Raw genomic sequence first — 57098 nt, forward strand, 5'->3', positions numbered from 1 at the left:
GGCGCGGCGGGCGATGTCCGCGCGCAGTTGTTGGGAAAGTTTGACTCCGTCGATCAGTTGGGCGGGCATGGCGGGGCTCGGTCTGGACAAAAACGAAATTATACGTGCGCGTCCGGAATCGCGCGCCGCGCGGCTGCGTTCATTGTCATATTTATGGATGTAGCCGCTCGATTGGGCGGCAAAGATTATTGTTGGTAAATGAACCCGGCGTTGCCGTGTTCTACCCGTCGTCCCCGCGAAGGCGGGGACCCAAGTTGGCGGCGTTTCGATGACGCGAGCAGAACTTGGGTCCCCCCCTTCGCGGGGACGACGGTATATAGGCGCGGGGACGACGTGCATCCTGGATGCATCGGCATTTTCCATATTATGAAATTGAATATCGTATTTTGAAAAATAAGCGCTCCACTGGTAGAATCGACAGGCTTTAATTTAGGGATAGTCTTTTCGCCACCAAACGTCCGGGCGATCTCGGGATCGGGTGGGGCACCACACTCAAGGAGACGTAGCAATGTCAGCTCAACTCGATCAGTTGACGGCCCAGGCCGCCAATGACCCGGATTCGCTCGAGACCAAGGAATGGCTCGACGCTCTCGAAGCAGTCATCGAATTCGAGGGCACCGATCGCGCCCATTACCTGCTGGAGCGCCTGGTCGACCTGGCGCGCCGCCGCGGCGCCCTGATGCCCTTCTCCAGCAACACCGCATACGTCAACACCATCCCGGCGCACCTCGAAGAGCACTGCCCGGGCAACCTCGAATATGAAGAGCGCCTGCGCTCCTGGATGCGCTGGAACGCCATGGCGATGGTCGTCAAGGCCAACCGCGCCGACGGCGACCTGGGCGGCCACCTGTCGTCCTTCGCCTCGCTGGCCAACATGCTGGGCATCGGCTTCAACCACTTCTGGAAAGCCCCGAGCGCAGAGCACGGCGGCGACCTGCTGTACATCCAGGGCCACTCCTCGCCGGGCGTCTACGCGCGCGCCTTCCTCGAAGGCCGCATCAGCGAAGAACAGCTGCTGAACTTCCGCCGCGAAGTCGACGGCAAGGGCCTGTCTTCGTACCCGCACCCGAAACTGATGCCGAACTTCTGGCAGTTCCCGACCGTGTCGATGGGCCTGGGCCCGCTGATGGCGATCTACCAGGCGCGCTTCCTGAAGTACCTGAACGCGCGCGGCATCGCCGATACCGACAACCGCAAGGTCTGGGTCTTCTGCGGCGACGGCGAGATGGACGAGCCGGAATCGATGGGCGCAATCGGCATGGCCGCGCGCGAAAAGCTCGACAACCTGGTCATGGTCGTCAACTGCAACCTGCAGCGCCTGGACGGTCCGGTGCGCGGCAACGGCAAGATCATCCAGGAACTGGAAGCGGACTTCCGCGGCGCCGGCTGGAACGTCGTCAAGGTCATCTGGGGCCCGGGCTGGGACGCCCTGCTGGCCAAGGACAAGGACGGCATCCTGCAGCGCGTGATGATGGAAACCGTCGACGGCGAATACCAGAACTACAAGGCCAAGGACGGCGCCTACGTGCGCAAGCACTTCTTCGGCAAGCACCCCGAGCTGCTGAAGATGGTCGCCAACATGACCGACGACGATATCTGGCGCCTGACCCGCGGCGGCCACGATCCGCACAAGATCTACGCCGCCTTCAAGAACGCCCAGGAAAACAAGGGCTCGCCGACCGTCCTGCTGGTCAAGACCGTCAAGGGCTTCGGCATGGGCAAGTCGGGCGAAGCGCGCAACACCGCGCACCAGACCAAGAAGCTGGACGACGAGGCGATCCGCGAAATGCGCGACCGCTTCGCCATCCCGATCCCGGACGACAAGCTGGCCGAGATCCCCTTCTTCAAGCCGTCCGACGACGCGCCTGAAATCAAGTACCTGCACGAGCGCCGCCAGGCTCTCGGCGGCTACCTGCCGTCGCGCCGCGAACAGGCCGACGAGCACCTGCCGGTGCCGCCGCTGGAAACCTTCAAGGCCGTGCTGGAGCCGACCGCCGCCGGCCGCGAAATCTCGACCACCCAGGCGTATGTGCGCGTGATCACCGCGCTGCTGAAGGATAAAGAGATCGGTCAGCGCATCGTGCCGATCCTGGTCGACGAATCGCGTACCTTCGGCATGGAAGGCCTGTTCCGCCAGATCGGTATCTTCAACCAGCAGGGCCAGCTGTACGAGCCGGTCGATAAAGACCAGGTGATGTACTACCGCGAAGACAAGGCGGGCCAGATTCTGCAGGAAGGCATCAACGAAGCGGGCGGCATGTGCTCGTGGATCGCCGCGGCGACGTCCTACTCGTCGAACAACCGCGTGATGATCCCGTTCTACACCTTCTACTCGATGTTCGGCATGCAGCGCGTCGGCGACCTGGTCTGGCTGGCAGGCGACATCCGCGCCCGCGGCTTCCTGATGGGCGGCACCGCCGGCCGCACCACGCTGAACGGCGAAGGCCTGCAGCACGAGGACGGCCACAGCCACGTCATCGCGGCCACGGTCCCGAACTGCATTCCTTACGACCCGACCTACGGCCACGAAGTGGCGGTGATCATCCAGGACGGCCTGAAGCGCATGGTGGAGAAGCAGGAAGACGTCTTCTACTACATCACCATCATGAACGAGAACTACGAGCAGCCGGGCCTGAAGCCGGGTACCGAAGAGGGCATCCTCAAAGGTATGTACCTGCTCAAGGAAGGCGACAAGAGCGCCGCCAACCGCGTCCAGCTGATGGGGTCCGGCACCATCCTGCGCGAGTCGGAGTTCGCCGCCGAGCTGCTGAAGAACGACTGGAACGTGGCCGCCGACGTCTGGTCCTGCCCGTCGCTGACGCTGCTGGCCCGTGACGGCCAGGATGCCGACCGCTGGAACCTGACGCACCCGCTCGAGGCGCCGCGCCTGCCGTACGTGACCCAGCTGCTGAAGGACACGCAAGGCCCGATCGTCGCGACCACCGACTACATGCGCCTGTTCGCCGAGCAGATCCGCGCCTACATCCCGAACGGCCGCACCTATAAAGTGCTGGGCACCGACGGCTTCGGCCGCTCGGATTCGCGCGTCAAGCTGCGCGAGTTCTTCGAGGTGAACCGCTACTACATCACGGTCGCCGCGCTGAAGTCCCTGGCCGAAGAAGGCAAGATCCCGGCGTCGACGGTGGCGGAAGCGATCGCGAAGTACGGCATCGATCCGAACAAGCCGAATCCTGTGACCCAGTAATGCTCGAAAGGCCGTCATCCCCGCGAAGGCGGGGATCCAAGTTCGTGACAGACCACAGAAACTTGGGTACCCGCCTGCGCGGGTACGACGGTTTTACAGCTAACTAATAAAAACGGAGCTACCCAACATGAGCATTGTGGAAGTCAAAGTCCCCGACATCGGCGACTTCAAGGAAGTGGAAGTGATCGAGCTGATGGTCAAGCCGGGCGACACCATCAAGGTCGACCAGTCGCTGGTCACGGTGGAATCGGACAAGGCCAGCATGGAGATCCCGTCCAGCCATGCCGGCGTCGTCAAGGAAATCAAGGTCAAGGTCGGCGACAAGGTTGCCGAGGGTTCGGTGGTGCTGATGCTGGAGGAATCGGCGAAGGCCGATTCCGCCGAAGGCGCGGGCGCTGCCCCGGCGCCGGCTGCCGCTCCGGCACCTGCAGCCGCCGCCCCGGCGCCGGCGCCTGCCGCAGCCGCTCCTGCTGCATCGGGCGGCATCGTCGAAGTCACCGTGCCGGACATCGGCGACTTCAAGGAAGTCGAAGTCATCGAAGTGATGGTGAAGCCGGGCGACCAGATCAAGGTCGAACAGTCGCTGATCACGGTCGAATCGGACAAGGCGAGCATGGAGATCCCGTCCAGCCATGCCGGTACCGTCAAGGAAATCAAGGTCAAGGTGGGCGACAAGGTCGCCAAGGGTTCGCTGGTGCTGCTGGTTGAAACGGCAGCCGGCGCTTCGTCCGCCGCCGCGCCGGCGCCTGCCGCAGCAGCAGCCGCAGCATCGCCTGCCGCCGCACCGTCTGCTGCCGCCACCGCACCGGCAGCAGCTCCGGCGCCGGCCGCATCGTCCGGCCCGGCGCCGTCCTTCGCCAACGCCCACGCCTCGCCGTCGGTGCGCAAGTTCGCCCGCGAACTGGGCGTTGATCTGGGCAAGGTCAAGGGTTCCGGTCCGAAAGGCCGCATCACCCAGCAGGACGTGCAGGGCTTCGTGAAGAACGTCATGACCGCAGGCCCGACCGCCGCACCGGCAGCCGCCGGCGGTGGTGGCGCAGGCATGAACCTGCTGCCGTGGCCCTCGCTTGACTTCAGCAAGTTCGGCCCGACCGAAGTCCAGCCGCTGTCGCGCATCAAGAAGATCTCCGGCCCGAACCTGCACCGCAACTGGGTCATGATCCCGCACGTCACGCACTTCGAAGAAGCCGACGTGACCGACCTGGAAGCCTTCCGCGTCGATTCCAACGCCGCCTACGCGAAAGCCAAGTCGCCGGTCAAGCTGACCATGCTGGCCTTCGTGATCAAGGCCTCGGTCGCCGCGCTGAAGAAGTTCCCGGCGTTTAACGCCTCGCTGGACGAGCCGAACGGCGCGCTGATCCTGAAGCAGTACTACAACATCGGCTTCGCGGCCGACACGCCGAACGGCCTGGTGGTCCCGGTCATCAAGGACGCCGACAAGAAATCGGTCTCGCAGATCGCCACCGAAATGGGCGAGCTGTCCGCGCAGGCGCGCGAAGGCAAGCTGTCCCCTGCCAACATGCAGGGCGCGACCTTCACCATCTCGTCGCTGGGCGGCATCGGCGGCACCAACTTCACGCCGATCATCAACGCACCGGAAGTGGCCATCCTGGGCCTGTCCAAGTCGGCGATGAAGCCGGTGTGGGACGGCTCGACCTTCCAGCCGCGCCTGATGCAGCCGATCGCCCTGTCGTACGACCACCGCGTGATCGACGGCGCCGGTGCGGCACGCTTTGCCGCCTACCTGGCCGACGTCCTGGCCGACCTGCGCAAGACGCTGCTGTAAGGAGCCGACAAGATGAGCACCGTTGAAGTCAAGGTCCCGAACATCGGGGATTTCAAGGAAGTCGAAGTCATCGAGCTGATGGTCAAGCCGGGCGACACCATCAAGGTCGACCAGTCGCTGGCGACCGTGGAATCCGACAAGGCCAGCATGGAGATCCCGTCGAGCCACGCCGGCGTCGTCAAGGAAGTGAAGATCAAGGTCGGCGACAAGGTGGGCGAAGGCTCGCTGCTGCTGGTCCTGGACGAGTCGGGTGTAGGCGCTGGTGCAGCACCGGCCGCTGCGCCTGCTGCATCGTCCGATAAACCGGCCGCGCAGATCGGCGCGCAAGCAGTGGCGCCAACCGCCGCTGCAGCCCCGACCGACTCCTACGCACCGGCCCACAAAGCCAATGCAGCCGCACCGAACGCCGTGCCGGCGCCGAACGCGGCGAGCTACAGCGGCCAGGTCGACGTCGAATGCGAAATGATGGTGCTGGGCGCGGGCCCGGGCGGCTACTCGGCCGCCTTCCGCTCCGCCGACCTCGGCATGAACACCGTGCTGGTCGAGAAGTACGCGACCCTGGGCGGCGTCTGCCTGAACGTGGGCTGCATCCCGTCCAAGGCGCTGCTGCACGTTGCGCACATCATGGACGAAACCGCGCACATGGCCGACCTCGGCGTCAGCTTCGCCAAGCCGGACGTCGACATCGACAAGCTGCGCGCTTATAAAGACGGCGTGATCAAGACCATGACCGGCGGCCTGGCCGGCATGGCCAAGGGCCGCAAGGTCAACGTGGTGCAGGGCGTCGGTAAATTCCTGAGCCCGAACCATATCGAAGTCACGGCGGCCGACGGCGGCAAGAAGGTGGTCAAGTTCCAGAAGGCCATCATCGCAGCCGGTTCCGCGGTCGTGAAGCTGCCTTTCGTGCCGGAAGATCCGCGCATCGTCGATTCGACCGGCGCGCTGGAATTGCGCCAGGTGCCGAAGCGCATGCTGGTCATCGGCGGCGGCATCATCGGCCTGGAAATGGCGACCGTGTACTCGACCCTGGGTGCGCGCATCGACGTGGTCGAGATGATGGACGGCCTGATGCAGGGCGCGGACCGCGAGGCCGTCAAGGTCTGGCAGAAGTACAACGCCCACCGCTTCGACAACATCATGTTGAAGACCAAGACCGTCGGCGTGGAAGCGCTGCCGGAGGGTATCAAGGTGACGTTCGAAGCCGCCGAAGCGGGCGCTGCCGCCCCCGAACCGCAGACCTATGACCTGGTGCTGGTGGCCGTGGGCCGCAGCCCGAACGGCAAGAAGATCGGCGCCGAGAACGCAGGCGTGGCGGTCACCGACCGCGGCTTCATCGGCGTGGATGGCCAGATGCGCACCAACGTGCCGCACATCTTCGCGATCGGCGACCTGGTGGGCCAGCCCATGCTGGCGCACAAGGCCGTGCATGAAGCCCACGTCGCAGCGGAAGCCGCGCACGGCGAGAAGGCCTACTTCGACGCGAAAGTGATTCCGTCGGTGGCCTACACCGATCCGGAAGTGGCATGGGTCGGCCTGACCGAAGATGAAGCCAAGGCCAAGGGCGTGAAAGTCGAGAAGGGCCACTTCCCGTGGGCCGCATCGGGCCGCGCCGTCGCCAACGGCCGCGCCGAAGGCTTCACCAAGCTGCTGTTCGACGCCGAAACCCACCGCATCGTCGGCGGCACCATCGTCGGCACCAATGCCGGCGACATGATCGGTGAAGTCGCTCTGGCGATCGAGATGGGCGCTGACGGCGTGGACATCGGCAAGACCATCCACCCGCACCCGACCCTGGGTGAGTCGATCGGTATGGCGGCCGAGGTGTACAAGGGCGTCTGTACGGACTTGCCGGCGCCACGCAAGCGCTGATCTTGCGCTGAGCGATCAAGTCGCTGCTGTGTCGAAAGCCGGAACCTTGTGTTCCGGCTTTTTCTTTTCGTGCGCGACTTTTTTTGACACATTTGGTGAGAGTTGGGGCCACCGCTTCGCTCTACAATCCACTGGCATACTCACCAGGGAGAATGAAATGGCAGTCAGGAGCTTTTTAGCCGCCGTATTTCTGCTAGCCGGTTGCGCTAGCCAGGGCCCGTTACCACAAGACGCAAACAATCCACTGCAAGTCATTTCCATGGCAGCGGAGGCCGCACCGCAATCCGTTTCCGCAACGGTGGCACTGCAGGTGAGGGCGGTCGGGAATCAGCGTGAGCTTGTCTTCCTTAATTCCGAAGCCGACTATCGCGACCAAAGGAATGTGTCGGTTGTGATCCTTCCCGGGGCAAGGAAAAAAGTCGAGGCCTTGTTTGGTGGCGATCTCTCGAGCGCAGCTACCGGCAAGCGCATCCTGGTAAAGGGACGCGCCCAACGCGTGACCATCTGGTTCATTGATAGTAATGGTCAGCGCAGCGACAAGTATTACTATCAGACGCAGCTTCCCGTGTCGGATGCGGCGCAGATTCAGATCATCTGAGCTGGAGAATGTGATGCGACTCGCTGGGTTGGCTTTCTGTGTACTGGAATTTTTGATTGCGCCGCATTCCCATGCTGCACAAAATTTTTCGTGCGACGGCGCCGAAGTCCGTATCGAAGTCGTGGCACGCGACAGTCGTGCATGGGAAGACCGCTCGGTAGCGGTTGTTACCGTATCCCGCGAGGGAGAAAAGACCGTGCTGCAATACCGAAACATCGATTTCATCGGAGGCCGATGTGTTGCCGAGAACGGTGCCCGAGCGCTCGTGGTGTACCAGGCGTTCTGCGGTGGTTCCGGGTGCATGGATTTGGCTAACTGGGGCGTGATCGACCCGAGAACGCTGAGAGTCCTGACCGTCCCCAGTGACGCGAACCGCGATGAAGCGCGCAAACTCCTGGGGGGCGGGGTGCTGCCGCGTCTACAGATGATGAGTGTGCTCGCCGAAGCGCACAAGCTGGGCATCGATGTGCCGGAGTGATCCTGGGACCCAGTCCCATTGGATCGGCGACCCTTTCACATGCGCCGTCTATACGGCAAGCGGCAAGTGCATGCCGAATGACCCACGCCTGTTCATGCAGGGCGGCCAGAGCAGCGCGCGGCCTCAGCCATCCGATCCGCGTCCCCAGAACCGCTCCATCGACAAGAAGGTATAGGACGCCGTCCACCCGATCAGCAGCATTCCGTTCAGCGCCTCCAGTCCCGCCAGCAAGCGCAAATCCCCATGCGGCAGCACATCGCCATAACCCAGCGTGGTATAGGTCTCGGCAGAAAAGTAGAGGCAGCGGGAAAACGGCAGCGGTCCGGACTGGCCCATGCTGCCGATGTCGAACTGTGTAGCCAGTAGATAGTAGGCCGCGCCGTACAGCAGGATCTCGATGAAGTGCGCGCAGAACGCGCCGACGATCACGAAGATCAGCTGCAGGCGCGGACGGATGCGCAATACGGGCAGGCCGGCGGTGAGCAGGCGCAGCACCTCGTAGTGGATGAAGGTCGTGGCGACCAGCAGGAAGAGGCAGGTGGCGGCGGCGATTTCCATGAAGCCCTCAGCTTAGCGTATAAATTAAACATTGCAAGAGATTCAACTTGTCGAAATTTGTATTACGATGAAAACATTTCCGTTGCCCGACACACGATGAACTGCTTGCTGCGCCTCGAACAAATCACGCACCGCTTCGGCAAGGTGCTTGCCCTGAACGAGCTCGACCTGGCCGTGCCGGAAGGCGAGATCTATGGTTTCCTGGGCCGCAATGGCGCCGGCAAGACCACCACGCTGCGCCTGCTGATGGGCCTGAGCCCGCCGGATGCCGGCCGCATCGAGCTGTTTGGCGAGCAGGTGAAGTCCGTGCCGGTCCGGCTGAAGCAGCGGATCGGCTTCGTTCCCCAGGAGCCGCATTTCTATCCGTGGATGAAGGCGCGCCAGCTCGGCCGCTTCGTCGGCGAGTTCTATCCGACCTGGGATGCCGAGGAATTCGAGCGCCTGCTGCTGCGCCTCGACATCCCGACCGACCGCAAGGCGTCCGCCATGTCGGGCGGCACGCGCACCAAGCTGTCGCTGGCGCTGGCATTCGCCTCGCGGCCGCCGCTGCTGCTGCTGGATGAGCCGACCACCGGGCTGGATCCGGTGGCGCGGCGCGAATTCAACGACCAGCTGATCGAACTGCAGCGCGAGCAGGGCACGACCGTGATGTTCTCCTCGCACCTGGTCGGCGAAGTGGAGCAGGTGGCGCAGCGGGTCGGCATCATCCAGGCCGGCTCGACGCGCTTCGAAGGGACGATCCGCAGCCTGCGCGCGCAAGTCAGGCGGATCGCGGGACTGGCCCAGCCTTTCGAGCAGCCGGGATGGGAACGGGTGCGGGGCGACGTTTACCGCGCCGACGCTGCCGCATGGGAGGGCGCCAGCCTGCCGCCCGGCGCCGCGGTGGAGGAGCTGGGCCTCGAAGACATCTTCCTCGCCTTTGCCCGAACCGACGAGCTGCGCGCGGCATGATGGCGCTGGCCCGCAAGGAATGGCGCGAGCACTGGCGCTTCGTCCTGGTGCTGCACCTGATCGGCGCCGCGATCTTCGCCCTGCTGTGGATCGCCGCGCAAAGCGCGGTCTCGCCGCTGCAGGCCTGGCGCTCGCAGGTCGTGATGTTCGGTACGCTGGCGGCCGTCGTGCTGCCGAACCGGCTGGTGATGCGCGAATACGGTCTCGGCACCCAGCTGTTCCTGGAGACGCTCCCGATCGGCCGCGGCAGGGTGTTGCTGACGAAGTGGCTGGCCGGTTGGGGCGCGCTGATGCTGTTTTTCGTGCCGGCCTTCTGCATCGCGCTGTACGTCGTGCGCGACCAGGTCTACCTGCGCGCCGGCCTGGTCGGCCTCGTCGCCCTGCGCAGCATCGTCTATCTTCTGTTTGTGTATGCCGGCGCCTTCGCCATTGCGCTGACCCTGCGTTTCCGCTTCGTCGTCTGGGGCCTGCTGTTTCTTCTGGTCGCCACCCTGAGCGAGCGCGTGCAGCAGCCCATGGTGGAATGGCCGCCCTTCCTTGTCGCCGGCGAGGCGATGGCGCTGCTGGGGGCGCCGTCGCCCTGGCGCGAACTCGCCATCACCGCCGGGCTGGCGCTCGGCCTGATGGGTGTCTCCTTGATGCTGGCGGTGTCGGCGCGCGGCGCGCTCGCGGTCGTGCTGGCGCGGCGCATGTCGTCCCGTGCGCGCACTTTGATGGCGTTCGCGTTCGGCCTCGTCGCTGGATTATCGACGCTCCTCGAAAAGCGCGAGCCGCCGCCGCCCTTCCGCCTGGAGCAGGCCGTCTCCAGCCAGGGCGATCCCGTCGTCCATGTCGGCTGGCGCGGCGATGTCGGCGGCATGCAGGCGGCGCATCTGGCCGCGCAGATGTCGTCCGATCTGGCGGCCGTGCGGACCTGGCTCGGCCTGCGGCAGCTGGCGCCGGTGTCGCTGGTGCCCGATGCCTGGCGCGAAGCGCACGAGATCAGCTTCAGCAAGGCCCGTCCGAACCAGCTGGTGGTGCGGGCGGCGCTTGGCGCGCCCGAGCTGGCCTTGCCGCAACTGCGGGAGACGGTCAGGATTGCCGAAATCCTCGACCAGTCGCCGGCCTACACATGGCGCGAGGACCGTACCTGGCTGCTGCGCGGCTTCAGCGCATGGTGGGAGGCCGAACGGACCGCGGGCTACGCGGCGCTGCTGCGGCGCCGTGCGGACTTCGCCTCGCGGCTCTTGCGCGCGCACGGCATGGACGATGAAACCGCCTTGCGCGAGGCCGACACCACGGACGAAGTGCTCGGCGAATGCCTGGGCAGCGCTTATGCATGGCGCGCCGTGCAGATCCTGCATGAGCGCCTCGGCCCGGACCGCTACCGCAACCTGATGCGCGCGGCCCTGGGACAGCCGACCAGCGACGACGCGCGCAGCCTGGTGCGGGTCGCCGCCACGGCCGATCTGCTGGCGCAGCAAGGCTTGTCCTTGCCGCAGTTGGCGCTGGCGATGCGCCAGGATCGGGGGCAGAACCAGGGCCCGGCGCACCCCTCCGTGCTGCGGGTAGAGGCGGCACGGCTGGCCGGCGCGGTGTCCGAACTGCGCTACCGGATCACCGGCGCCGCGCCGGCTGGCCTGACGGTGCGCTACAAGGCACTGAGTCCGGGAGACTCTTACGTCGATCCGAAGACGACCTACTGGGCCGGGTCCACGACCAGCGGCGTGCTGCCGGCCACCTTTGCCGCCGGCACCCGCGTGTTCGTGATGACCGAGGCCTTCGATCCCGCCCTGGGCTGCCGCTATCGCCTGGGCGCCGTCCGCGAGGCGCTGCCATGAAGCGCGTCCTGATCGCCAAGGAGTGGGCGGGCATGCGGCCCTTCGCCTGGCTGCTGGTGGTCCTGGTCCTGCTCGACCTGCTCGAACTCGCGGCCGGCGACCTGTACACCTGGCACCGCAGCTTCACGCTGTTTGCCGGCACCCGCTGGACCGAGAGCGCCTTCCTGTCGCTGCTGCTGTCCTTCGCCATGGGCAGCGGCCTGCTGGCGCGCGAACTCGAGGATGGCACGCTGGCCTTCCTCGATGGCCTGCCGGTGCGGCGCAGCGAGGTGTTCCTCTCGAAGCTGATGGTGGCGGGCGCCTGCCTGTTCGTCTATGCGGCGGCCACGCCTGTCCTCGGCTGGGCGCTGCAGGCCTGGCTGCGCCATTCCATCGACGAACCCGTCGCGGCGTCGTCCGTGGGCTGGCTGGGCTTGCGCTACGTGCTGCTGCTGGCGTGCGGCCTGGCGCTGGGCCTGTTGTTTGGCTTCCTGCGCTACCTTGCCTGGGCGCTGCTGGCGATCGGCGCCGCGGCCCTCATGCTGCTCAGGGGCGCCTGGCCGCGCGCCGGCACCGCGCTCGATCCGACCCAGCTGATCGCGGATGGCTGGTCGACCCAGGGATGGGGAGGGGATACGGTATGGACGGTGGCCGCGCTGACCGGGGCCTGCCTGGTGCTTGCCTGGATGCTGTTCGCCGGCGCCGGCGGGACCGGCATGCTGCGTCTGGCGCGGCTGGCGCAGAACCGGGCCTTCGTGATCGTCATGTGCGCCGCCGGTTTGATCGCCTTGTTTGTCGCCATGGTCCTGGCGCGGGACAAGGGCAAGGACGAGCCGGAGGGCGACGTCTCCGTTCCCGTTGCCGCCACAGCCCCGGAACAGCGGCCCAGGAAAGTCGTCACCGCGCACTACACGTTCAACGTACCCGCCGGCCGCGCCGTCGACGAGCGCGAGCTGAAGGAAGCCGACGCCGCCTTCGACACCGCGGCCAGGGCCTTGTCGGTCGAGATCGGGGAGGCGCCGCTCATCGACGTCGACCTGGCGGGCAGCATCAAGCACACGGCGGGACTGGCCAGGCACAACCGCATCCGCGTCAATCTGGAACCCGGCTGGCAGAACACCCTGGTCCATGAAACCGTGCACGTGATCGCGAGCTGGCTGGCCGGCGGCGAGCGTGGACGGGGACTCGACAGGATGTCCTTGTTCAACGAGGGGCTCGCGCACTGGGCGGAACCGGCCTACCGGGACGATGCGGAGATGCGCAGGCTCGAAAGCCTGGCGGTGGCGGCCATGTTCCGGCGCCATCTGCTGAGCCAGGACGAGCTGCTCGACAACCGTACGCTGGAGCGCAAGCTCGACTGGCGGCTGCAATACCCGCTCGGCGCCGGCCTGATCGAGGTCTTCGTGAAGCGCTACGGGAAGGAAGCGCCGCGGCGCGTGCTGTCGGCGCTTGCGCAACCGGATTTCCCGCCCGAGCTCGAAGGCTACGAACTGTATCGCAGCGCTTTCCAGCGGGCCGGATTCGACCTCAACCTGGTCTTGAACGACTATGCGCTTGAACTCAAGCGATGGAGCGAAGCGTTCGCATCCGCCATCGACCGCATGCCGCGGCCGCGTGGTCTTCTCGTGCGGGAAACCGGCCGGGTCGGCATCGCCGTCCAGCTGGACACCCCGCTCGCGCAGGGGCAGCGGCTCGTTGTGCAGTTTCGCCCGCGCGCCGACAGCCGCATCGACGATGTCGTCGCCGTCGACCGGCTGGAGCGCTACGGCCAGCGCCCCGTCGCCTGGCTGCCGCTGGACCAGGTGGCGGGCAACCAGGTGTGCTATCAGGTGGGCGTGCGCAACCGCTACTACGACATGGTCGAACTCTGGAGCTGCCTGCCGTTGCGGGCGGCGGCGGACGGCCCCTGAGCGCACTCCAGGCGCCGCACCTGCGTTCGAGCCGGATTGCTGGTTTAATACCGTTATCTTTTGCACGTCATTCCCGCGGAGGCGGGAATCCAAGTTTTTCGAACCGCTACGAACTTGGATTCCCGCCTCCGCGGGAACGACGGTATCAGGGCTAACGTAAGGAATACCCATATGACCATCGCATTCATCGGCTTGGGCGCCATGGGCCAGCACATGGCCGCCAACCTGCTGCGTGCAGGCCAGATCGTCCACGTCTGGAACCGCAACCCCGGCCCCGTGCGGCTGCTTTCGGCCAGGGGCGCCAAGCCGGCCGCCACGGCGGCCGAGTGCGGCATCGCCGACGTCGTGTTCACCATGCTGGCCGACGACAACGCGACCCGCGAGGTGATGGTCAACGGCGGCGTGCTCGACGCGATGGCGCCCGGCAGCATCCACGTCAACATGGCGACTGTCTCCGTCGCGTTCGCGCGCGAGATGGCGGCGCTGCATGTGGAGAAGGGCGTGGGCTACGTGGCCGCGCCGGTGCTGGGCCGCGTCGACGTGGCCGAAGCCGGCAAGCTGAATATCCTGGCCGGGGGCAGCGACGAACTGATCGCGCGCGTGCAGCCGCTGCTGGACCTGATGGGCCAGAAGACCTGGCGCTTCGGCGAGGCGCCGGAACAGGCGAATGCCGTCAAGCTGGCCTGCAACCTGACCCTGGCCTGCGCGATCGAAGCGATGGGCGAAGGCGCGGCGCTGGCCGGGGCGCATGGCATCCCGCCCGCGAACTTCATCGACCTGATCACGAGCACCCTGTTCGCCGGTTCGCCCGTGTATAAAGGCTATGGCGGCATGATCGCGCGACAAGCATACAGCCCGGCGGGCTTCAAGCTTTCGCTGGGCCAGAAGGATGTGCGCCTGGCGGTGGAGGCGGGGCAGGGCAAGAACCTGCCGCTGGCTTTCGGCGACGCCTTGCAGGCCGTGCTGAAGGAAGCCATCGATAAGGGCGACGCCGACCTCGACCTGGCGGCGCTCGGCAAGAACGCGGCCCGCCGCGGTGGAATGAACTAAGAAAGAACATGGAAAAACTGATCGCAGAACTGACGCGGCTCTACCTCGCGCCCGAAGCGGTAACGCGCGAAGCGCTGGCCGCCCATATCGCCGGCAAGACCACGCTCGCCATCAAGCTGACCACGGCGGACGGCCTGGCGCGCGCCTTTGCCATCCCCTTCCGCAAGGTCTTCGGCGATGGCGAAGCGGGGCACTGGGACCGCCTGTGCCGGGTCGCGAACGCGCTGCAGGCGGAGCTCGGCCTGCCGGCGCCGGCGGTGAGCATCGACGGCGCCAGCGCCTATCGCCTGTGGCTGTCGCTGGAGACGCCGGTGCCGGCCGGCGAGGCGCAGGAATTCCTGGAACTGCTGCAGCAGACCTACTTTCCGCAGACCGAGCTGGCGCCGGACGCCGCCACCGCGCCGGTCTATCTGCCGCCCTGCCTGAACCCGCGCAGCGGCAAGTGGGCGGCCTTCATCCACCCCGGCATGGGCGCGTCCTTTGCCGAGGAATCGGGGCTGGAAGTGGCGCCGCCGCTGCAAGGGCAGGCGGCCTTCCTGGAAGGCCTGGACAGCATCGCCGACGAGCAGTTCCGGGAAGCCCTGCACAAGCTCGAACAGAAGCAGGCGCCCGCACCCGCGCCCGCGCCGGTGGAGCCGGTATCCAGCGCGGCCAGCGATGCGCTGGCGGCGGAGGCTTTCGTGCTGCAGCCTTCACCCGAAGCGCCTGTCAAAGCCCCGGCCAGGCCGAAAGCCGCGCCGGAAGGTTTGCTGTTGAAGGACGCCACACTGGAAGACATCGTGCGCCACCTGCAGGCAAAAAACATCGAGCCGACCTTCCGCTTCCTCCCGCCACGATAAAAAAGGCGCAGCTTCAGCTCAAGGCTGCGGATTCCACCCCGCGCCGTTGCCATAGCCCGCAAACACCCTGGCCCGCGTGGCGAAACGGTTCGCCACCTCGGCCTCGCTCAGCGCATGGCCGCCCACGCGCATGCGCAGGTCGATGGCCGTGCCGTCGAGCAGGGTGCTGCCGTACTCGCGCCAGCCGGATTCCGCATTCGGCACGGCCGGGTTCGGCGCCGGCTGGCCGTTCACGCCCAGGCCCGCCCAACCAGGCGTGGCGACGTGCGCATCCATTTTGCAGTTGATGAAGGCGACATTGTCCCAGGTCGCTGTGCCGCCCGGGCTGCGCGCCAGCCAAGTGGCGCCGGCCGGCACGTCGCCGTGGTTCGGGCCGGGGCCGGCGCCGTGGGTCAGGCTGCTGTTCAGGAAGACGTAGCCGGGGTCGGTGGCAGCCGGCACGCGCGCCTGCAGCACGTAGCCGCCGCTGCCGGCATTGGCGCTGTCGCCGACGCTGCGGATCTCGCTGTTCTCGAACAGCGCCGCATGGCTGCTGCCCCAGATGAAGTCGACGTTGCCGGCCACCAGGCTGTTGTAGAACCATGCCCAGCCCTTCAGGTTCAGCGTGTCCTGCTCGCTGAGGAAGCTGGCGTTCTTCGCGACCAGGCGCGTGTCGCTGTTGAAGTACACGGTTTCGGCCTGGCCCGAGATCGAGGCCGAGCGGATGGTCGTGTTCTTCATCGTCAGGTTATCGAGCATCAGCATGTCCGAGGCCTCGACCAGCATCACCGCGCGGCCGCCGGCCGGCGAGCCGGCAACGCTGGCCGACTGGCTGCTGCCGGTACCCGGGTTCAGGCTCTCGTTGTTGGTGTAGCGGATCGTGACGCCGTCGCGGCTTTCGCCCTTGATGGTGACATTGTCCTTGCCGTTCAGGTAGAGCAGCTCGTCGTACACGCCGTTCCTGACGTTGATGGTCACCGCGGTCGTCTTCGCCAGGTTCTGCATGACGTGGCTGAGCGCGCCCTGCACGGTGCGGAAGTCGGCGTTGCCGTCGTCGTCGACCGTGAGCGTGGCGCCGGTGGGTGCGGCGGCCCTGGTGGTGAAGGACCAGCCGCCCAGCTTGCCGATGCCGACGAAGGGTAGCCCGCCCAGCGTGGTGTTGGTGAAGACGCCGTCCGAGATCGCGACATAGTATTCGACGCCGTAGGCCAGCTTGCCGCTGTGCGGATTGAAGATGGCGCTGTTGCCGTCGATGCGGACCGGGGTCGTGTTCACGCGCCGCACCAGGGCCTGGCCGGGATAGCCGATGGCGTCCGATTCGCCGCTGGTGCGGATCACGTCGACCAGCGCGTCGTCGGCTTTGCGGAAGATGCGGATGCTGCCGCCCGCGCCCAGGGCCGGCGGCTTGTCGAAGCTCAGCTTCAGCACGGTGTCGACGTTGACCGCGCTGCCCTCTGCGGCGGGGCTGGCGGCGCCCTGCAGCGGATAGACCTGGGTCGGCTGCACGAACTGCCCGCCCACGGTGGCGGCGATGGCGCGCGTCAGCGATGGCGCGGAGCCGCTGGTGAAGACAATGCTGGCGGCGCCCGCGGACAGCGGCGTCAATGTGACGATGTTCCCGCTGGCGACCGCACTTACCACTTCCGGCTTGCTGGACACGACCGTGAAGCTGTCGACGCTGCCGTCGGCAGTGACCGCGGTGACGGCGATCTGTCTGGGCGCATCGCCGGCTTCGGCGGCGTAGGTGAGGGTGGCCGGATCGAGCGTCAGCTGCACCGGCTTCTGGTGCGGGTCGCCCACGCGCACGTCGTCGATCTGGAAGGATTTATTGGCCGTGTACAGGCCGATCAGGCCGCGCTGCGTGAACGCGGTGTCGGTGACCGAACCGAGCTTCCTGCCATCCAGGTAGACCGTCAGCGCGCTGCCGATCAGTTCGAAGCGCACCGTGTAGAACTGGGCGTCCATCGCGATCGGCGTCCTGGTCTGGCTCGGGCGGCTCAGCGAGTTGCCCAGCATTTTGGCGATTTCGACCTGGGTGCTGGTGGTGCTGCTCTGGACGTTCAGGCCCGCGCCGTACCAGTTGGACGGATCGACGTAGCGCGTGACCAGGTAGAGTTGCTTGTTGCCGGTGGTGCTGTTGGCCATCGGGCGGATGCGCGCTTCGACGTAGTAGTCGGCAGAGGGTACGCCGGCGAACGCCTCCGGCTTCACCAGGGCCAGCACGCCGCCAGTGCTGGCGGCCGTGTACTGCAGGACGCGGCCAGGACTGCCGGCGGCTTCTTCCACCACGCGGAAGCTGCCGTTCGGACCGGCCACGGACAGCAGGTTCCACTTGTCGGTGCTGCCGCTCTGGAAGTCGTCGCAGAAGTACAGGCCGGTGCTGGGGCAGTTCAGCGACGGGCCGGTGTCGACAGTGGTCTTGCCGGTGCCGCTGATGGCCGTGGTCAGCTTGCCGCCGCCGGCCTGGGCCAGCGCATTCGCCTTGACCAGCGCGGCCGGGCGCGGCGTGAAGGCGTAGGGCGGCGTCCAGGCCGTCGCGTTCGACACGGCGCAGGCGCCCAATGCCGCGCCGTTCAGCAGCGAGCCGCTGTCCTTGAAGGTGCCGGCAGTGGTGTCGCCAGGGTTCTTGACGATGGCGTCGCAATTGGCGGCGCCGGCGATGTCGAACACGTTCGCGTTCGACAGCACCTTGGCATTCGTGCCGAGGCCGACGCTGTAGCTGTTCTTGTACACCGCGGCCGACTTGCTGCCCACATAGTAGTTGTTGAAGAGGTGGACCTGGCCGAAGCGCACCCGCGGCGCGCGCGACTGGATGTCGCGGAACACGTTGTTGCTGAAGGTGACGCGCAGCTTGCCTTCATCGCCCGTGGCCGAACTGCTGGAGCCGATCAGGTTGTTCTTGTCGTGCTCACCGAAGACGTTGTACGACAGCGTCACGTAATCGGAGGCGTTGCTGACGTCGACCGTGCCGTCGTGGCACTGCTTCACGTGGCCGTTCTCGATGGGCGCGAAGTTGTCGGTGAGGGGCGCGTCGGTGAAGGAATTGTGGTCGATCCAGATGTGGTCCGAGCCCGAGATGCCGATCGCATCGTAGGCCGCGTTCCAGTTGCCGCTCGAGCCGTCAGTCGGATCCCACACCGGCTCGACGTCGCAAGGGTTCACGATCTTCAGGTTGCGGATGATGATCTGCGAGACCTTGGACAGCAGGATATGGCCGTTGACCAGGCCCGCGCCGGCGCCGCCGCCGATCAGGGTCGTGTTGCTCTTCAGGCGGATGGCGCCGCGCGCCGACTGGTCGGCGGTGGAGGTGTAGGGCTTCCCCTCGGTCATATCGACGGTGCCGACCAGCTTGATGATCTTGGGCGTCGTACCGCCGTTGGCGATCGCGGCCAGCAGCTCGGCGCGGTTGGCGACCGTGTAGACCTGCTCGAGCGTGGCATTCGCGCCGCCCGTGGTGCCGCCGGCCTGGCTTGCCCAGCCGTCGAAGGGTGCGGTGGCGCGGGCGGCGTCCACGCTGGCGCCATGCACGCCGGTGGAGGCAAGCATGACGGCCAGCAGGGCCAGCGCCGTTTTGAAGGCCGGATGGCTCATCGCGTCCTCCTTTTCGAGGCCGCAGCCAGTCCGGCGGCGCCGAGCAGCAGCAGCGCCAGGCTGGCCGGCTCGGGCACGTCGCCGGCGCCGGTGCCGATTTGCGCGGTGAAGGAGGCGAAGTCGCCGTTCCAGGTCACCTTGCTCAGGTCGAGCGCGAGGGTGTGGCCATCCACCACCGACAGGCCGGGCGCGCCATTGACCATGCTGCCGTCGACCAGGGTGAAGCTGCCGACCGGCGCGGGCAGGGTGGCGCCGAAGTCGAAGCTGAAGGTATAGCCGGGATCGCCGGCGGCGCGCTCCGGCAGCGGCATGTTGTTATAGACGGTCAGCAGACCGTCCGCTGCGAAGTCGAAGCCGAACAGGTAGTCGGCGGTCAGGAATTCGACGCCGGCGCCGGGTGCGTAGACCTTGCTGACGTTGCTGCCGGGTTCGGCCTGGAAGCCATGGTCGAGTCCCAGGATGCCGTCGGCCGAGCCCTGGTAGGTCGCGGTGACAGTGGTCCTGTCGAGGGAAATGGGCGCTGCATGAACGGGCTGCAAATAAGCCTGGCCGGTGGCGAGTGCCGCCAGTACCAGGGTCTCCATGATGATTTTTTTCATTGTATGTCCCGGTGATGGTTCGCTGCTGGGCGCCGGTATGACGCCCAGAAAATATTAGCACGTGGACATTAAATTGGTCTGGCCAATCGAATCGTATTGTCGGATTTTTGTGTCATTAAATAGAAATTGGCCAGACCGCACATCCGGCGACGCGAACTGCTAGACTTTTTGGACACTACAAGGAGGCGTCCCATGTCCCTGACGATGTCCAAAGCATCCGTACCCGCCTTCGTGCGCGGCCTGACCGTCCTGTCGAATCTGCTGAAGAAAGGGGAGGAGCACGCCGCGCAAGCCGGCATCGCGCCCGAAACCCTGCTCGGCGCCCGCCTGGCCGAGGATATGCTGCCGCTGTCCGCCCAGGTGCAGCGCGCCAGCGATACCTCGAAGTTCGCGCTGCAGCGCCTGAGCGGCGGCGAGGCCCCGAAGTTCGAAGACACTGAAACGACTTTCGCCCAGCTGCAGGAGCGCATCGCCAATACGATCGCCTATCTACAAAGCATCGAGAGCGCGCAGGTCGACGCCGGCGCCGATCGTGAAGTCAGCCTGAAGTTCGGCAGCTTCGGCGCGAGCTTCAGCGGCGAGAGCTATCTGCTCACTTTCGCGCTGCCGAACTTTTATTTTCACGTGGTGACGGCCTACGACATCCTGCGCAACCAGGGCGTCAAAATCGGCAAGCTGGATTACCTGGGAGCCTTTGAGGCACAGTGATGTTCAGGCCGTGCTGTCCGGCCGCGCCTTGATGATGGGGTTGCTGCCGATGTGCGTGAACGACACCATGCCGCGGCCGCCTTCCTTGGACCGGTACAAGGCGCTGTCCGCCGCCTCGGTCAGCGCGTCGATATCGTCGCCGTTATGCGGAAGCACGAGACGCCGATGCTGGCGCCGACCGCGCCGTCTGCAAGCCGCTGGTGCAGCCTGGGCGACAGCGAGTCGATCAGCCGGCGTCCCAGCTTTTCCAGGTCCGCGCGGGAAACGTTCCCTTCGATGAGCAGGCCGAATTCGTCGCCGCCCAGGCGCGCCAGGAGCTCGCCGCCGCGCAGCCCGGCCTGGAGCCGCCGGGCGGCCTCCTTGAGGACATCGTCGCCGACCTGGTGGCCCAGCGTATCGTTGACCTTCTTGAAGCCGTCGAGGTCGATCAGCAGCAGCGTGAAAGTGCCCTTGTCGCGGCGGCTCCTGTTGACCAGCTGGCGCGCCCAGCGGTCGAAGAAGCGCCGGTTCGGCAGGCCGGTCAGGGCATCGTTGGATGCCTCCTGGGACAGCGTCTGGGCCAGCCTGTTGTTGACGGCGACCGCTTTCGACAGCGAGCGCCAGGCATGCGTGGCCAGCGTCGATACCGTGGCAAGGATCAGGACCAGCAGGATGGCGGAGCGCCGCAACCTTGCATCCAGCCGGTCGATGACCTGGTCGCGCTGCAGCCGAAGCTGTTCGATATTGCGCTGGATGAGCTGGCGCACCTCGTCCATGGTGGCTTTGCCATAGCCGCCCACCACGACTGCCAGCGCGCCGGCGTTGTCGCCCTGCTTCTTCAGCACGACGGTACGATCGAGCTCCTCCAGCTTCTGTTCCGCCAATAGCAGGATCTTCGAAAAATCGGCGACGCGTGCGCCCCCCGTGCCGGCGGCTTGCTGGGCTTTGCGGATGCTTTCCTTGATATGGTTCTTGCCCTTGTAGTAAGGCGGGAGATAGCTTTCCTGACCGGTCAGGATGAAGCCGCGCTGTCCGGTTTCCGCATCGAGCAGGTCGACCAGCACGCTGCGTATATCGACACGGGCCTGGTCGTTGTCGCGCAACTGGTCCATCGCCGCTTGCAGGGCGACGACCTCGCGGACGAAGAAGATGCCCAGCGCGGCGACCAGGACCAGCGCGAGGGTGAGCGTAAGATGAATGCGGCGGAGATTCGAAGTAGGTACGTGAAACGTGGACATGCTGGGCCTTGCTTGACGGCAACGCGCCCATGGTAACCCAAGGCGTGAATATGCCTGTTCCGATTGCGCGTCTGGAAAATCCTCTACATCTGCCTGAACAAATCCGCAAAATTCCGGCTCACCACCAGCTCCTCCGGCCGGCCCTTCAGCCTGACCAGCAGGCGGCCGCGGAAGTCGGTGCGGGTGCCGGCCACGTGACGGGCGGCGACGATGACGCCGCGGTGGATCTGCCAGAATGCATTGGCGTCCAGCTGTTCGCGCAGCTGGCGCAGCGGGGTGCGGATCAGGTGCTCGCCGTCGGCGATGAAAACGCTGGTGTACTTGTCGTTGCTCTGGAAGTAGATCACTTCGTCGACCGCGATCAGGCGCGTCTCCTGGCCCTGGGCCGCGCGGATCCATTGCAGCGGCGCCGGGGCGGGCGCTGCAGGCACGCCGGGCACGGGCACGCCGAGCTGGCGCAGCATCGCGGCCAGCTGCGCGGCAGTCTCCGGGTTTGCCGCCGGCGCGGGCGCGGGCGCGCGCTCGGCCAGCGTTTCCTTCAGGCGCGCCACGGTGCGCTGCAGGCGCTCCAGGCGGATCGGTTTCAGCAGGTAGTCGAAGGCTTCGCTGTCGAAGGCCTGCAGCGCGTACTGTTCGTGCGCGGTGGTGAAGACCACGTGCGGGGCAGTGCTGCCGGCGCTTTCGCTCAGGCGGCTCGCCAGCTGCAGTCCATTCAGGCCCGGCATCTGGATGTCGAGGAAGACCACGTCGGGCGCCAGTTCGTCGATCAGGCGCAGGGCCTCGACGCCGTTGGGCGCGCGGCCGACGATCTTCAGTTCCGGCCAGGAGCTCGCGAGCTGCTCCTCCAGATAGGTGAGCAGATGGGGTTCGTCGTCGGCGAGCAGGGCGGTGGTCACGCTGGGTCCAGTGGCAGCAGCAGGCGCGAAGTCACGCCGGCGGGTTGGTTTTCCAATAATTGTAGCTGAGCTGCGTGGCCGTGCAGGCTGCGCAGCCGCTCGCGCAGGTTGGCGAGGCCCACGCCGCCGCCGGGCCGCGGCGGCGCCAGGACCAGGCCCATGCCGTCGTCGCTGACTTCGAGGCGCAACAGACCGTCGCCGCAGGCGGCCCGCACGACGATCTCGCCGCCCTCGACCTTGGGTTCGATGCCGTGCATGACCGCGTTCTCGACCAGCGGCTGGATCAGCATCGGCGCGATCCTGACGGCGCGGCAGTCGGCGTCGGCTTCGACGCGCCAGCGCAGGCGCGCGCCCATGCGCACGCCCAGCAGGTCGAGGTAGGCGGCGGCCAGGTCGAGCTCCGCGCCCAGGGTCGCCTGCTCGGCGCGGCTGGCGGACAGGCTGGCGCGCAGGAAGTCGATCAGACGCTCCAGCATGTGCTTCGCGCGATCCGGCTCGCTGCCGATCAGGCTCACGACGTTGGCCAGAGTGTTGTACAGGAAGTGCGGTTCGATCTGGGCCTGCAGCGTGCGCAGGCGGGCTTCGGCCAGCAACTGGCCGGCTTCGGCGATCTTCTGCTGCTGCAGCGCGGCTTCCGTCTCGCGCACCAGGCGCCGTTCGTTGACGGCCAGGATCGTCATCGTCAGGGCGGTGATGATGAGGCCCATCGGCAGCATGGGCGCGAGCGCACCGTCGCGCAGCAGGGCCGAGACAGGATCGGCGCCGCGCAGCAGGGCGTCCGGCACCGTGAAGCCGAGCACCGCGCAGGATTCGATCAGCAGCACCTGGCAGGCGCGCATCGCCCAGGACCGGCGCGCGGCAGCAGCGGGGAAGGCCCAGCGCAGGGCAGCCAGCGCGCCGTGGATCAGGAAGCCGATGGTGTTCGCGGTGAGCAGCGTCAAGCCCAGCAGCTTCGGAATCGAGCCCGTGGGGCGGGCGCCCATGAGGACGAAGAAGACGGTCAGGGCCAGGCCGATCAGGCTGCTCCACAAGGCGGTATAGACCAGGTTGCGCCATACCGAGGCCGGCCAGCGCCGGAACAGGGCGAACATGTCGAGCGGGTGCTGGGCGCGGACGGGATTCGTCGGCATCGTGTCTCCTTGTTGAGCAGCCAGGAACTTACCATGGATGCTTGCACTGTAGCCAGCCGGATGGACCGCCGAAGGAGCATGCGACGAAGCGCCGCCGGGCAGCGCGAGCTGCATTCTGGCGGCGCGAAATGGAAGCGAGGGACAAAAAAAATGCCGCCCAAAGGACGGCATGGCGGCAGCGGCGGGGATCAGTTGTAACTGGTCCAGCGCTGCGGAATCTCGATATGGCCCGACTGGGCGGCGTCGGCGTAGGCGCGCATTTCGGCGAGCACGGCTTCCATCTGCTCGCTGTTCGGGTTCGCGAGGAATCCTTTCATGCGCTCCTGCAGCGCAGCCTGCTGGTCTCGCCATTCGTAACGGGACGACTTGCTCATTTTTTTATCTCCTTGCGGCGAAAACTTAAGGTGTTCAGGATGCCCGAACAGGCTGGCGCCGGTCCGTGCGATGCCGCACATTGACTCTGGCGCTTATTGCTGCGGCGGCAGGATGCTCAGGTAGAACAGCTCGAGCCGGCGCTCGAGTTCGCGGCGCGACTGTTCGGGCGTCGGTTTCTCCGCCGGGAACACGAAGCGGCACAGCTGGTCGCCGGCAATGCAGCCCATCAGGTGGCCCGGCAGCAGGTCGACGGGAACGTCGGCGCGCATCTGGGCGCGGATGTCGGGGCGCGCGAAGAAACGTGCCAGCATCTCGCGGGTCTGGCGCGGGCCGCCGTTCCAGAAGGCTTCCGCCAGCTCCGGGTTGGTCGGGGTCTCGGCCAGCACGATGCGCTGCATGTCGATCGCTTCCTGGGAGGTGAGCAGTTCGTACATATTGCGCGAGAACTCGTCCACGATCTCCTTCAGCGGGCGCGGATCGGTCTGCATCGGCTGGCTGCGGAAGAAGCGGTCGCGCTTGGCCGCCAGCACCGCGTGCAGCAGGCCGGTCTTGCCGCCGAACTTCACATAGATGGTGCGCACCGCCACGTGGGCGGCGCGGGCGATCGATTCGAGGCTGGTCTTGGTGTAGCCGTTCTTGAGGAAGAGTTCGCCGGCGGTCTGCAGCAGATCCTGCATGCGTGCTTCGACGTCGGCCGCCTTGGGGCGTCCGGCCGCCTTGCAGGAAGCGTCGACAGGGTCTTGCAGTGATTTGTCCATGCCGTCACTGTAGCCCAGAAAAAAATGAAATGCAACCGTTTCATTTCTTGACTTCGCCGAATCTTTGTCGAATAATGCGATGAACCCATTTCATTTTTTCTTCGGAGTCGTATTCATGGCAGATTCGCAAACCACGGTCGAGCAGAAACCGTCCGCCGCCGTCGCGCCGGGTGCAACGGGCGCCGCGCCCGTCAACGCCAGCAAGGGACCGCCGAAGCGCGTGCTGATCGTGGTCGGCCTGATCGCGCTGGCCGCCATCGTCGCCGGCGGCCGCATGTGGTACCGCAGCAGCAACTTCGTCGAAACCGAAAACGCCTATATCACCGGCCACGTGCACCCGGTCTCGGGCCGCATCCCCGGCGTCGTCACCAGGGTCCTGTTCGACGACAACCAGATCGTCAAGGCCGGCGACGTGCTGGCCGAACTGGATCCGGCCGACCAGGGCGTGAAGGTCGAGCAGATCCAGGCCCAGATCGCCAGTGTGCAGCAGCAGATCGTGCAGGCCGACGCTTCGGTCGAGCAGGCGAAAGCCCAGGCTTCGGCCGCCGGCGCCCAGGTCGCGCAGGCCCAGGCCAACCTGGTGCGCGCGAAGCAGGACGCCGAGCGCTACGGCCAGCTGTACAACACCAACATGAAGGCCGTCTCGAAGGCCGAGGTCGACGCCGCCACCGCGGCCCGCGCCGGCGCCACCGCCGACGTCACCGCGCGCCGCGACAACGCGAATGCCGCCAAGGCCCAGATCACCGCCGCCGCTTCCGCGCGCGACGTGCTGAAGGCCCAGGTCAAGGTGCTGCAGGCCCAGCTCAAGGACGCCCGGCAGCAGCTCGGCTACAACCAGATCGTGGCGCCGGTGTCGGGCCGTATCGGCAAGCGCAGCGTCGAAGTCGGCGCCCGCATCCAGCCGGGCCAGCAGCTGGCCGCGATCGTCCAGGACGACGTATGGGTGACCGCCAACTTCAAGGAAACCCAGCTGCCGGGCCTGGTGCCGGGCCAGGAAGTCAAGATCGAAGTCGACGCCCTGAAGGACAAAGAGCTCATTGGCCGCGTCGACAGCTTCTCGCCGGCCTCGGGCAACCAGTTCGCGCTGCTGCCGGCCGATAACGCGACCGGTAACTTCACCAAGATCGTCCAGCGCGTGCCGGTCAAGATCACCTTCAAGCCGGAAGACCTCAAGAAGTATGCGGGCCGCCTGGTGCCGGGCATGTCGACGGTGGTCGAGATCGACCTGCGCCAGAAAGCGGAAAAAGGCGCGCAACAACAGCCGCAACGCAGCGCGTCGGCGCAGTAAGGAATCGTCATGACCAGTTCCACCCACACGATGGCGCCGCCCGCCAATAATGTGCGGGTCGATGCGCGCACCTGGATCGCGGTGGCCGCCGGCCTGCTCGGCGCCTTCATGGCGGTGCTGGACATCCAGATCACCAACTCTTCGCTGCGCGATATCCTCGGTACGCTGTCGGCCACCCAGGAAGAGGGCTCGTGGATCTCGACCGCCTACCTGTGCGCCGAGATCGTGGTGATCCCGATGACCGCGCTGTTCGTGCGCGCCCTCGGCCAGCGCCGCTACCTGATGATCACCACCGCGCTGTTCCTGGCCTTCTCGACCCTGTGCGGTACGGCCTGGAACCTGCAGAGCATGATCGTGTTCCGCATGCTGCAGGGCTTCACGGGCGGCGCGCTGATCCCGATGGCGATGACCCTGGTGATGACCCGCCTGCCCGCCTCCAAGCGCGCGGTCGGCATGGCGATGTTCGGCCTGACCGCAACCCTGGCGCCGGCCATGGGCCCGACCCTGGGCGGCTACCTGACGGAGCTGTACGGCTGGCCCTCGATCTTCTACATCAACTGGGTGCCGGGCGTGCTGCTCATCGCCGGCATGTACTGGGGCCTGGACAAGGAAAAGGCCAACCTGCAGACCCTCATCAAGGCCGACTGGCTGGGCATCGCCCTCATGGCGCTGGGCTTGGCGAGCCTGACCATCTTCCTGGAAGAGGGCAATTCGAAGGACTGGTTCGAGTCGAGCTTCATCATCACCTTCGCCGCGCTGGCGCTGGTCGGCATCCTCGGCTGGGTGGTGACGAGCATGTCGCGCGCCGAGCCCTTCGTGAACCTGCGCCTCTACGGCCAGCGCAACTTCCTGGTCGCGACCATGCTGTCGGCGGTGATCGGCATGGGCCTGTACGGCACTTCCTACCTGCTGCCGCTGTACCTGGGGCAGATTGCCGGCTACTCGCCGATGCAGATCGGTGAAGTCATCGCCTGGGTCGGCCTGCCGCAGCTGTTCGTGATGCCCTTCGTGGCGCGCCTGTCGCAGAAGATCGACAACCGCATCCTGTGCATGTTCGGCCTGTCGCTGTTCGGCGTGTCCTGCCTGATGAACGCCTACATGGACGCCAGCACCGGCTACGACCAGCTGATGGTCACCCAGGTCATCCGCGCGCTCGGCCAGCCCTTCGTGATGCTGACGCTGTCGAACTTCGCGATGAACGGCGTGGCGCCGAAGGACATGCCCTCGGCCTCGAGCCTGTTCAACATGACCCGCAACCTCGGCGGCTCGGTCGGCATCGCGATGCTGGCGACGGCCCTGACCAACCGCGAGCACTTCCACTCGGCGCGCCTGGGCGAATCGGTGTCGCTGTTCGCCGCCGCCACGCAGGCCCGCCTGGACACGCTGACCCAGGCCTTCATTTCGCGCGGCATGGACGCCGCCACCGCGGCCAACCAGGCCATCGCGGCGATCGACCGCATCGTGCGGCGTGAATCCTTCGTGATGGCCTACAACGACGGCTTCTTCATCGTCGCCGCGATCCTGCTGGGGGCGATCGTTCCGCTGTGGTTTGCGGACAAGGTCAAGTCGCCTGGTGGAGCGGGTGGTGGCGGCCACTAACTAATGCACGTCGTCCCCGCGAAGGCGGGGATCCAAGTTCGTGGCGAACCACGGAAACTTGGGTTCCCGCCTTCGCGGGAACGACGAGGTTGAGGATAACTATCAATGAAAAATACTATGTTCAAGCCTGTCATCCACACCGCCATCGCCGCGGCCGTCGCCGCGCTGCTCTCCGCCTGCGGCACCATCGGCGCCGACTTCAAGGCCCCGCAAGGCGCCGAAACCGCGGCTTACCGCCACGCGCCGGCCACGCAGGCAAACGACACTGCGCGCCTGCCGGCCGACTGGTGGACCGTGTTCGGCGACCAGACCCTGAACACCCTCGAGCAGCGTGCGCTGCACGACAACCCGAACGTGCGCGCCGCCGCGCAGCGCCTGGTGCAGGCACAGGCCCAGCTTGGCGTGGTGCGCGCCGGCCAGCTGCCATCGGTGGGCGTGTCCGCCGGCGTGTCGAACTCGCGCACCTCGGCCGAGACCTCGCAGGGCCTGGCGCTGGGCCACCGTTCGATCGAAGGCAACAACTATTCGGTGGGTGCGAACTTCTCGTGGGAGCTGGACCTGTGGGGCCGCGTGCGCCGTATCGTCGAAGCGGCCGATGCCCAGGCCCTGGCGGCCCAGGACGACCGCGACGGCGTGCTGCTGATGCTGTCGAGCCAGGTGGCGACCACTTACTGGCAGCTGCGCGGCCTCGACGCCGAGCTGGCGATCCTGCGCAACGCGCTGGCGACCCGCCGCGAATCGCAGGAACTGATCGAAGCGCGCTTCAACGCCGGCCTGTCGAACGAACTGGACGTCTCGCGCACCCGCATCGAACGCGCCAACGCCGAGGCCGACCTGCATGAAGCCCAGCGCCAGCGCAACACGCTGGAACACGCGCTGGCCGTGCTGGTGGGCGCATCGCCGAGCGCGCCGGTGGTCGCCGCCGCACAAGACGCCGTCTTGCCGCAGCCGCCGGCCATCCCGGTCGGCCTGCCGGCCAGCCTGCTGGGCCAGCGTCCGGACCTGGCTGGCAGCGTGGCCAACCTGCAGGCCTTCAACGCCCAGGTCGGCGTGGCGCAGGGCGCCTTCTATCCGGCGCTGTCCCTGACCGGCAACTACGGCTATGCCTCGGAAAACCTGCGCAACCTGGCCCAGGGCAGCGCGCGCCAGTTCTCCTTCGGTCCGCTGGCCCTGTCGCTGCCGATCTTCGACGCCGGCCGCAACCGCGCCAACCTGAAGCTGGCCCAGGCCAGGTACGACGAAGCCGTCGCCAACCACGAAGCCCGCCTGCTGACGGCGCTGCGTGAAGTGGAAGATGCGCTGTCGGACGTGCAGCAGCGCCAGCAGCAGGGCGAGGTGCAGTCCCAAGCCCAGCAAGCCGCAGCCCGCGCGCTGCTGGTGGCGCAGGCGCGCTACGACCGCGGCGTCTCGACCTACCTCGACGTCACCGACGCCCAGCGCAGCACGCTGGCGGCCGACCGCGCGGCGGCGCAGATCCGTACCCAGCGCCTGCTGGCGGCGGTGTCGGTGGCGCGTGCGCTGGGTGGGGGATGGACGCAGGGTGCGGCCGAGGCGACGATTGCCAAGGCTGGTAATTAATCAGTAAAAATCAACTTGGATTCCCGCCTGCGCGGGAATGACGAGTTAGCTGTAAGCCGTCATTCCCGCGCAGGCGGGAATCCAAGTTCCTACACGACGCGACTTACGGGCGCTTCTTCACCGCCACGCGTTTCTGCTGCTTCTGCTGCGTCTGCACGCGGTTCTGCTTCGCGGTGTACAAGGCCACGGCTTCCGCCTTCGCCTGCTCCAGCGTGCGCAGTTCCGGCTTGTCGTCGTGGATGACGAAATGCTCGGCGTCCTGCGCCTGCATCACCAGCTTGATGGCGGCTTCATCTTCCATGTCGTACATTTCGGTGAGCAGGGTCGTCACTTCGTCGAGGAAGGCTTCGTAGGTCAGGGTGGTGGCCATGGTATTCGTTTCTGAATGCGGGAAAAGGACCTCATTATAATGTCCGAACCTACACTCTGAAGGCCCCTTGAGGCCATACCCCAGCCATGTTCGCACGCTCCCTCCTGATCGCCGCTCTGCTGTCCGCTACCGCCGCTTCCGCGACCACCATGGTCCAGGTCTGGCAACCCACCCCCAGCGGCACCACGGCCGAGCTGCGCGGCCTGTCCGTCGTCAGCAGCACCGTCGCCTGGGCCAGCGGCGCCAAGGGCACGGTCCTGCGCACCGTCGACGGCGCGCACTGGCAGGCGATGCAGGTGCCGGACGCCGACAAGATCGACTTCCGCGACATCCACGCCATCGATGCAAAGACCGCCATCGTGATGGGCGCGGGACCGGGCGCGGCCTCGCGCATCTACGCTACCTCCGACGGCGGCGCTACTTGGAAGCTCATGGCCACCAACCAGGTGGCGGAGGGCTTCTGGGACGCGATGGCATTCTGGGACAAGGACAACGGCATCCTGTTCGGCGACCCGGTCAAGGGCAGCTTCCAGGTCTATACGACCAGCGACGGCGGCGCCAACTGGCGCGAGGTTGCGGCCAAGGGGCTGGAAGCGATGCCGAACGAAGGCGCCTTCGCGGCCAGCGGCACCTGCCTGACCGTGGCCGGATCGAACGAGGCCTGGATCGCCACCGGCGGCAGCGCCACCTCGCGCGTGTTCCACTCGGCCGACCGCGGCAAGACCTGGCGCCCCGCCTCGACGCCGATCCCGGCCGGCGCGGCGGCGCGCGGCGTGTTCTCGGTCGCCTTCCTGAATGCGAAGGAGGGCTTCGCGGCGGGCGGCGACTATAAGGAGACGCAGATGGCCGGCATCAATGGCGCGGCGACCTCGGATGGCGGCGCCACCTGGACGCCGGTGTCGATCCAGCCTGCGGGTTACATGTCGGTGGTGGCGCCGGTGCCCGGGGCGCCACGTGCCTTGGTGGCTGCGGGACTGGCGGGGTCGGGGTATTCGCTCGATGCCGGCAAGAGCTGGACGGTACTGGACAAGACGCCGATGAATACGGTGGGTTTTGCTTCGCCCTCGAACGGCTGGGCGGTGGGACCGAAGGGGCTGGTGATGAAGTACATCGGCACGCCGCTGGATGCCAAGCATGTCCTGAAATGATCGAAACTGGTCCGCCAGCGAGCGGCGCAAACAAAGACGCACGGAGAAAATAGGCGCCCATACTTCACCACCTCGGGAGCTTCTCCATGAAAACCTGTCTGATTGTGATCGATGTCCAGGAATCCTTCCGCCACCGTCCGTATTTCACCGAACGGGGCGCGGAGGCTTTTCTAGAGGCGCAGAATAGCCTTGTCGCCGGCTGCGAGGAACGCGGTATCCCCATCGTCCGGGTCCTGCACACGGACGGCCCGGCGCAATCGGACAATCCGTTTGCGCTCGAGTCCGGGCACGTCGCGCCCCTGCGCGGCTTGCGCGCATTCACGCCTGCCATTAGCGTGCTGAAGCGCCGCCACAGTGCGCTGGTGGGTACGGGACTCGAGGTCTGGCTTACCGAGAACGGGATTGGACGCCTGATCGTCAGCGGCATTCGAACCGAGCAGTGCTGCGAGACGACGGCGCGCCACGCATCCGATTTGGGCTGGGCCATCGATTACGTTCTTGACGCCACACTCACCTTCGACATGCAGCAGCCGGACGGCAGCCCCTTGAGCGCGGCCGACGTCAAGGCACGCACGGCCACGGTCCTACACGGACGTTTCGCCACCGTGTGCACGGTCGAAGAAGCCCTGGCGCGGGCGGCATGATCGACGTGATCTTCATGCTGCTGCCGGGCAGCCTGCTTCTGGATTGGGCCGGCCCGGCCGAGGCCCTGCGCACCGCGAATGGGCTGATGCGCGAGCATGGCAAAGCGGCGCCCTTCGCGCTGCGTTTTGCCGCGTCGCGTTCCGAGTCGAGCACCTCGGTCGGCGTTCGGCTGGCCGGTCTCGAAGCGCTGCCGGCAGCGCTCGCGCCGCATGCCACCTGGGTCGTGCTGGTAGGGCAGACTGGCAGCACGATAGCCGTGGACGCGCCCGATACGCGCGCGCTGCTTGACTGGCTGCGTCCGCTGCAGCTTGCGCCGGGGCGGCTCGAACTGATCACCATTTGCGCCGGCGCCGTCCTTGCCGCCCATGCCGGCCTGCTTGCGGGGCGGCGCGCCACCACCCATCACCACCACCTGGATGAATTGCAGCGCATCGCACCGGCATGCGAGGTGGTCCGCAACCGGGTATTCGTCGAAGATAGTCCGGTCTATAGCAGCGCTGGCGTCACCACCGGGATCGACCTGATCCTGCACCGCATCGAGGCCATTTGCGGGCCAGCGCTGGCGGCCCAGGTCGCGCAAACGATGGTGGTGGCGCTGCGGCGCGGTCCACACGATCCCGAACTGTCGCCTTTTCTCGCGTACCGCAACCACCTGCACCCGGTGCTGCATCGGGTGCAAGATGCCATCAACCGGTCGCCGCAGGCGGAATGGTCGGTGCCTGCCATGGCGGCGGTCGCCCACACATCGCCGCGCCATCTGACCCGCCTGTTCGTCGACTATGCGCAGATCGCGCCCTTGCAGTATTTGCGCCGCATCCGGCTGGCCGTGGCGCAGGTGGCGCTGGCCTCGGGCGACAGCGTGACCCAGGCAGCGGCGGCCGCCGGGTTCAGTTCAGATACCCAGTTGCGCCGTGCCTGGCATCATTTTGCGGTGCCGGGTACGCCTTCCCAACAGCCGTTCTGACGCAAGCGCTCACAAGCTGCAGATGTTGAAAATGCGATCAACCGGCGAAAGCCCTCAACCCCGGCGACGCCAGCCGCCCGCAAAGGCCTCGCGTACCTGCAAGGGCAGCATTTTCACCAAGCCGTGCAGGGCCAGCGGGACCAGCACAAATTCGTCGACCGCACCCAGCATGGGAAGCGCAAAATTCGCCGGCTCGATGGCGAACAGCGCCAGCCCGGCCAGCGCGGGCAAGAGCCAGGGCGGACGCTGCTCATGCCGGACAGCGAACCAAAGTAGACGCAGGTCCTGACCCGCAACCATGCGCCAGAGTGCAAACAGGCGTTTCAAGGCATTCTCCTCAGCGGCTTGAGAGTGTTCGTGCGCCGTATATGGGCTAGTGAAGCTTGAACACAATGGAGAAAGTCAGAAATACGACGATTTAAATAGTGAAAACCGGGCAATATTGTTGTTCTGCCACCACAAATTGATTAATTTACCGATTTCAAGACGGTAAATACACGACTATGCAGAGTAGGGTGTTATATTGACATTTATCAACATATATTATTAATCTGACAAATGAAAACGTCCACGACACTCTGTGCAGTACTGTTGGCCTGCGCCACCCTCAACGCCAACGCCAGTCTCATTTCGGTGCAAACCGGCCAGCGCAGCACGGGTTCGCAGTCTAGCGCCGAAGCCTATCGCAGCGTGGTCGAATCCGACCTGAAAAACACCGGACCCGGCTATGGCAGCGCCACCCTGGACTCCTACGACAATGTACGCAGCTCCTGGTCGCTGGGCGCCTATAGTGATTTCGCCTGGAAATCGACGATCGATTTCGGCGTGACCGCGGCCCAGGCCGGCAACTGGGATTTCCGCGCCGGCGTCGACTTCGATTATGGCAGTGCGCTGTTCATCGACGGTCAGGCGGTCGATTTCAAGTCGAACAATATGTGGTGGTCAGGCAGTTACGCCAACGCTTCGCAGATTCTGCAGGCTTCGTTCAACCTGGGCGTGGGAAATCACACCCTGACGATCTATGGCATCGAAGGCTGCTGCGACGGCGCGGTCCAGACGCAGTTCAAGTACGGCAGCCAGCAATTTGCCAGCTTCACCAAGGCCGATGGGCTGGACCGGGTGTCCGATGTACCGGAGCCGGCAACCCTGGCCAGCCTGACACTGGGCTTGGGGCTGATTGCAGGCCTGCGCCGCCGCCGAAACAAGCGCAACTGATCGGCCCCAGCGCCAGCAGAACGCCGCAGATTCCGAAAGGACCTGCGGCGTTTTTCGTTACAATCGGCGCCTACAACAAATCCTGGAGACAGACACTCACCATGAAAAACCTGCTTACCCCGCTAGCCGCCGCCCTGCTGGCCGCCGGCGCCATGACGATCGCCCATGCCGCCGCCCCGGCCCCCGCCACGGTCACCGAACTGACCACCATGGCCAAGCGCTTCGCCCCGGTCGACCTGACCGCCGACACCAGCAAGCTCTCGAAAGGCGACCGCGTCGCCATCGAAAAACTGATCGAAGCCGCGAAGATCGTCGACACCCTGCAGCTGCGCCAGCGCTGGTCCGGCAACGAGGCGCTGTGGGCCGCGCTGCAGAAGGACACGACGCCGCTCGGCAAGGCGCGGCGCGACTACTTCTGGCTGAACAAGGGCCCGTGGTCCATCATCGACGGTAACCATTCCTTCATGCCGGCGAGCTTCGGCGGCATCCAGATCCCGGCCGAGAAACCGCTGGGCGCCAACTTCTATCCGGAAGGGGCGAGCAAGCAGGAGCTCGAAACCTGGATGAACAGCCTGTCCCCGAAGGACAAGGAGCAGGCGCAATGGTTCTTCACCGTTATCAAGCGCACCAAGGACGGCAAGGGCAAGCAGCAGTTCACCAGCGTGAACTACTCGGACGAATACGCCACCGAGCTGCAGCAACTGTCGAAGCTGTTGAAGGAAGCCGCTAGCGCCACCGACAACGCCTCGCTGAAGAAATTCCTGAACCTGCGTGCAGACGCCTTCCTGTCCAACGACTACCTGGCCTCGGATTTTGCGTGGATGGACCTAGATTCGCCGGTCGACGTCACCATCGGCCCCTACGAGACCTATAACGACGAGCTGTTCGGCTACAAGGCCGCCTTCGAGGCCTATGTGAACGTGCGCGATGCGAAGGAGACCGAGAAGCTGAACTTCTTCGGCAAGCACATGCAGGAGCTGGAGAACAACCTGCCGCTCGATTCGAAGTACCGCAATCCGAAGGTCGGGGCGATCGCGCCGATGGTGGTGGTGAACCAGGTATATGGCGCCGGCGACGGCAACATGGGCGTGCAGACCGCCGCCTACAACCTGCCGAACGACGAGCGCATCATCAGCAAGCGCGGTTCCAAGCGCGTGATGCTGAAGAACGTGCAGGAAGCGAAGTTCGAGTCGACGCTCAAGCCGATCACGAAGCTGGTGCTGAGGCCAAGCGACCAGAAGGACCTCGACTTCGATTCCTTCTTCACCCACATCCTGGCGCACGAGATCATGCACGGCCTGGGCCCGCACGCGACCACCCAGAACGGCAAGCCGTCGACGCCGCGCCAGGACCTGAAGGACGCCTACTCGACCATCGAGGAAGCCAAGGCCGACGTGACGGGCCTGTGGGCGCTCGGCTACATGATGGACAAGGGCCAGCTGAAATCCTCGCTGGGGCAGGGCGCCGCCGCCGAGCGCAAGCTCTACAACACCTTCCTGGCATCGGCCTTCCGCACCCTGCACTTCGGCCTGACCGACTCGCATGCGCGCGGCATGGCCATCCAGGTCAACTACCTGCTCGACAAGGGCGGCTTCGTGTCGCACGGGGACGGCACCTTCTCGGTGGACTTCAACAAGATCAAGGGCGCCGTGGCCGACCTCGACCGCGAATTCCTGACCATCGAGGCGACCGGCGATTATGCGCGCGCGCAGGCGCTGATGAAGCAGTACGTGGTGATCCGCCCGGACGTGCAGAAGGCGCTGGACAAGATGAAGGCGGTGCCGAACGATATCCGGCCGGCGTTTACTACTGCGGCCAAGCTGACTGCGGCATCCGCTCGATAAGCACCGCACTCGAACAACGTCGTCCCCGCGCAGGCGGGGACCCAAGTTTTGCGCGCAGTTGCAAGCGTTAGCGGTTTGCCACGAAATAGAGACGCGGAAACGACGAGCTGAATAATTTGTACTTCTGGTAAGTTTGCCCTTTTAAACATCCAGTAAAAAATAATCCACTGCAGGGTTTCCCGAAGGATAGAATTGCTGATAGGCATGTTATCTATCCAATCGGGAAATCCTCGATGATCAAGTCTCTCATCAAAGCCGCGGTGTTCTCCGCGGCCTTCCTGGCTGCCGGCGCTGCGAGCGCCGCCTCGTCCGACCTCACCGCGCTCGAAAAACGCTGGCTGGTGGCCGCCTATCCCGTCCTCGAATACGCGCGCGGCTTGCCGCTGCCGATCGACATCGTGGTCCAGCCTCAGGCCGGGCCGGACGATGTGCCGCTGGCGATGGGCTTCGATGGCGGGCGCTGCAAGCTGGTGATTTCCCTGCGCGGCAATCCGGATGCGGAGAAGCAGCTGGCCGGTGTGACCCCGGCCGAGCAGGGTGAGCTGATCGAGGCGATGGCGGCGCACGAAATCGCGCATTGCTGGCGCTACGCCCAGGGCGCCTGGCATGCGCTGCCGGCCGGCTTCGTCGAAGTGGGCGAGGAAACCTCGGCCGATCCCTCGCTGCTGGCGGCATCGAAAGAAATGCGCGAGATGCGCCGCGAGGAAGGCTATGCCGATCTGGTGGCGCTGGCCTGGACCCGCCACAGCCATCCCGGCGACTACGCGCGCGTGCACGCCTGGCTGGACAAACTGCGCGCCGTGCAACCGGTGGCGCGCAGCGGCCACGATACCCGGGTGTGGGTGAAGCTGGCCGCGGACGGCGGCCGTTTCGGCGCGGCCGGCCAGCCTTTCGAGGATGCGGCCAGGCTGTGGAAGGATGGCCTGGTCAAGGACGATTGATGCCGGTCTGCCCGGTAATTATGGTTTTTTCGGCAATTGTACGGTGTCGCACAGATAGCCGGTTCAGGCAGGCGTCTAATCGTCTGTATTAAAACAACCGATTACAAGGGCTACCGATATGAAAACGCTGATTGCGACTTTGCTCGCGACGGCCGCCGGCGCCGCTTTCGCCGCTCCCACCTTTGCACTCAACCACGATCCGGCCAGCTACCGCGCCGTCACCCAGAAGGCCGCCGCCGACTACAAGGCGGCGACCGCGAAGTGCGGCAGCATGAACGGCAACGACAAGGATGTGTGCATGGCCGAGGCCAGGCTGGCCCGCACCCGTACCGAAGCCGACGCCCTGGCCAAGTACAACAACACCGCCACCAGCCGCGCCAAGGCGCGCAGCAACATGGCCGACGCCGAGTATGACCTGGCCAAGGCCAGGTGCGGCGGCAAGAGCGGCGCCGACAAGGACGACTGCATGAACAACGCCAAGTCGGTGCACACCGCCGCCCTGGCCGATGCCAAGTCCGGCGCCACCGCGACCGGCGCCAGCGCCGCCGGCGCCACGGGCTCGGATAGCGGCCTGGTCAGCAGCACCGACAAGTCGACCGCCGCCGACAAGTGCGCCCAGGGCGACAGCCGGACCGGCTGCCTGGTGCAGACCAAGCCGTCCACGGTGAAGGACAACGCGGGCGAGATCGCCAACCGCACCGAGAACGCCGCCGACCGCGCCGGCGACAAGGCCGCAGCCGCCACCTCGACCGCTGCCGCGAAGACCAGGGAAGTTGCCGCTACCGCCGCCGACAAGACCAGGGCCGTGGCCGCCACCGCTGTAGAGAAGACCAAAGAAGTCGCGAAAGCCGCCGTCGAAAAGACCAGGGAAGTCGGCGCAACAGTCGCCCAGAAAACCGAAAACGCGATGGACCGCGCCGGCGACAAGACCCGCGATACCGCTGCCGTCTCCGCGCAAAAAACCGAAAACGCGATGGACAATGCCGGCGACAAGACCAGGGACGCCGCCTCCAAGACTAAACTGGCCGCTTCCGATACCGCCATCACCACCAAGGTAAAGGCCGGCCTGGTCAAGGAGCCGGACCTGGAATCGCTGGGCATCCATGTCGAGACCGAGAAGGGCGTCGTGATGCTGAGCGGCTTCGTGAATTCGAAGGCCGAGGCCGACAAGGCGGTCAAGGTCGCCAAGGGTGTCGACGGCGTGAGCAGCGTGAAGAGCGCGATCAAGGTCAAGTAAGCACTTACCAGGCGTCCACCAGGGCGCATCCGATTTCTGCCATTTTTCGGCCGGCTTGCCACAGTCGGCCGTCTTTTTTGCAGGATATAATCGTTCAGGTGAACAGACTAGAAGCCTTCGGAATCATCGCGGCCCAGGCAGCGCGCGGCGATATTTCCTTTCCCACCAGCGTCAACGCCGTGCTGCGCCTGCAGCAGGCTCTGAACGATCCCGATTGCCATCTCGGAGAGGCGATCCGGCTGGTGCTGGGCGAGCCGCAGCTGGCGGCGCGCACGGTGGCGCTGGCCAATTCGTCCGCCTTCAATGCCGGCAACCAGCCGATCACCAATGTGCGTGCGGCGGTCACCCGGGTCGGCTACCGCAACCTGCAGATGCTGGTGGCCAGCCTGGTGGTGCGCCAGTTCGGCAATTGCATCCAGGATCCGGTCCTGCGCGTCAAGGCCGAGCAGCTGTGGGAGCACACCGTGCAGGTGGCTTCCCTGGCCCAGGTGTTCGCGCGCCGGCTCACCTTCGTCAATCCGGACACCGCGATGTTCGCCGGCATCGTCCACGAGATCGGCGCCTTCTATCTTTTATTGCGCGCCGGCGAATTCCCGGGCCTGCTCGATGACGACGAGGAGCGCTGGGGCGAGCTGTGCGAGGACGTAGTCACGCGCGAAGTCGGGCGCCGCCTGTTCCTGCCGGAACCGGTGGCCCATGCCGTGTTCGAGCTGCGCGGCGCCGAGCTGCACACGCCGCCGGCGTCGCTGCTCGATACGCTGCTGCTGGCCAACCTGTATGCCAGGATGCCCTCGCCGCTGGGCGCCGTCGCGCCTGTGCCGGACGAGGGCGTGGTCGACGCGGCGACCCTGCAGGCGATCATCCTGGAAGCTGCCGAGCTCGGCGCTTCGATGGAGCAGGCGGTCCTGGTCTGAGGCGCTGAGTCTGAGGCGCTGAGTTCAGGCGATCACTCAGGCCAGCACGCGCACGCCACGGCGCGCGTGGGCCTGCATCGCAAGCGCCAGCACCAGACCGGCGCCGGCCAGGCCGGCGGCAACCCACTGCGGCGAAGCATAGGAAAATCCCAGGATCAGCGGAATGCCGCCGAGGAAGGCGCCCAACGCATTGCCGATATTGAAGCCGGACTGGCCCAGCGAGGAGCCCAGCATCTCGGCTTCGCGCGAGTGTTCGATCAGCAGCATCTGGATCGACGGCCCCAGCGCCAGCGCATTCGCGCCGACCCCGAACGCCAGCATCACCATCGCGACCTGCGAGGACGCCAGCACCGCGTTCAGGAGCAGCAGCACGATCATCGAAGCCAGCAGGATCTGGATCGCACGCAGCGGATGCACGCGGTCGGCCAGCTTGCCGCCGAACTGCACGCCGGCCGTCATGCCGACCCCGACCACGGTCATGATCAGCGGGATCATGTCGGCGTGGAAGTGCGTGACCTCGGTCAGCAGCGGCGCGATGTAGCTGAGCCAGGCGAACAGGCCGCCAGTGCCGATCGAGGTGATGCCCAGCGCCAGCCACAGCTTGGGGTTGCGGAAGATGCGCAGGTCCTGGGCCAGGCCGGCGCGCTGCTTGCCCTCGAAATAGGGAATGACCTTTTGCGTCATCAGGGCGGCCGCCAGGCCGATCGCGGCGACGATCAGGAACACCAGGCGCCAGCTCATGTGGTGACCCAGCCAGGTGCCGGCCGGCACCCCGACCACGTTGGCGATGGTGAGGCCGGAGAACATGCTGGCCAGCGCCGCCGCTTCCTTGCCCTTGTCCGCAAGGCGGGTGGCGACCACGGCGCCGACGCCGAAGAAGGCGCCGTGCGGCAGGCCCGCCAGGAAGCGGAACAGCATCATCGTGTGGAAGTTGGGGGCGAAGGCCGACAGCGCGTTGAAGGCGGCAAACATCAGCATGAACCAGACCAGCACGCCGCGCGGCGGACGGTGGCCGAGCATGCTGACCAGGGTCGGGGCGCCGACCACCACGCCGACGGCGTAGGCCGAAATCAAATAACCCGCTTGGGGGATGGAAATGTTCAGGCCGGTGGCGATGTCGGGGAGGATACCCATCATGACGAATTCCGTCATGCCAATGCCGAAACCGCCGAGGGCCAGTGGGGCCAGGCTTTTCTTGATCACTGCAGTCTTTTCTTGTTACGGGGAAGGGCGGTCACTATAGCCCTGCACGGCTGGGGAGTCCGCTTTCGAGTGGTGATGACCGGTATAGCCCGGGATGATAGCGGTATCAGCGTTTTTCTGCCGAGCTCGCCACGATTATTCGCCGATCCAGACGACGCGGCCGCTGCCGGCATCGCTCAGGCGCGCCACCAGGGCATCGGCCCTGTCATCCGGCAGGCTGAAGGTGAAGCGCACGTCCTGTTCGTGTTCCACCTGTTCCAGCGTGGCGCCGGCCAGTTCCAGCTCGCGCCGCAGCAGGCCCTCGAGCGGGTAGGGTACGGCGCAGCGCAGGGTGCGCTGGCGGATGATCGCGATTTTTTCCGCTTTCAACAGGGCCTGGGCCACGCTGTCGGTGTAGGCGCGCACCAGCCCGCCGGCGCCTAGCTTGACGCCGCCGAAGTAGCGCACCACGGTGGCCAGCACGCCTTCGAGGTCCTGGTGGCGCAGCACGTCCAGCATCGGCCGTCCTGCGGTGCCGCTCGGTTCGCCATCGTCGACAGCGGCCGACTGCCCGCCTGCCAGCAGGGACCAGCACACGTGGGCGGCGCCGGGATGCTCGCCACGCAGCCGCGCCACGACCTGCTGCGCGCCGGCGCGGTCCGGCATCGGCTGCACGCAGGCGATGAAGCGGCTCTTCTTGATGATGAGTTCGTGGTGGACGGAGGCGAGGATGGTCTGGGGCATTGCAGAGAGGCTTGACATGCAGAAAGGGAGGACTTTACCCGAATTTAATAGGATCGATGTCGACGGACTTTACATTTTCTTCACAAATGAATTGGCGTCATTTTCGTAAAAAAATAATATCGTTGAAAATCAGCATCTTGCCGCGCTGCATGGATTCTGGATGCGCGCTGGAACAGTTTATGCGTGTAAATCTGCGCAGTCCTGGACTTGCAATGGTCGTTCCACTCTTCAAAACTGGGAAACAAGATGAAAATGAAAACAATCCGTATTTCCTTGCTGGCCCTGGCCAGTACGATGGTTCTCGCTTTCGGCAACAGCGCCCATGCAGCGCTGATCACCGAGATCGGCGACGCTGGAAAATTGACGACGACGGCGCAAACGAGCGCAGGCAGCGGCGCCATCGACGCCATCCGTGGAACGCTTCTGACTTCCAGCGGCGACGACTATGCCGACATCTTCCGCATCTATCTGAAAGCGGGCAGCGGATTCTCTGCGACGACCACGCTCTCATCTTTCGCGTATAACAATTTCGATACCAGCCTGTTCCTGTTCAACAGCGCCGGCCTTGGCGTGGTTGCCAATGACGACGATCCGAACGTTGGACCGACCTCGACCATCGGGTATACCTCGGCCACTTCCGACTATTACTACCTGGCGATCGCCGGCGCGGGTTACACGCCGGTCAGTGCATCCGGCGCCATTTTCGGCAACCTGATCGGCCAGGACCAGGTCGGACCGACCGGGATGGGCGGTGCAGATGCCCTGTCGAACTGGATCAGCGTGACCAGCGAAGGCGATGCCTATGAAATCCAGCTCAGCGGCGCCTACGCGGGTCCGCAAGCCGATGTACCGGAGCCGGCCTCGCTGGCACTCGCGGCATTGGGCCTGGGCGCCTTGCGCGCCAGCCGCCGTCGCGCCGCTCGCCGTCCTGCGTAAACCACCCTGCCATCAATTTTAGAATTGGGATCAACCATGAAAAAAGTGTCATTGGCACCGTTGATGGTGCTCTTGCTGTCGGCTTTTTCGACCGCCTACGCGGGCCAGCTCGACAGCCGCCTTGCCGACCTGGTCGCGGCGAAAAAGGCGGCCAGCGTTGCCAAGCCGGGGGCGCGCCTGGCGCAATCGGCCGATCAGCCGACCGCCCGTTTCGACGGTATGCTTGACGCCGCCGGCCGGGTGCTGGTCGACATCCATCTGGACGGTAGCGAGCCGATCGCGGTGATTGTCGAGCGCCTCAAGGCCAACGGCGCCGTCGTCACCGGCGTCGATCCCTACTTCCAGAATGGCGCGGTATCGGCCTATGTGCCGGTGGAGCAGCTCGAGGTACTCGCGGCAAGCAGCGGCCTGAGACTCATGAAGATGTCGCTGCGGCCCGCCAGGAACGTGGGGGCTACCACCTCCCAGGGCGCCAAGGTGCTGCGCTCGGATGTTGCCAACGCCAGCGGCTACAATGGGTCCGGCATCACGGTCGGCGTGCTGTCCGATTCGTATGACGCCTCACCCCTCGGTTTTACCACGACCCGCGCTGCCACCGACATCGCAAGCGGCGACCTGCGGCCCCCGAAACTGGTGATCGACATCGGTGCGGATCCGTCGAATACCGACGAGGGCCGCGCGATGATGCAGATCGTGCAGGATGTCGCGCCGATGGCGGACCAGTGCTTCGCGACCGCATTTGCAGGGGAGTCGGCGTTTGCCGCCAACATCCGCGCCTTGCGCACTAACCCGGCCTGTAATGCCGACATCATCGTCGATGACGTGTTCTACTATGACGAGCCATTCTTTTCCGACGGTCAAGTAGCCCAGGCCGTCAATGACGTGGTGACGAGCAGCACCCTGCCAGGTAAAAAGGTCAGCTACTTCTCTTCGGCCGGCAACCAGGGCGGCGCCGGCGGCGGCGGCTCGATCGACGTGCCGAACGCGACCTTCTCCACCGCGCCGACCAGTCTTGGCAACATCAACTTGGCAAGCATCGCCACCTGTAGCAGTTCTCCAGCCTCCGGCAGCACCAAGGCCAACGTAGGCGGCGGCTGGCTCAATTTCGGCAGCGGCGTCTATGCACTGCCTGTAACCTACAACGGCGCCGGTTCGACTTTCATCATGCAGTGGGATGATTTGTTTTATCAGGGCAAGGTCACGACGGACTTGAACTTCTACCTGTTCAATAGCGCCGGCAATTGCGTGTTCACCTTCGCTACAAACAATATCACCAACGACTACGCGGCCGAAATCATCGGCTTGTCGGGCGGTGCGTCGGGTACTTACCGCATCATGGTCGGACGCACCAGTGCCGGCACCAAGAAAGCGACGCGCGTGCGCCTGGTGAATCTCGACGGCTGGGGTGGCTCGGCCCTGACTGCGTCGAACAGTCCCACCACCTTCGGGCATAACGCGGCGGTGAATGCCAACAGTGTCGCAGCCTACCGCTACACGGTGCTGAATCCCTCGATCATGCCATACAAGCCGGGTCTCGAGGGCTTCAGCAGCCCAGGGCCATCGAGCATCTATTTCGATGCAGCCGGCAATCGCCTGGCCGTGCCGGAAACGCGCAAGAAGCCCGACATGGCCGCACCCGATGGTGGTGACACGACCTTCTTTTACCCAGGTTCGGATTACGAAGGCAACGGCCGTCCAAACTTCTTTGGCACCAGCGCCGCTGCACCGCATGCGGCGGGCGTGGCTGCGCTGATGCTGCAGAAAGCGGGCGGGCCTAACTCGCTCACGCCGAAGCAGGTCAAGTCGATCATGCAAACGGCCGCGCCGGCGCGCGTGGTGCCGTTCTCGGGTGGTTCGGCGACCAAGGTATGGAGCCTCTACGATGGCTTTGGCTTGATCGATGCTGTCGAATCGCTCAACAAGCTGCCCTGAGCGCTGATCGCTGATCGCTGGACGAAAAAAAGGCTTCCTGATGGAAGCCTTTTTTCTACTGCTTGTTCGTGGTAGGCCGTGCTGGGCTCGAACCAGCGACCAACGGATTAAAAGTCCGCTGCTCTACCAACTGAGCTAACGACCCGACGGCGAGCATTATAGCGGCTCGGCAGCATCCGGCCAAGGCCTTTCGTGCGGGAAAGAAACGCCAGCTCGACTGTGATATGCAAAAAGAATCACTGAGCAATAAATCATATATTAGACAAATCACAGGCGCTGCGGCAATCTGGTGTTTTGAGAGGAGACATCATGCCGACTTACCGTTCCCGTACCACCACCCAGGGCCGCAACATGGCGGGCGCCCGTGCCCTGTGGCGCGCAACCGGCATGAAGGACGGCGATTTCGAGAAGCCGATCGTCGCGGTGGTGAACTCCTTCACCCAGTTCGTGCCCGGCCATGTGCACCTGAAGGACCTCGGCCAGCTGGTCGCCCGCGAGATCGAGGCGGCCGGCGGCGTCGCCAAGGAATTCAACACCATCGCGGTCGATGACGGCATCGCCATGGGCCACGGCGGCATGCTGTACTCGCTGCCTTCGCGCGACCTGATTGCCGACTCCGTCGAGTACATGGTCAACGCCCACTGCGCCGACGCCATGGTCTGCATCTCGAACTGCGACAAGATCACGCCTGGCATGCTGATGGCCGCGATGCGCCTGAACATCCCGGTGGTGTTCGTGTCCGGCGGGCCGATGGAAGCGGGCAAGGTCATCAAGACCGTCAACAACGACAGGAAGATCATCAAGCTGGACCTGGTCGACGCCATGATCAAGGCCGGCGACAGCACCGTGTCGGACGCGGACGTCGCCGAAATCGAGCGCTCGGCCTGCCCGACCTGCGGCTCCTGCTCGGGCATGTTCACCGCCAACTCGATGAACTGCCTGACCGAGGCGCTGGGCCTGTCGCTGCCTGGCAATGGCACCATCGTCGCCACCCACGCCGACCGCAAGGAACTGTTCCTGCGCGCCGGCCGCCTGATCGTCGAGCTGGCCAAGCGCCACTACGAAGGCGACGATTATTCGGTGCTGCCGCGCTCGATCGCCACCAAGACCGCCTTCGAGAACGCGATGACGCTGGACGTGGCGATGGGCGGCTCCACCAACACCGTGCTGCACCTGCTGGCCGCGGCCCACGAAGCCGGCGTCGAGTTCGCCATGGCCGACATCGACCGCATCTCGCGCAAGGTGCCCTGCCTGTGCAAGGTGGCGCCGATGACGGACAAGTACCACATCGAGGACGTGCACCGCGCCGGCGGCATCGTCGCCATCCTCGGCGAACTGGCGCGCGCCGGCCTGCTCGACACCTCGGTGCCGAGCGTGCACAGCGCCAGCCTGGCCGAGGCGATCGAGAAATACGACATCCGCCGCAGCGACGACCCGGCCGTGCACCAGCTGTTCCGCGCGGCGCCGGGCGGCGTGCCGACCCAGGTGGCGTTCTCGCAGGCCGAGCGCTTCGACGACAACGACATCGACCGCGCCAAGGGCTGCATCCGCGACCTGGCCCACGCCTATTCGCAGGACGGCGGCCTGGCGGTCCTGTACGGGAACATCGCGGAGAAGGGCTGCATCGTGAAGACCGCCGGCGTCGACGAAAGCATCCTCAAATTCTCCGGCAGGGCGCGCGTGTTCGAGAGCCAGGACGCGGCGGTCGAGGCCATCCTTGGCGACCAGGTCGTGGCCGGCGACGTCGTCATCATCCGCTACGAAGGCCCGAAAGGCGGCCCCGGCATGCAGGAGATGCTGTACCCGACCTCGTACATCAAGTCCAAGGGACTCGGCAAAGCCTGCGCCCTGTTTACGGACGGGCGCTTCTCGGGCGGCTCCTCGGGCCTGGTGATCGGCCACGCTTCGCCGGAAGCGGCGGAAGGCGGCGCGATCGGCCTGGTGCAAGAGGGCGACATGATCGACATCGACATCCCGGCGCGCACGATCGACTTGCGGGTCTCGGCCGAGGAGCTGGCGCACCGCCGCGCGAAGATGGAAGACCGCGGCGTTGACGCCTGGAAGCCGCTCGGCCGCGAGCGCGTGGTGTCGCAGGCGCTGCAGGCGTACGCTGCGCTGACCACCTCGGCGGACCGCGGCGCGGTGCGCGATCTGTCGCAGCTGAAGCGCTGATCGACTGATCCATCAAGCCGCTAATCCACGAAGCCGCGCCCCGGTCGCGGCCCGGTCGAGAACAGCACCGGCGGATGCCCGCCGGGCGGGCGCGCGTACGCGACCACGATCCGCTCGGCGTCATCCTCCTCGCCCTCGGGCTGGAACTGGATCGAGACGTCGCCGGCCTGTGATACAAAATGGTCCGGCCCGGCCAGCTGCAGTTCCTTCTGCTGGCTGGCGCCGATCCTGACGTAGAGCCGGCTGTCGAGCTCGAAGATGTGGGCGCGGTAGCCGTCCTGCAGGCCATAGAGGCCTTCGGCCTTGGCCATTTCCTGGGCGGTCGGCTTGCGCGGATAGACATTGCTGGCGCAGCCGGCACAGCCCAGCAGCAGGACAATAAACCACAGAAAAATGCGCATGGCCGCTCCGGGGTAAGCTGTCGATACCCCTTGGATGCGCTCTACGGTAAGAGGTTCAGAAGCCGAGATTCAGCTTGGCGTTGACCTTGTTCCCGTTGGTGTCGTTGCCCCACTTCTCGGCGGTATTGCCGAACTTCTGGCTTTCCACGCTCACGGACGCCTTCTCGTTCAGCCTGTACTGCGCACCGATGCCGGTATAGGCGCCGCCGACGACATTGTTCTGCCTGCCGAGGGCGTCGGCGCCGCGCCGCTCGCTATGGGAGAGTCCCACTTTGCCATAGGCCGAGAGATCGTCGGTGATCGGCGCGGCCACCTTCAGGGCGACATAGCTGTGGAAACCTTTGGTGCCCAGGGCGCCGGTCGTGTCCAGCGGGTCGCGCGGGTCGATCGCGTGGAAGCCGCGGTCCTTGCGTTCGACATAGCCGGCTTCGAGCGCCAGGTAGCGGTTGAGATTGATGCCGGCGACCAGGCGCGGATCGCTGCGGTAGCCATCGAAGAGCTTGGTGAACGGATGGGCGCCTTCGTCGACCATATAGGTCCGTTCGAAAGGCGTGGGCATCTTCGCGAAGGCCCTGGCTTCCGGCGAGGGCCGGGCCTGCAGCCGGGCCTGGGATGCCGGATCCACCAATTGCGCGCGGGCGCTGCCTGCGGCGAGCAGTGCCGCCGCCAGTCCGAACCGGAATGCGTTCATGTTTCCTCTCCCTGTTGCTTGCACCTTTACAGGATAGCAGCGCGGGTTCGGAAAAACTGTCACGATTTGTTATCAAACATGCATATGACATGGGCGGCTCGTGATACGGGAATCCGCGCAGCGCCGCGGATTCGTATCATTTCGCATCGATCTAGACTCCAGCGGTGTGAGACGGTTTCGTGATGCCAGGGCCGAATTGCTTGCGGCCCGTGGACTCCCCTCTAGACTGGCCTTACGGTCAATCTGTTTTAAGGAGCCATCATGCGATCCCGAGTACTGATTCTTCCCGCGTCCCTGCTGCTGCTGGCGTCAAGCGCAGGTGCGCAGACACAAGCGCAGACACAAGACTATCCGTTGACCACGCCCGAGACGATGTTGCGGGTGGAGGTGATGGCGGAAACACCGGCGTTCACGTTCCGCGACTACGAAGCCGAGGCGATCAGCGGCGCCTACGCCATGTCGAACGGCTGGCGCATGAAGGTGGATCCGTCGGCCGACGGCATCGTCGCGCAGATCGACAAGCAGCCCCCGATCCGGCTCGTCGCGCTGTCGCGGGACAGGTATGCGACCCGTGACGGCAATGTCGCGATGGAGTTCAACCGCGGCGCGCTGGGCGATGAAATGCTGATGAGCTATGTGCCAGGTTCGCGCACGGCGCAGATGGTCGTGATCACGACGGCCAGACTGGCACAGCGTTGAAGAGGGCGGGATCGGTCCCGCAAACAAAAACGCCAGCCCGAAGGCTGGCGTTTCTTTATTCTGGTAGGCCGTGCTGGGCTCGAACCAGCGACCAACGGATTAAAAGTCCGCTGCTCTACCAACTGAGCTAACGACCCGAAGGCCGGCATTATAACGGCTTGGCGGTATTTTGCCAGTCACTTTCTTGAACCCGATGCTCAGTCGGCGGCGCCGCGGCCCGGGCGCTCGCTGGCTGCAAGCCGGATCGTGTCCTGCCGCAGAATGCCGCGATCGTGCTCGAGGACGATGCGGTCGTTGGCGAGATCGGGGCCGAACTGGATGGCCAGTTTGCCATCGGCGGAGGCAAAGCGATTCGGTCCTGCCAATAGGAGTTCTTTTTGTTGGCCGCGTCCAATCTTCACGTAGAGCCGTGTGCCCAGCAAGAAGATGTCGGCACGTCGTCCGTCGCTGAGCTTGTACGCGCCCGTAATCTGCTCCATCTGCTCTGCGGTGGCGCGGCTTGCTGGGGTCGATCCGGCATCGGCCTGGGCCGTGCTCGCCGTCGTCAGCAGGACGGCAGCCGCCAGGAAGATGGAAAGTGCTCGCATGGTGCTTCCCTTTCAGTGGTTGAGAAACTTGATGAACCAAGTGTAGGGATGACCAGGTCTTTGATTGTTGACTTAAGGCAATTCAAAGTTCCTAAAAGAAATTGAATCGAGCGCGCCATGATGCGTGCGTCATTTCTTATCTGTCTGGATTTGCCGGAACCCAGACCGTTTCGTGATGGATCCTGCAAATGCCTTGAGGCCCCGCATCGCCGTCCTACACTGAGTTCACCGCCGCTGGCGAGGCCAGCATTGCGGCAAACCTGTTTCGCGAAGGAGCGATCATGCGTCACTTACTATTGGCAGTCCCTGCGACCCTGCTGCTGGCATCCCATGCCGGCGCCCAGTCAGGAAATTATCCACCGCCCGACACGGCGCCGATCTCGACAGTGCAGGTGACGGCCCCGGTCCGCCTCAGCGAGGACCAGATCCAATCGCTGCGCGGCTATTACGCGATGTCGAACGGCTGGCACATGAAGGTGGAAAGGGCCTCCAAAGGCATCGTTGCCCGCATCGACCAGCAGCCGCCGATCCGGCTGGTCGCGGTCACGGCGGACAAATTCGTTTCACGTGACGGCAATGTCACGATGGACTTCAACCGCGGCGACAATGGCGACGAAATGACGATGAGTTATGTGCCTGACCAGCGCCTGGCCATCCGCTACGTGGTGACCGCGACACTGGCGCAACGATGACGCCGAGCCGGCGCCGACAACAAAAACGCCAGCCTGCGGGTTGGCGTTTTCATTGAAATTTTCCGCTTCATGCATCGCGGATTTGGCCCGCACGATAGACGTGCGTGAAAATTATTAAATCTGTTATTCTCCAGACACAATTTCTTTTCAACAAGACTCTGGAGTCCCATGAAGCTCTCGACTGTTGCTTTGCTCAGCGCCCTGGCCCTGTCGGATTATGCGGCGGCAGCCAACGTGCGTACCGAAATCACCCGTACGACCCACGGCGTCGTCCACGTCAAGGCCAGCGATTTCCGTAGCCTCGGCTATGGCGCGGCCTATGCGTATGCAGAGGATAATGTCTGCATGTTCGCGGACTCGCTGCTGACCGTACGCGGCGAACGATCCCGCTATTTCGGCGGCGCCGCCCCGGCCACCGCGCCGGTGAATGGCGAATATGGCGCCGGCCTCGACCTGTTCATGCAGCTCCCGAACGAGCAGAGCGACTTCTTCTTCAAGGGCTATCTCGACCTGGAACAGCTTCGCGCCGGCTATGCGGCGGCGTCGAAGGACGTCAGGGACCTGCTGGCCGGCTATGCGGAAGGGTATAACCGCTTCCTCGCCGACAAGCGGGGCAGGCTGCCGAAGGCCTGCAATGGCGCGGCCTGGGTCAAGCCGATCAGCGTCGACGACCTCTACCTGTTCATCGGCGAAAAAGCGCTGCACGCAAGCGGCGAGGCGTTCGCGGCGGCCATCGTCGGCGCCTCGCGCGATCCTGCCGAGCCCGTCTCGCTGGCCAGGGCAATGCCCGCCGCAACGGCGCCGATGCCGAAGGGCATACCCGCCGGCGTGGGCAGCAACGCGCTGGCGGTCGGCAGCGCCGTCAGCAGCAACGGCAAGGGCATCCTGCTCGGCAATCCGCATTATCCCTGGACCGGCACGGACCGCTTCTACCAGATGCACCTGACCGTTCCGGGCCGCTACGACGTGATGGGCGCGAGCCTCGGTGGCATGCCCTTCGTCACCATCGGCTTCAACCGCAATCTCGCGTGGTCGCATACGGTGACCAGCGCCTCGCACTTCACCACCTTCCGGCTCGCCCTCGATCCGGCCGACCCGTCCGGCACCACCTATTTCTACGATGGCGCGCCACGCAAAATGACCGAGCGCACCGTCTCGGTCGAGGTGCTGCAGCCGGACGGCAAGCTGGTGACGAAGCAGCGTTCCTTCTTCTTCAGCCACCAGGGCGCCGTGATCGTGCTGCCCGACGCCGGCATCGGCTGGACCAGCGACAGCGCCTTCGTGCTGGCGGACGCGAACCGCTTCAACACCCGCCTCGGCGACCAGTGGCTGAAGATGGGCCAGGCCGACGACGTGACGCAGCTGCAGAGCGCCATCCACGCGGTGAAAGGGCTGCCCTGGGTGAACACCGTCGCCGCCGACCGCAAGGGCAATGCGCTCTACATCGACGGCAGCGTCGTGCCCCACATGACGACCGATAAGTTCCTGTCCGACTGCCTGCTGGAGCCGTCGCTGCTGGCCTTCGACGGCACCCGCAGCGAGTGCGGCTGGGGCCAGGATGCGGACGCGCCGGCAGGCGTGTTCGGCGCGGCCAACGCCCCCGCGACCATCCGCCAGGACTACGTCGGCAACTCCAACGATTCCTATTGGCTGACCAACGCCAGGGCGCCGCTGGTCGGTCCGGCGCCCTACGGCTACTCGCCGCTGTTCGGCGCCGTCGGCGAGCAGCAGTCGCTGCGCACGCGCCTCGGCTTCAAGCAGGTGGAAGAGATGCTGGCGGACCGCCGCTTCCTGCGCATCGACGACGTGCAGGACCTGATGTTCGAGAACCGGCTCTACGCGGCCGAGCTGGTGCTGCCTTCGCTGCTGCGCGCCTGCCTGAAAGCCAACGACGCGCGCCTGCTGGTCCCGTGCGCAACGCTGGCGGCCTGGGACAAAAAGACGGACCTCGACAGCCGCGGCGCCGTCCTGTTCCGTGAGTTCTGGAACCGCGCGCGCGCGCTGCCCGACCTGTGGGCGACGCCCTTCAATCCGGCCGACCCGGTCAACACGCCGAGCGGCGTCGCCGCGTCCGCGGAGCCGGCCTTGCTGGATGCGCTGCGGGCGGCATCGGCGGCCATGCAGGATGTGGGCGTGCCGGTGTTCGGCCAGCTGGGCGACTACCAGACCGAGCAACGCAACAACAAACTCTACCGCCTGCATGGCGGCATCGGCGACGAAGACGGTTCGTATTCGTCCCTGCACATGCGCTCGGGGCTGACGGCGAAGGGCTATCGCAATGTCGACTGGGGCACGAGCTACATCCAGCTCGTCGGCTTCGATAACGCGGGGCCGGTTGCGAAAGGTCTGCTGGTGTATGGGCAGTCGGTGGATCCGGCGTCGCCCTTCTATGCCGATCAGCTGTCGCTGTTTTCGCAGAAGCGGCTGGCTGTGCTGCCGTTCTCGGGGCAGCAGGTCAGGGCGGCGCAGGTTTCTTCGCAGGTGTTGACGGCGAAGTGAGATGTAGCGGAAGACAGGAACGCCATCCCGACGGCTGGCGTTCATGCTAAATCTTTGGTGGCCGTGCGGCTCGAACCTGCGACCAACGGATTAAGAGTCGCTAGGCTGGGGTGGGCAACCTTTGTTAATCAATGACTTGCAACGCTTGCTAGATGCGACAACCAGTCACGTCAAAGGGGAGAGATGGTAACTTATCCGGAGTCAGTCACAAGTACTTCACATGGTGAGCTGGCTGGACAGTTATCCAACCCGTTCACCCCACGTTGGCCCGGTGCGCACCGATCAACTTGCATCCACATTCAGTAACACAGCCTTCCACGGCTACCGCAGTACCTCCTACAGTTACGCTGGAGTGGGCGGTGACGATCTTGTTGACTCCATGTGGTTTGCCGCTTGGGTAGTGCTGCGGGCAGTCCACCTGATCGCCAAGCCGCGCGATGGGATTCCCGTCTACATCATGCGATGGCGAGCCGCTGATCACCTTGCCGCCGTGATCGGTGGAATCGCCCACAACGATGATTTTCATTGACATGTCTCGTACTCTCCCCGCATCGGTTTCATTATTCCGACCACGCGCCAAACTCAATTCCGGAAGCGATGCCTATCAATCCCGAAAATGGAGACTCGCAAGAAGTTTGTCCCAGAGGGCTACGGCTTCGTCATCGGTCAGTGAACCTTTTGTTGCGTATTTTGTGTTTGCATTCACACCGGTATCGAGATTGATATCGACACTTGCAGGGTGACGCAATTCACCAGTCTTTCCGATAACCTCCCACATGAACTCGTGGATCATTACGCCATCTTTTCCATTATGTCGCAACAATACTTCTTCGCCGTTCCAGCCATTAACGATATGCTTGCCGATGCGCAAACGTGACAGTCCGGTATCAGTCGGGAAAACAACGCCTTGATCCCGCATGGCCGCTTCGTGACGCGCGATGATGCCTACGCCATTGGGGCCATCGGTACTGGCATTTTTATTTGACATCACGGAGAAACTCACGTCGGGCAGGCTTGGAAAATGAACTCCAGCCGAGAATATCTCCTGGAATTTTCCGGTGGTTTCTGCAATGAAGCCCAAGTTGATGCAAACGCCCGGGCCTTTCGGTACTTCCGCGTTATCACGGGCGCGCAGGTTACGTGCAATGTCAGCCGATTGGCTTAGGATTTTCTCGGCACTCTCTTCATCTCCAGATCCCCAGCCGAACTCGAAGACATGATTACCTGCGGGGACGAAACTTATGATCCCCTCACCGCCGACCGACTTCAGATAAGGACTTGCGAAATAACGCTGCACCAAGCTATTTGGAACCGGGCCGGCCGCCAAGGCGGAAAATTCCGCTTTTGATCGCTTCATAAGAGTCTCCTTACGAAATGCTTCTACCAGCTCCTTCTCTTTGCCAGCCGCATTCTCATGCGTAATAATTTTCGCTGGCATTTCTTGATAACCCAAGATGAGGTGCGCTTCTTCAGGCACGTCGAGCACATACCGGCCGAAGCAGACCGCTTTAGTTCTTGCGAATAACTTTTTCAATCGGGGCGACATTTCGGTTTGAGTTGGCACGCCAGTGTCCTCGTAAGAATAGGCCTGATGATGAAAAAAGAGGTAAAGGCCTACAGCCGCGATGAAACCAGCTAGGCCGGTGAATATAAGTCGGCTTTTTAATTCTGGTTTTGGAGTGGGATTAGTCATTTTTGATAGATTGGAAAACTACTTAAGCCGAGATGCCATCGTCCTTTGGATTGATGAGCCAGGCCTTGACGAAAGAGTGCGCCATATTCGTATCAGGTCTTCCATCCTGAGGCGGTATTGGCAATTTTTATCATTGCATATAGCATGGAGACACTTACCGCATCCGCCTTATAGCTCCCTTGATGGTCATATCCGGTTTGGACAAAATGCACAGTCGCTTTCACTTTTGCTGCTGAGTAGTCGGACGGGACAGTGCCATCTCCCGCATCCTGTGGCGGCAGGAGCTTTAATTTAAACTTGCGCTGGTCTTTCAGTGAAACGATCAGGTCGCCTGTCCCGTCCTCACTTACCAGTCTCCAAAGAAGTGGTGACTCTTTTGCGGCTGCAATTGCCGCGTTGACGTTAATGTCTTCGTGGGATAAAGGCTCGATTTTGTAAATTACGTTGCCATGTGTCAGATTTTTTACGTCGGCTGCGTAACTAGCGTACGTATGCGCGTGAAACGTGTTTTTTATTTCGGCGTGAAATTCTTGGGCCTCACCGATTCTGTCATTAACTAACTTCATAGCTGATGACTCGCGGAATGTCTTCCTTGCTGGGTTTATCCACTCAGGATTAATCAAGCGCCACCAGTTTTCAGGTTTCCGCGTGTAAATGTCGGGCGTTGGGGCTCCACTCATCGCCGGCGCGCTGGTTGTGGTGGAGGATGCTCCTGATAGGCCTCCGTTTGCTGGCCATTGCGCCAAGGTTTTCCCCTCGCGGTCTTGGACTTTCAACCAGTTTTGGCCATACTCTGGCGTTGGTAGAAGTTCAAGAGGGCCGGGTGCATTGGCAAACACCGCAGTGACGTCCTGCCCCGTATTTCCGATGATGGCTGCAGCAGGAGAATGGCCGTCTACTCCGCTGCGGACGCGTTTGTATGCTGCTGCAGAACCGTAAACCGGTTGTACGCTGTGATAGATCCCTAGAACGCAATCATTCAAGCCGCCCATTTCAGGATGAATTAGAGCGCGCGCGAGGATGCCACCCATTGAATGGGTAACCAGAATCACTTTGTCGCACTTGTGGCCATGCGCTTGATATGTCTTGATGAGATCCCTGATACGGGCAGCCGTCTTCTTTGCGGACACAGCATTGCTTTGGAGCCAGTTATAACCCATTGCATGGACCGGATATAGACAGTTGGCCACACGAAGAGCTTCTTTTTCTTCAAGCACGGCCGCGTTAGGCGCTCCCCATCGTTTCGGCGAAGCGCCTGTCACAGATATGAGTTGGCCGTTAGGATTCTCGTTTGAGATCCAGAACATGTCCAGCGGGTTGCGGCCTGTTTTATCTCCGTGCTGCCTGTACAATGAGCTAATGATACGGTTCAGCCTGCCCTCAAGTGTGGATAATGCCCCGCCGTAGTCGCCGAACGAAAGTTCACTCCAGCCGCGCCAACGAGCTTTTTGTGCCGCTGTCGCCGCATTCGGATGTTTTTTAGATAGATCCAAACCTATGGTCGCGTGGTCGCTCGTCAGCAAGCCAACGTCTTGCAGCATGTCCGGTACATTGCTGTGTCGAGTATCGGATTGCTGAGTGAGCGTCCCGCTTGGATCAAACCTGCCCTGGTCTTCGGTATACCGATAATAGTCCACCTCAGTTTCGTCAGGATCGAGCTTCATCTGACGTTCCCGAGGGCTTAAATTGGCCGTTTTTCGTACATTGGTAAGCAACGTGGAGGCGCCTAAATTATCTGGGCGCCAGGCGATATCGTCTTTACTCTTGAGGTCTGCTTTTCTTGCCCTGCTCATGCGCAGATTGCTGCCCATGACACCCGGCAAGAATACGATAGGGATGACCCGATTGGGCGGCGCCATGAAAACCGTTTCCCGCTGTTCGGTATCCACAGGCGTGAGATGGAATTCCCCTTCCATCGCGCCGCCCACGCTTTGTGTCATCGTTTTAACGTTAAGAGTGTCTTCGGCCATTTTATTCGCCTAATATTTTTAATTTGGCAGTTGCCATATCTATGCCTTTTTGTATGGGCATACGACCCTCGGCATCGGTGGCGCCCTTGATAATCGTTCCATCTTCGCGCGTTAGCTCGAACTTGCGGTTTGCTAGCGGCCCGTCGAGATCGCGCAAGACCGGGGTCTGATCGAAGTGGCCCTTTTCCATTTCGTTTGAGGCCAGTGCGAGACTCTTTGGATCGACGAAGCTATGAGAGGCGGCGTGGGCCACAAATGTGCCCGTTGTACCGTGTTCAATCCCGGCTTTACTGAATTTGACGTAGCTGCCGCCGCCGTTGATGACGATGTCTTCCTTGGCATTGATAACAATTCGGTTCCCCGTTTGTGTAATGTTCAATTTCGCGAGCAAATTGATACTGTCGGAAAGGGTCTGCACGTCGATGTCACCTGCCATAGCAGTCAACTTCATGCCAGCTCTTTGAACGAACAGGCGGAGCGTAGTGACGACGCTCGCGAAGAAACCGTCACCGGCTGCGATCGCGACGCTTTTCCCCGTTGTGATCGCGGTGTCCACTTCGCTTGCGATGTGCGTAGACTGAGCCGTGGTAGTAGCAATCCCGGCGGCACTCGCCAGTATCAAATGGGGCTCGGAGAGTTCTGGGAAGCTGCATTTTGCGGAACTGGCACCATCACCCCGAACCGCGTCGTTTTGCGCTTTGACGGATGCTGCCACGCGCGATTGCTGGCCGCTTTCCTGTGCTCGGTTTTTCTCCGCTACGTCCGCATGGTCCTTTTGGTTTTGTAGGGCGCAGGCGAGACGTTGAATGGTCTCGTCCATATCCTTGACCTGGGAGGTCGCGTTGGGGCGCGCCTCAGTGGTGATCAGCATGCCTTTTCCGGCCTGGGCGACGCCCCAGGCATTGGTGGCGATTTCCCAGCCTTCGCCTCGGGCATCCATGCGTCCGCGGTTGTTCTCGATTCGAGTGATATACCCGAGCGAAAGCTGGCTGTGCTGATGATCGCTCTTAAGCTGTGCCTGGATCTGCCCATTCGTGTCGTCGAGGATCAGGTGATTGCTCCTTCCACCAGAGGCATTGCCTCCATTGGGAGTTAGCTCCCGGCTTCGGAATCCGGTCAACGCCTTCTGTGTTGGCACAGTCCACGGCGGCATATTGAGTTCGTTGAATACTGCTCCCGTGATAATCGGACGGTCAGGGCAACCGCCGAGCCATTGGACGATCACTTCCGTTCCTATTCGTGGAATCGCCATGGCGCCAAGCTCCGCTCCGACCCAGGAACTGGATACCCGTATCCAGGTCGAGCTGCGTTCATCGTTGTTGCCTTCCCGGTCCCAATGGAATTGCACTCGTACGCGGCCGTATTCATCGGTGTGGATGCTGTCCGGACCAGAAGGGCCGACGACAATGGCAGTTTGGGGTGCAAGGATCTTGGTGTCCTTGCTGTTGAAGTTACGGCCTGGCCGCCAAGGGACACTCTTGCGAGTGCAGGTCAGCCAGTTGCGATAGAGGGTTTTCTCATCCTCTTCCTGCAGATAGTTGTTGGTGGCGATGTGACGGACCGACAGGACCAGGAAGTTGTCCTTGGCGGCCTCGCTGCTTCGGCCGTAAACATTGTGATTGAAGTGGTCTACCAGCTGGAACCAGCGGCCTGGCATCATGAAACGATCATTACCTTCCGCCTCGGTGTGCTTGGCAATGGCTTCGATTTCTTCCATCCTGATCCGACACTGGGCATCGCCATCCTGGAAGTTTTTGAAACCGTAAGCGCCGGCGTACTCATAGGACTCGATCTCTGGCACCTTGCCCTGCTGGTTCAAGGTGGGAAGGGTGAGACTGGACGGTCTGGGATCCTTGAAGTTGAAACCGTTCAAACCAAAGCTGGAGGGCATGGTCTGTCGCACCGGCGACCATCGATCAATCGCATCCTCTTCCAGTGCTCCGCCTTCGCCGTGAAAACGCACTTCTGCACCGCCATCGAGCGCCGGGGCCTGCGTGGAATCGCTGCTGACGATGAGCTTGTGTCCGGTAGCGTCATGTTCGTACCAGTAATACCAGCCTGCTGCCTCCCAGCGACGGCTCAGGTAGTTGAAGTCGGATTCGTCGAACTGACAGGCATCGGTCATGGCCGCATCATCGCCCGTCACGCGCCAGTCCCATTGAGGATAAATACCGTAGTCACGGAAAATGATTTCCGTCTGTTCGCGCAATGTCTTGTTATGGAATAGGTAGTTGTCCTTGCGTAGACTGAGGAATTTCAGCCAGGGACCGAGCTTGGCTTCGTAAAAGGTGATGCCGCCATCGGAATGACGGCGGCCGAAGCTGAATACGTAGCCGGAAAAATAGCGCAGGCTGCCGTCCTTGCGCACTAGCTCGATATTGAGCAGCTTACCTTGCATCTCCTTGAGCGCAACGCCGGCCTCATCAGACAGCAACTCGACTGTGAATTCAAAGTCCCTGGACAGACTCTCCGTTGCATCGATTTTGCTTACGACGAATTGGGCCGCGGGAGCGTCATTGTCAGGGAATGACAGACGTAGGATACGGTTGTACTGCCTGCCGTAAATGAGATCATGAATTGAGCGGAGAGGATTGGTCATCGCGATTCTGCGGTTGAACACATGCTTCGTTCGGTACTGCGACGTGAAAACCTTGTAATTATTCAAGGGCACGTACTAGAAGAACTTGAGCATGCGCAACTTGCCCTAGCTGTGCCGACAAGCCAATCGAAGATACGCGATTTGCTACAAGAATGATCCCAGCGAAGCGACGACGGAAAGGTCCGGTTGCAATGGGAAGAGAGTCGTTCATCGTGGCCTCCTAAACGCTTACGGACTTCGAGGCGGTTTGTCGAAGGTCGTA

General features: G+C 64.0%; 49 protein-coding genes and 2 tRNA genes (1 of these 51 only partly in view). 28 read left to right on the forward strand and 23 right to left on the reverse strand.

Annotated features, from left to right (window positions below; genetic code table 11):
• Window positions 1-69, reverse strand: partial view of a bifunctional methylenetetrahydrofolate dehydrogenase/methenyltetrahydrofolate cyclohydrolase FolD gene (gene folD, locus LQV39_RS01735; protein WP_230019894.1) — the start only. The gene continues 840 nt to the left of window position 1, outside the view; the window shows 69 of its 909 coding nt (coding positions 1-69); its start codon is at window positions 67-69; the stop codon falls past the left edge of the window.
• A gap of 439 nt (window positions 70-508) precedes the next feature.
• On the opposite strand from folD, the gene aceE reads away from it, so the two are divergent.
• From aceE to LQV39_RS01760, 5 genes are all read left to right on the forward strand, one after another.
• Window positions 509-3205, forward strand: coding sequence for a pyruvate dehydrogenase (acetyl-transferring), homodimeric type (aceE, locus tag LQV39_RS01740; protein ID WP_230019895.1), 2697 nt, complete (start codon window positions 509-511; stop codon window positions 3203-3205).
• A 127-nt stretch (window positions 3206-3332) separates the two neighbouring features.
• Window positions 3333-4991, forward strand: a complete 1659-nt coding sequence (gene aceF, locus LQV39_RS01745) for a dihydrolipoyllysine-residue acetyltransferase (protein WP_230019896.1) — start codon at window positions 3333-3335, stop codon at window positions 4989-4991.
• 12 nt (window positions 4992-5003) lie between these two features.
• Window positions 5004-6860, forward strand: coding sequence for a dihydrolipoyl dehydrogenase (gene lpdA, locus LQV39_RS01750; RefSeq protein ID WP_230019897.1), 1857 nt, complete (start codon window positions 5004-5006; stop codon window positions 6858-6860).
• Window positions 6861-7017: 157 nt separating this feature from the next.
• Window positions 7018-7458, forward strand: a complete 441-nt coding sequence (locus LQV39_RS01755) for a hypothetical protein (protein ID WP_230019898.1) — start codon at window positions 7018-7020, stop codon at window positions 7456-7458.
• Between the two features lie 13 nt (window positions 7459-7471).
• Window positions 7472-7936 (forward strand): hypothetical protein, encoded by a 465-nt coding sequence (locus tag LQV39_RS01760; RefSeq protein WP_230019899.1) that lies wholly within the window; start codon window positions 7472-7474, stop codon window positions 7934-7936.
• 123 nt (window positions 7937-8059) lie between these two features.
• Here the strand turns inward: LQV39_RS01760 and LQV39_RS01765 are convergent, their stop codons facing one another.
• Window positions 8060-8494, reverse strand: a complete 435-nt coding sequence (locus LQV39_RS01765) for a potassium channel family protein (RefSeq protein WP_230019900.1) — start codon at window positions 8492-8494, stop codon at window positions 8060-8062.
• A 96-nt stretch (window positions 8495-8590) separates the two neighbouring features.
• Here LQV39_RS01765 and LQV39_RS01770 point away from each other — a divergent pair, with 96 nt between their 5' ends.
• The 5 genes from LQV39_RS01770 (at window position 8591) to LQV39_RS01790 (ending at window position 15043) form a co-directional block, all read left to right on the forward strand.
• Window positions 8591-9445 (forward strand): ABC transporter ATP-binding protein, encoded by an 855-nt coding sequence (locus LQV39_RS01770; RefSeq protein WP_230019901.1) that lies wholly within the window; start codon window positions 8591-8593, stop codon window positions 9443-9445.
• Complete coding sequence (locus LQV39_RS01775) at window positions 9442-11265, forward strand: ABC transporter permease (RefSeq protein WP_230019902.1); 1824 nt, start codon at window positions 9442-9444, stop codon at window positions 11263-11265. The genes LQV39_RS01770 and LQV39_RS01775 overlap by 4 nt, the downstream gene beginning before the upstream one ends.
• Window positions 11262-13154: an ABC transporter permease gene (locus LQV39_RS01780; protein WP_230019903.1), complete on the forward strand. Its 1893-nt coding sequence runs from the start codon at window positions 11262-11264 to the stop codon at window positions 13152-13154. Before LQV39_RS01775 ends, LQV39_RS01780 begins: the two co-directional genes overlap by 4 nt.
• Before the next feature lie 144 nt (window positions 13155-13298).
• On the forward strand, window positions 13299-14204 hold the full coding sequence (locus LQV39_RS01785) for an NAD(P)-dependent oxidoreductase (RefSeq protein WP_374199398.1): 906 nt from the start codon (window positions 13299-13301) through the stop codon (window positions 14202-14204).
• Window positions 14205-14212: 8 nt separating this feature from the next.
• Window positions 14213-15043, forward strand: coding sequence for a hypothetical protein (locus LQV39_RS01790; RefSeq protein WP_230019905.1), 831 nt, complete (start codon window positions 14213-14215; stop codon window positions 15041-15043).
• 18 nt (window positions 15044-15061) lie between these two features.
• Here the strand turns inward: LQV39_RS01790 and LQV39_RS01795 are convergent, their stop codons facing one another.
• On the reverse strand, window positions 15062-18613 hold the full coding sequence (locus LQV39_RS01795; protein WP_230019906.1) for a pectinesterase family protein: 3552 nt from the start codon (window positions 18611-18613) through the stop codon (window positions 15062-15064).
• On the reverse strand, window positions 18610-19212 hold the full coding sequence (locus tag LQV39_RS01800) for a PEP-CTERM sorting domain-containing protein (RefSeq protein WP_230019907.1): 603 nt from the start codon (window positions 19210-19212) through the stop codon (window positions 18610-18612). The genes LQV39_RS01795 and LQV39_RS01800 overlap by 4 nt, the downstream gene beginning before the upstream one ends.
• 192 nt (window positions 19213-19404) lie before the next feature.
• On the opposite strand from LQV39_RS01800, the gene LQV39_RS01805 reads away from it, so the two are divergent.
• Window positions 19405-19920: a DUF1993 family protein gene (locus LQV39_RS01805; protein WP_230019908.1), complete on the forward strand. Its 516-nt coding sequence runs from the start codon at window positions 19405-19407 to the stop codon at window positions 19918-19920.
• Between the two features lie 3 nt (window positions 19921-19923).
• Here the strand turns inward: LQV39_RS01805 and LQV39_RS01810 are convergent, their stop codons facing one another.
• The 6 genes from LQV39_RS01810 to LQV39_RS01835 form a co-directional block, all read right to left on the reverse strand.
• Window positions 19924-20076 carry a hypothetical protein gene (locus LQV39_RS01810; protein ID WP_230019909.1) on the reverse strand — a complete coding sequence of 51 codons (153 nt, stop codon included), beginning with the start codon at window positions 20074-20076 and terminating at the stop codon, window positions 19924-19926.
• A complete protein-coding gene (locus LQV39_RS01815; RefSeq protein ID WP_230019910.1) occupies window positions 20040-21137 on the reverse strand; it encodes a diguanylate cyclase domain-containing protein in 1098 nt (365 codons plus the stop codon). Before LQV39_RS01815 ends, LQV39_RS01810 begins: the two co-directional genes overlap by 37 nt.
• Window positions 21138-21220: 83 nt before the next feature.
• Window positions 21221-22033, reverse strand: a complete 813-nt coding sequence (locus LQV39_RS01820) for a LytTR family DNA-binding domain-containing protein (protein WP_230019911.1) — start codon at window positions 22031-22033, stop codon at window positions 21221-21223.
• On the reverse strand, window positions 22030-23163 hold the full coding sequence (locus tag LQV39_RS01825) for a sensor histidine kinase (protein WP_230019912.1): 1134 nt from the start codon (window positions 23161-23163) through the stop codon (window positions 22030-22032). Before LQV39_RS01825 ends, LQV39_RS01820 begins: the two co-directional genes overlap by 4 nt.
• 188 nt (window positions 23164-23351) lie before the next feature.
• Entirely contained in the window at window positions 23352-23537 is a 186-nt protein-coding gene (locus tag LQV39_RS01830) for a hypothetical protein (RefSeq protein ID WP_230019913.1), read from the reverse strand.
• A gap of 93 nt (window positions 23538-23630) precedes the next feature.
• Complete coding sequence (locus tag LQV39_RS01835; protein WP_230019914.1) at window positions 23631-24296, reverse strand: TetR/AcrR family transcriptional regulator; 666 nt, start codon at window positions 24294-24296, stop codon at window positions 23631-23633.
• A 115-nt stretch (window positions 24297-24411) separates the two neighbouring features.
• On the opposite strand from LQV39_RS01835, the gene LQV39_RS01840 reads away from it, so the two are divergent.
• The 3 genes from LQV39_RS01840 to LQV39_RS01850 all read left to right on the forward strand — a co-directional run bounded on the left by LQV39_RS01840 (window position 24412) and on the right by LQV39_RS01850 (window position 28761).
• The gene (locus tag LQV39_RS01840; RefSeq protein ID WP_230019915.1) at window positions 24412-25584 is read left to right on the forward strand and encodes an HlyD family secretion protein; all 1173 of its coding nucleotides are present in this window, start codon (window positions 24412-24414) and stop codon (window positions 25582-25584) included.
• A 9-nt stretch (window positions 25585-25593) separates the two neighbouring features.
• Window positions 25594-27183 carry a DHA2 family efflux MFS transporter permease subunit gene (locus LQV39_RS01845; RefSeq protein WP_230019916.1) on the forward strand — a complete coding sequence of 530 codons (1590 nt, stop codon included), beginning with the start codon at window positions 25594-25596 and terminating at the stop codon, window positions 27181-27183.
• Between the two features lie 117 nt (window positions 27184-27300).
• On the forward strand, window positions 27301-28761 hold the full coding sequence (locus tag LQV39_RS01850; RefSeq protein WP_374199399.1) for an efflux transporter outer membrane subunit: 1461 nt from the start codon (window positions 27301-27303) through the stop codon (window positions 28759-28761).
• 103 nt (window positions 28762-28864) lie between these two features.
• Here LQV39_RS01850 and LQV39_RS01855 read toward each other — a convergent pair whose 3' ends face one another.
• Window positions 28865-29131 (reverse strand): hypothetical protein, encoded by a 267-nt coding sequence (locus LQV39_RS01855; RefSeq protein WP_230019918.1) that lies wholly within the window; start codon window positions 29129-29131, stop codon window positions 28865-28867.
• Between the two features lie 86 nt (window positions 29132-29217).
• Between LQV39_RS01855 and LQV39_RS01860 the strand changes: the two genes are divergently transcribed.
• The 3 genes from LQV39_RS01860 (at window position 29218) to LQV39_RS01870 (ending at window position 31888) form a co-directional block, all read left to right on the forward strand.
• Window positions 29218-30279 (forward strand): hypothetical protein, encoded by a 1062-nt coding sequence (locus LQV39_RS01860; RefSeq protein WP_230019919.1) that lies wholly within the window; start codon window positions 29218-29220, stop codon window positions 30277-30279.
• 86 nt (window positions 30280-30365) lie between these two features.
• Window positions 30366-30923 carry an isochorismatase family protein gene (locus tag LQV39_RS01865; RefSeq protein WP_230019920.1) on the forward strand — a complete coding sequence of 186 codons (558 nt, stop codon included), beginning with the start codon at window positions 30366-30368 and terminating at the stop codon, window positions 30921-30923.
• On the forward strand, window positions 30920-31888 hold the full coding sequence (locus LQV39_RS01870) for a GlxA family transcriptional regulator (RefSeq protein ID WP_230019921.1): 969 nt from the start codon (window positions 30920-30922) through the stop codon (window positions 31886-31888). Before LQV39_RS01865 ends, LQV39_RS01870 begins: the two co-directional genes overlap by 4 nt.
• Before the next feature lie 54 nt (window positions 31889-31942).
• On the opposite strand, the gene LQV39_RS01875 is transcribed toward LQV39_RS01870, so the two are convergent.
• A complete protein-coding gene (locus LQV39_RS01875; protein ID WP_230019922.1) occupies window positions 31943-32215 on the reverse strand; it encodes a hypothetical protein in 273 nt (90 codons plus the stop codon).
• Between the two features lie 264 nt (window positions 32216-32479).
• Here LQV39_RS01875 and LQV39_RS01880 point away from each other — a divergent pair, with 264 nt between their 5' ends.
• The 5 genes from LQV39_RS01880 (at window position 32480) to LQV39_RS01900 (ending at window position 38039) form a co-directional block, all read left to right on the forward strand.
• The gene (locus LQV39_RS01880; RefSeq protein ID WP_230019923.1) at window positions 32480-33103 is read left to right on the forward strand and encodes a CCXG family PEP-CTERM protein; all 624 of its coding nucleotides are present in this window, start codon (window positions 32480-32482) and stop codon (window positions 33101-33103) included.
• Between the two features lie 101 nt (window positions 33104-33204).
• Window positions 33205-34947, forward strand: coding sequence for a hypothetical protein (locus LQV39_RS01885; protein ID WP_230019924.1), 1743 nt, complete (start codon window positions 33205-33207; stop codon window positions 34945-34947).
• Between the two features lie 233 nt (window positions 34948-35180).
• A complete protein-coding gene (locus LQV39_RS01890; RefSeq protein ID WP_230019925.1) occupies window positions 35181-35888 on the forward strand; it encodes a hypothetical protein in 708 nt (235 codons plus the stop codon).
• Between the two features lie 118 nt (window positions 35889-36006).
• Complete coding sequence (locus LQV39_RS01895) at window positions 36007-37125, forward strand: BON domain-containing protein (RefSeq protein WP_230019926.1); 1119 nt, start codon at window positions 36007-36009, stop codon at window positions 37123-37125.
• 98 nt (window positions 37126-37223) lie between these two features.
• Window positions 37224-38039 carry an HDOD domain-containing protein gene (locus LQV39_RS01900; RefSeq protein WP_230019927.1) on the forward strand — a complete coding sequence of 272 codons (816 nt, stop codon included), beginning with the start codon at window positions 37224-37226 and terminating at the stop codon, window positions 38037-38039.
• Window positions 38040-38075: 36 nt separating this feature from the next.
• Here the strand turns inward: LQV39_RS01900 and LQV39_RS01905 are convergent, their stop codons facing one another.
• Both LQV39_RS01905 and LQV39_RS01910 read right to left on the reverse strand, forming a co-directional pair.
• Window positions 38076-39242, reverse strand: coding sequence for an MFS transporter (locus LQV39_RS01905; protein WP_230019928.1), 1167 nt, complete (start codon window positions 39240-39242; stop codon window positions 38076-38078).
• Between the two features lie 135 nt (window positions 39243-39377).
• Entirely contained in the window at window positions 39378-39965 is a 588-nt protein-coding gene (locus LQV39_RS01910) for a YigZ family protein (RefSeq protein WP_230019929.1), read from the reverse strand.
• 246 nt (window positions 39966-40211) lie between these two features.
• On the opposite strand from LQV39_RS01910, the gene LQV39_RS01915 reads away from it, so the two are divergent.
• Together LQV39_RS01915 and LQV39_RS01920 are read left to right on the forward strand one after the other, a co-directional pair.
• On the forward strand, window positions 40212-40901 hold the full coding sequence (locus LQV39_RS01915) for a PEP-CTERM sorting domain-containing protein (RefSeq protein WP_230019930.1): 690 nt from the start codon (window positions 40212-40214) through the stop codon (window positions 40899-40901).
• A 36-nt stretch (window positions 40902-40937) separates the two neighbouring features.
• Window positions 40938-42833, forward strand: a complete 1896-nt coding sequence (locus LQV39_RS01920; protein WP_230019931.1) for a S8 family serine peptidase — start codon at window positions 40938-40940, stop codon at window positions 42831-42833.
• 69 nt (window positions 42834-42902) lie between these two features.
• Here LQV39_RS01920 and LQV39_RS01925 read toward each other — a convergent pair.
• Window positions 42903-42978, reverse strand: a tRNA-Lys gene (locus LQV39_RS01925).
• Window positions 42979-43142: 164 nt separating this feature from the next.
• Here LQV39_RS01925 and ilvD point away from each other — a divergent pair.
• Window positions 43143-45005, forward strand: coding sequence for a dihydroxy-acid dehydratase (ilvD, locus tag LQV39_RS01930; RefSeq protein ID WP_230019932.1), 1863 nt, complete (start codon window positions 43143-43145; stop codon window positions 45003-45005).
• 20 nt (window positions 45006-45025) lie between these two features.
• Here ilvD and LQV39_RS01935 read toward each other — a convergent pair whose 3' ends face one another.
• Both LQV39_RS01935 and LQV39_RS01940 read right to left on the reverse strand, forming a co-directional pair.
• A complete protein-coding gene (locus LQV39_RS01935; RefSeq protein WP_230019933.1) occupies window positions 45026-45406 on the reverse strand; it encodes a hypothetical protein in 381 nt (126 codons plus the stop codon).
• 55 nt (window positions 45407-45461) lie between these two features.
• Entirely contained in the window at window positions 45462-46097 is a 636-nt protein-coding gene (locus LQV39_RS01940; RefSeq protein ID WP_230019934.1) for an outer membrane beta-barrel protein, read from the reverse strand.
• Window positions 46098-46358: 261 nt separating this feature from the next.
• On the opposite strand from LQV39_RS01940, the gene LQV39_RS01945 reads away from it, so the two are divergent.
• Window positions 46359-46796, forward strand: coding sequence for a hypothetical protein (locus LQV39_RS01945; protein WP_230019935.1), 438 nt, complete (start codon window positions 46359-46361; stop codon window positions 46794-46796).
• Between the two features lie 61 nt (window positions 46797-46857).
• On the opposite strand, the gene LQV39_RS01950 is transcribed toward LQV39_RS01945, so the two are convergent.
• Window positions 46858-46933, reverse strand: a tRNA-Lys gene (locus LQV39_RS01950).
• A 60-nt stretch (window positions 46934-46993) separates the two neighbouring features.
• Window positions 46994-47383: a hypothetical protein gene (locus tag LQV39_RS01955; RefSeq protein ID WP_230019936.1), complete on the reverse strand. Its 390-nt coding sequence runs from the start codon at window positions 47381-47383 to the stop codon at window positions 46994-46996.
• Window positions 47384-47664: 281 nt separating this feature from the next.
• Here LQV39_RS01955 and LQV39_RS01960 point away from each other — a divergent pair, with 281 nt between their 5' ends.
• A complete protein-coding gene (locus tag LQV39_RS01960; protein ID WP_230019937.1) occupies window positions 47665-48075 on the forward strand; it encodes a hypothetical protein in 411 nt (136 codons plus the stop codon).
• 168 nt (window positions 48076-48243) lie between these two features.
• Complete coding sequence (locus LQV39_RS01965; protein WP_230019938.1) at window positions 48244-50574, forward strand: penicillin acylase family protein; 2331 nt, start codon at window positions 48244-48246, stop codon at window positions 50572-50574.
• A 253-nt stretch (window positions 50575-50827) separates the two neighbouring features.
• Here the strand turns inward: LQV39_RS01965 and LQV39_RS01970 are convergent, their stop codons facing one another.
• The 4 genes from LQV39_RS01970 to LQV39_RS01985 all read right to left on the reverse strand — a co-directional run bounded on the left by LQV39_RS01970 (window position 50828) and on the right by LQV39_RS01985 (window position 56836).
• Window positions 50828-51106: a PAAR domain-containing protein gene (locus LQV39_RS01970; protein ID WP_230019939.1), complete on the reverse strand. Its 279-nt coding sequence runs from the start codon at window positions 51104-51106 to the stop codon at window positions 50828-50830.
• A 72-nt stretch (window positions 51107-51178) separates the two neighbouring features.
• Complete coding sequence (locus LQV39_RS01975; protein ID WP_230019940.1) at window positions 51179-52267, reverse strand: T6SS immunity protein Tli4 family protein; 1089 nt, start codon at window positions 52265-52267, stop codon at window positions 51179-51181.
• Between the two features lie 92 nt (window positions 52268-52359).
• Window positions 52360-54237, reverse strand: a complete 1878-nt coding sequence (locus LQV39_RS01980; protein ID WP_230019941.1) for a triacylglycerol lipase — start codon at window positions 54235-54237, stop codon at window positions 52360-52362.
• Window position 54238: 1 nt separating this feature from the next.
• On the reverse strand, window positions 54239-56836 hold the full coding sequence (locus LQV39_RS01985; protein ID WP_230019942.1) for a type VI secretion system Vgr family protein: 2598 nt from the start codon (window positions 56834-56836) through the stop codon (window positions 54239-54241).
• Between the last annotated feature and the right edge of the window lie 262 nt (window positions 56837-57098).

It is taken from the genome of Massilia sp. Bi118, assembly GCF_918697865.1.
In the GTDB taxonomy this organism is placed as follows: Bacteria; Pseudomonadota; Gammaproteobacteria; order Burkholderiales; family Burkholderiaceae_D; genus Telluria.

Coding starts and splice junctions, on each gene's coding strand:
- aceE (WP_230019895.1), top strand. CDS start 509: ATGTCAGCTCAACTCGATCAGTTGACGGCCCAGGCCGCCAATGACCCG.
- aceF (WP_230019896.1), top strand. CDS start 3,333: ATGAGCATTGTGGAAGTCAAAGTCCCCGACATCGGCGACTTCAAGGAA.
- lpdA (WP_230019897.1), top strand. CDS start 5,004: ATGAGCACCGTTGAAGTCAAGGTCCCGAACATCGGGGATTTCAAGGAA.
- LQV39_RS01755 (WP_230019898.1), top strand. CDS start 7,018: ATGGCAGTCAGGAGCTTTTTAGCCGCCGTATTTCTGCTAGCCGGTTGC.
- LQV39_RS01760 (WP_230019899.1), top strand. CDS start 7,472: ATGCGACTCGCTGGGTTGGCTTTCTGTGTACTGGAATTTTTGATTGCG.
- LQV39_RS01765 (WP_230019900.1), bottom strand. CDS start 8,494: ATGGAAATCGCCGCCGCCACCTGCCTCTTCCTGCTGGTCGCCACGACC.
- LQV39_RS01770 (WP_230019901.1), top strand. CDS start 8,591: ATGAACTGCTTGCTGCGCCTCGAACAAATCACGCACCGCTTCGGCAAG.
- LQV39_RS01775 (WP_230019902.1), top strand. CDS start 9,442: ATGATGGCGCTGGCCCGCAAGGAATGGCGCGAGCACTGGCGCTTCGTC.
- LQV39_RS01780 (WP_230019903.1), top strand. CDS start 11,262: ATGAAGCGCGTCCTGATCGCCAAGGAGTGGGCGGGCATGCGGCCCTTC.
- LQV39_RS01790 (WP_230019905.1), top strand. CDS start 14,213: ATGGAAAAACTGATCGCAGAACTGACGCGGCTCTACCTCGCGCCCGAA.
- LQV39_RS01795 (WP_230019906.1), bottom strand. CDS start 18,613: ATGAGCCATCCGGCCTTCAAAACGGCGCTGGCCCTGCTGGCCGTCATG.
- LQV39_RS01800 (WP_230019907.1), bottom strand. CDS start 19,212: ATGAAAAAAATCATCATGGAGACCCTGGTACTGGCGGCACTCGCCACC.
- LQV39_RS01805 (WP_230019908.1), top strand. CDS start 19,405: ATGTCCCTGACGATGTCCAAAGCATCCGTACCCGCCTTCGTGCGCGGC.
- LQV39_RS01815 (WP_230019910.1), bottom strand. CDS start 21,137: ATGTCCACGTTTCACGTACCTACTTCGAATCTCCGCCGCATTCATCTT.
- LQV39_RS01825 (WP_230019912.1), bottom strand. CDS start 23,163: ATGCCGACGAATCCCGTCCGCGCCCAGCACCCGCTCGACATGTTCGCC.
- LQV39_RS01830 (WP_230019913.1), bottom strand. CDS start 23,537: ATGAGCAAGTCGTCCCGTTACGAATGGCGAGACCAGCAGGCTGCGCTG.
- LQV39_RS01835 (WP_230019914.1), bottom strand. CDS start 24,296: ATGGACAAATCACTGCAAGACCCTGTCGACGCTTCCTGCAAGGCGGCC.
- LQV39_RS01840 (WP_230019915.1), top strand. CDS start 24,412: ATGGCAGATTCGCAAACCACGGTCGAGCAGAAACCGTCCGCCGCCGTC.
- LQV39_RS01845 (WP_230019916.1), top strand. CDS start 25,594: ATGACCAGTTCCACCCACACGATGGCGCCGCCCGCCAATAATGTGCGG.
- LQV39_RS01850 (WP_374199399.1), top strand. CDS start 27,301: ATGTTCAAGCCTGTCATCCACACCGCCATCGCCGCGGCCGTCGCCGCG.
- LQV39_RS01855 (WP_230019918.1), bottom strand. CDS start 29,131: ATGGCCACCACCCTGACCTACGAAGCCTTCCTCGACGAAGTGACGACC.
- LQV39_RS01860 (WP_230019919.1), top strand. CDS start 29,218: ATGTTCGCACGCTCCCTCCTGATCGCCGCTCTGCTGTCCGCTACCGCC.
- LQV39_RS01865 (WP_230019920.1), top strand. CDS start 30,366: ATGAAAACCTGTCTGATTGTGATCGATGTCCAGGAATCCTTCCGCCAC.
- LQV39_RS01870 (WP_230019921.1), top strand. CDS start 30,920: ATGATCGACGTGATCTTCATGCTGCTGCCGGGCAGCCTGCTTCTGGAT.
- LQV39_RS01885 (WP_230019924.1), top strand. CDS start 33,205: ATGAAAAACCTGCTTACCCCGCTAGCCGCCGCCCTGCTGGCCGCCGGC.
- LQV39_RS01890 (WP_230019925.1), top strand. CDS start 35,181: ATGATCAAGTCTCTCATCAAAGCCGCGGTGTTCTCCGCGGCCTTCCTG.
- LQV39_RS01895 (WP_230019926.1), top strand. CDS start 36,007: ATGAAAACGCTGATTGCGACTTTGCTCGCGACGGCCGCCGGCGCCGCT.
- LQV39_RS01910 (WP_230019929.1), bottom strand. CDS start 39,965: ATGCCCCAGACCATCCTCGCCTCCGTCCACCACGAACTCATCATCAAG.
- LQV39_RS01915 (WP_230019930.1), top strand. CDS start 40,212: ATGAAAATGAAAACAATCCGTATTTCCTTGCTGGCCCTGGCCAGTACG.
- LQV39_RS01920 (WP_230019931.1), top strand. CDS start 40,938: ATGAAAAAAGTGTCATTGGCACCGTTGATGGTGCTCTTGCTGTCGGCT.
- ilvD (WP_230019932.1), top strand. CDS start 43,143: ATGCCGACTTACCGTTCCCGTACCACCACCCAGGGCCGCAACATGGCG.
- LQV39_RS01935 (WP_230019933.1), bottom strand. CDS start 45,406: ATGCGCATTTTTCTGTGGTTTATTGTCCTGCTGCTGGGCTGTGCCGGC.
- LQV39_RS01940 (WP_230019934.1), bottom strand. CDS start 46,097: ATGAACGCATTCCGGTTCGGACTGGCGGCGGCACTGCTCGCCGCAGGC.
- LQV39_RS01945 (WP_230019935.1), top strand. CDS start 46,359: ATGCGATCCCGAGTACTGATTCTTCCCGCGTCCCTGCTGCTGCTGGCG.
- LQV39_RS01955 (WP_230019936.1), bottom strand. CDS start 47,383: ATGCGAGCACTTTCCATCTTCCTGGCGGCTGCCGTCCTGCTGACGACG.
- LQV39_RS01960 (WP_230019937.1), top strand. CDS start 47,665: ATGCGTCACTTACTATTGGCAGTCCCTGCGACCCTGCTGCTGGCATCC.
- LQV39_RS01965 (WP_230019938.1), top strand. CDS start 48,244: ATGAAGCTCTCGACTGTTGCTTTGCTCAGCGCCCTGGCCCTGTCGGAT.
- LQV39_RS01970 (WP_230019939.1), bottom strand. CDS start 51,106: ATGTCAATGAAAATCATCGTTGTGGGCGATTCCACCGATCACGGCGGC.
- LQV39_RS01975 (WP_230019940.1), bottom strand. CDS start 52,267: ATGACTAATCCCACTCCAAAACCAGAATTAAAAAGCCGACTTATATTC.
- LQV39_RS01980 (WP_230019941.1), bottom strand. CDS start 54,237: ATGGCCGAAGACACTCTTAACGTTAAAACGATGACACAAAGCGTGGGC.
- LQV39_RS01985 (WP_230019942.1), bottom strand. CDS start 56,836: ATGACCAATCCTCTCCGCTCAATTCATGATCTCATTTACGGCAGGCAG.